50 protein-coding genes and 3 pseudogenes (2 of these 53 cut by a window edge) are annotated in these 57,671 nt (G+C 49.0%); 51 read left to right on the top strand and 2 right to left on the bottom strand.

The genetic code is table 11. The features are described 5' to 3' along the window. The 3 genes in view from dcuC to DWX59_RS07695 are tightly spaced (at most 44 nt apart) and all read left to right on the top strand, a layout consistent with a single transcriptional unit that may run on beyond the window. Positions 1–478 carry the final stretch of a C4-dicarboxylate transporter DcuC gene (gene dcuC / locus DWX59_RS07705; RefSeq protein ID WP_117557759.1) on the top strand. The gene continues 794 nt to the left of window position 1, outside the view, so 478 of the gene's 1,272 nt are visible here — the last part of the coding sequence; the start codon falls outside the window, past its left edge; the stop codon is at positions 476–478. Between the two features lie 36 nt (positions 479–514). Beyond that, complete coding sequence (locus tag DWX59_RS07700) at positions 515–1,714, top strand: MalY/PatB family protein (protein WP_166460191.1); 1,200 nt, start codon at positions 515–517, stop codon at positions 1,712–1,714. Positions 1,715–1,758: 44 nt separating this feature from the next. Next, the gene (locus DWX59_RS07695; RefSeq protein WP_117557755.1) at positions 1,759–3,024 is read left to right on the top strand and encodes a dicarboxylate/amino acid:cation symporter; all 1,266 of its coding nucleotides are present in this window, start codon (positions 1,759–1,761) and stop codon (positions 3,022–3,024) included. A gap of 114 nt (positions 3,025–3,138) precedes the next feature. Here DWX59_RS07695 and DWX59_RS07690 read toward each other — a convergent pair whose 3' ends face one another. Next, the gene (locus DWX59_RS07690; RefSeq protein ID WP_227117010.1) at positions 3,139–3,918 is read right to left on the bottom strand and encodes an IclR family transcriptional regulator; all 780 of its coding nucleotides are present in this window, start codon (positions 3,916–3,918) and stop codon (positions 3,139–3,141) included. A 228-nt stretch (positions 3,919–4,146) separates the two neighbouring features. On the opposite strand from DWX59_RS07690, the gene DWX59_RS07685 reads away from it, so the two are divergent. The 31 genes from DWX59_RS07685 to DWX59_RS07525 all read left to right on the top strand — a co-directional run bounded on the left by DWX59_RS07685 (position 4,147) and on the right by DWX59_RS07525 (position 35,039). Beyond that, complete coding sequence (locus tag DWX59_RS07685; protein ID WP_117557751.1) at positions 4,147–4,359, top strand: 4Fe-4S binding protein; 213 nt, start codon at positions 4,147–4,149, stop codon at positions 4,357–4,359. A 20-nt stretch (positions 4,360–4,379) separates the two neighbouring features. Then, complete coding sequence (gene vorB, locus DWX59_RS07680) at positions 4,380–5,465, top strand: 3-methyl-2-oxobutanoate dehydrogenase subunit VorB (protein ID WP_117557749.1); 1,086 nt, start codon at positions 4,380–4,382, stop codon at positions 5,463–5,465. 1 nt (position 5,466) lies between these two features. Continuing rightward, positions 5,467–6,225, top strand: coding sequence for a thiamine pyrophosphate-dependent enzyme (locus DWX59_RS07675; RefSeq protein WP_117557747.1), 759 nt, complete (start codon positions 5,467–5,469; stop codon positions 6,223–6,225). Continuing rightward, on the top strand, positions 6,218–6,757 hold the full coding sequence (locus tag DWX59_RS07670; RefSeq protein ID WP_117557745.1) for a 2-oxoacid:ferredoxin oxidoreductase subunit gamma family protein: 540 nt from the start codon (positions 6,218–6,220) through the stop codon (positions 6,755–6,757). The genes DWX59_RS07675 and DWX59_RS07670 overlap by 8 nt, the downstream gene beginning before the upstream one ends. 37 nt (positions 6,758–6,794) lie before the next feature. Next, entirely contained in the window at positions 6,795–8,876 is a 2,082-nt protein-coding gene (locus DWX59_RS07665; RefSeq protein WP_117557743.1) for an acetate--CoA ligase family protein, read from the top strand. A gap of 232 nt (positions 8,877–9,108) precedes the next feature. Continuing rightward, positions 9,109–9,492, top strand: a complete 384-nt coding sequence (locus DWX59_RS07660; RefSeq protein WP_235844955.1) for a RidA family protein — start codon at positions 9,109–9,111, stop codon at positions 9,490–9,492. 4 nt (positions 9,493–9,496) lie between these two features. Next, positions 9,497–10,099: a YitT family protein gene (locus DWX59_RS07655; RefSeq protein ID WP_117557741.1), complete on the top strand. Its 603-nt coding sequence runs from the start codon at positions 9,497–9,499 to the stop codon at positions 10,097–10,099. A gap of 29 nt (positions 10,100–10,128) precedes the next feature. Next, positions 10,129–11,694 carry a BCCT family transporter gene (locus DWX59_RS07650; protein WP_117557739.1) on the top strand — a complete coding sequence of 522 codons (1,566 nt, stop codon included), beginning with the start codon at positions 10,129–10,131 and terminating at the stop codon, positions 11,692–11,694. Beyond that, on the top strand, positions 11,691–12,956 hold the full coding sequence (locus DWX59_RS07645; protein ID WP_117557737.1) for an aconitase X: 1,266 nt from the start codon (positions 11,691–11,693) through the stop codon (positions 12,954–12,956). The genes DWX59_RS07650 and DWX59_RS07645 overlap by 4 nt, the downstream gene beginning before the upstream one ends. Next, positions 12,944–13,369, top strand: a complete 426-nt coding sequence (locus DWX59_RS07640; protein ID WP_117557735.1) for an aconitase X swivel domain-containing protein — start codon at positions 12,944–12,946, stop codon at positions 13,367–13,369. The genes DWX59_RS07645 and DWX59_RS07640 overlap by 13 nt, the downstream gene beginning before the upstream one ends. 41 nt (positions 13,370–13,410) lie before the next feature. Next, complete coding sequence (locus tag DWX59_RS07635; RefSeq protein ID WP_117557733.1) at positions 13,411–14,475, top strand: proline racemase family protein; 1,065 nt, start codon at positions 13,411–13,413, stop codon at positions 14,473–14,475. Between the two features lie 65 nt (positions 14,476–14,540). Further along, entirely contained in the window at positions 14,541–15,782 is a 1,242-nt protein-coding gene (locus tag DWX59_RS07630) for a metal-dependent hydrolase family protein (protein WP_117557731.1), read from the top strand. Positions 15,783–16,289: 507 nt separating this feature from the next. Then, complete coding sequence (locus DWX59_RS07615; RefSeq protein WP_235844953.1) at positions 16,290–16,640, top strand: TetR-like C-terminal domain-containing protein; 351 nt, start codon at positions 16,290–16,292, stop codon at positions 16,638–16,640. Positions 16,641–16,987: 347 nt separating this feature from the next. Beyond that, positions 16,988–18,553, top strand: a complete 1,566-nt coding sequence (locus DWX59_RS07610) for a PTS sugar transporter (protein WP_117557729.1) — start codon at positions 16,988–16,990, stop codon at positions 18,551–18,553. A gap of 11 nt (positions 18,554–18,564) precedes the next feature. Next, a complete protein-coding gene (locus tag DWX59_RS07605) occupies positions 18,565–19,404 on the top strand; it encodes a beta/alpha barrel domain-containing protein (protein WP_117557727.1) in 840 nt (279 codons plus the stop codon). Positions 19,405–19,522: 118 nt separating this feature from the next. Continuing rightward, a complete protein-coding gene (locus DWX59_RS07600; protein WP_165643039.1) occupies positions 19,523–20,047 on the top strand; it encodes a hypothetical protein in 525 nt (174 codons plus the stop codon). Between the two features lie 98 nt (positions 20,048–20,145). Beyond that, positions 20,146–20,871, top strand: coding sequence for a GntR family transcriptional regulator (locus DWX59_RS07595; protein ID WP_117557723.1), 726 nt, complete (start codon positions 20,146–20,148; stop codon positions 20,869–20,871). Positions 20,872–20,884: 13 nt separating this feature from the next. Beyond that, the gene (gene hisB, locus DWX59_RS07590; protein WP_117557721.1) at positions 20,885–21,478 is read left to right on the top strand and encodes an imidazoleglycerol-phosphate dehydratase HisB; all 594 of its coding nucleotides are present in this window, start codon (positions 20,885–20,887) and stop codon (positions 21,476–21,478) included. Positions 21,479–21,823: 345 nt separating this feature from the next. Continuing rightward, positions 21,824–22,201, top strand: a complete 378-nt coding sequence (locus DWX59_RS07585) for a Fur family transcriptional regulator (RefSeq protein ID WP_117557719.1) — start codon at positions 21,824–21,826, stop codon at positions 22,199–22,201. A gap of 108 nt (positions 22,202–22,309) precedes the next feature. After that, entirely contained in the window at positions 22,310–22,873 is a 564-nt protein-coding gene (locus tag DWX59_RS07580) for a 6-carboxytetrahydropterin synthase (protein ID WP_117557717.1), read from the top strand. Between the two features lie 294 nt (positions 22,874–23,167). Then, a complete protein-coding gene (locus tag DWX59_RS07575) occupies positions 23,168–23,398 on the top strand; it encodes a nucleoside/nucleotide kinase family protein (RefSeq protein WP_207660410.1) in 231 nt (76 codons plus the stop codon). Positions 23,399–23,815: 417 nt separating this feature from the next. Continuing rightward, a complete protein-coding gene (locus tag DWX59_RS07570) occupies positions 23,816–25,825 on the top strand; it encodes an FAD-binding protein (RefSeq protein WP_117558012.1) in 2,010 nt (669 codons plus the stop codon). A 53-nt stretch (positions 25,826–25,878) separates the two neighbouring features. Further along, positions 25,879–27,423 (top strand): acyl CoA:acetate/3-ketoacid CoA transferase, encoded by a 1,545-nt coding sequence (locus tag DWX59_RS07565; protein WP_117557715.1) that lies wholly within the window; start codon positions 25,879–25,881, stop codon positions 27,421–27,423. Positions 27,424–27,481: 58 nt separating this feature from the next. Continuing rightward, entirely contained in the window at positions 27,482–28,264 is a 783-nt protein-coding gene (locus tag DWX59_RS07560) for an enoyl-CoA hydratase/isomerase family protein (protein WP_008717321.1), read from the top strand. Between the two features lie 5 nt (positions 28,265–28,269). Further along, positions 28,270–28,650 (top strand): cupin domain-containing protein, encoded by a 381-nt coding sequence (locus tag DWX59_RS07555; RefSeq protein WP_117557713.1) that lies wholly within the window; start codon positions 28,270–28,272, stop codon positions 28,648–28,650. A 44-nt stretch (positions 28,651–28,694) separates the two neighbouring features. Further along, entirely contained in the window at positions 28,695–29,462 is a 768-nt protein-coding gene (locus tag DWX59_RS07550; RefSeq protein ID WP_117557711.1) for a 3-ketoacyl-ACP reductase, read from the top strand. 41 nt (positions 29,463–29,503) lie between these two features. Then, on the top strand, positions 29,504–30,538 hold the full coding sequence (locus DWX59_RS07545) for a TRAP transporter substrate-binding protein (protein ID WP_117557709.1): 1,035 nt from the start codon (positions 29,504–29,506) through the stop codon (positions 30,536–30,538). Beyond that, entirely contained in the window at positions 30,531–31,007 is a 477-nt protein-coding gene (locus DWX59_RS07540; protein ID WP_235844952.1) for a TRAP transporter small permease, read from the top strand. Before DWX59_RS07545 ends, DWX59_RS07540 begins: the two co-directional genes overlap by 8 nt. A gap of 13 nt (positions 31,008–31,020) precedes the next feature. Beyond that, entirely contained in the window at positions 31,021–32,325 is a 1,305-nt protein-coding gene (locus tag DWX59_RS07535) for a TRAP transporter large permease (protein WP_117557705.1), read from the top strand. A 15-nt stretch (positions 32,326–32,340) separates the two neighbouring features. After that, on the top strand, positions 32,341–33,882 hold the full coding sequence (locus DWX59_RS07530; RefSeq protein ID WP_117557703.1) for an acyl CoA:acetate/3-ketoacid CoA transferase: 1,542 nt from the start codon (positions 32,341–32,343) through the stop codon (positions 33,880–33,882). 158 nt (positions 33,883–34,040) lie between these two features. Continuing rightward, positions 34,041–35,039, top strand: coding sequence for a LacI family DNA-binding transcriptional regulator (locus tag DWX59_RS07525; protein ID WP_166460189.1), 999 nt, complete (start codon positions 34,041–34,043; stop codon positions 35,037–35,039). Between the two features lie 128 nt (positions 35,040–35,167). Here the strand turns inward: DWX59_RS07525 and DWX59_RS29880 are convergent. Continuing rightward, positions 35,168–35,245, bottom strand: a pseudogene (locus DWX59_RS29880) (MurR/RpiR family transcriptional regulator); the annotation flags it as partial. A 105-nt stretch (positions 35,246–35,350) separates the two neighbouring features. Here DWX59_RS29880 and DWX59_RS07515 point away from each other — a divergent pair. The 17 genes and pseudogenes from DWX59_RS07515 to DWX59_RS07445 form a co-directional block, all read left to right on the top strand. Further along, entirely contained in the window at positions 35,351–35,662 is a 312-nt protein-coding gene (locus tag DWX59_RS07515; protein ID WP_166460188.1) for a PTS transporter subunit EIIC, read from the top strand. 8 nt (positions 35,663–35,670) lie between these two features. Beyond that, complete coding sequence (locus tag DWX59_RS29875) at positions 35,671–35,979, top strand: PTS transporter subunit EIIC (protein WP_147325782.1); 309 nt, start codon at positions 35,671–35,673, stop codon at positions 35,977–35,979. Between the two features lie 56 nt (positions 35,980–36,035). Further along, on the top strand, positions 36,036–36,560 hold the full coding sequence (locus DWX59_RS07505; RefSeq protein WP_207660409.1) for a PTS transporter subunit EIIB: 525 nt from the start codon (positions 36,036–36,038) through the stop codon (positions 36,558–36,560). 213 nt (positions 36,561–36,773) lie between these two features. Beyond that, positions 36,774–37,702, top strand: a pseudogene (locus DWX59_RS07500) (tyrosine-type recombinase/integrase). A 296-nt stretch (positions 37,703–37,998) separates the two neighbouring features. Continuing rightward, a complete protein-coding gene (locus DWX59_RS07495; protein ID WP_117558010.1) occupies positions 37,999–38,727 on the top strand; it encodes a transglutaminase domain-containing protein in 729 nt (242 codons plus the stop codon). 18 nt (positions 38,728–38,745) lie between these two features. Further along, complete coding sequence (locus DWX59_RS07490; protein WP_117557672.1) at positions 38,746–39,612, top strand: 3D domain-containing protein; 867 nt, start codon at positions 38,746–38,748, stop codon at positions 39,610–39,612. Positions 39,613–39,673: 61 nt separating this feature from the next. Further along, positions 39,674–41,314: a PspC-like choline-binding domain-containing protein gene (locus DWX59_RS07485; RefSeq protein WP_117557670.1), complete on the top strand. Its 1,641-nt coding sequence runs from the start codon at positions 39,674–39,676 to the stop codon at positions 41,312–41,314. Between the two features lie 21 nt (positions 41,315–41,335). Then, entirely contained in the window at positions 41,336–47,557 is a 6,222-nt protein-coding gene (locus DWX59_RS07480) for an InlB B-repeat-containing protein (protein WP_117557668.1), read from the top strand. A gap of 10 nt (positions 47,558–47,567) precedes the next feature. Continuing rightward, positions 47,568–51,968: an InlB B-repeat-containing protein gene (locus tag DWX59_RS07475; protein ID WP_117557666.1), complete on the top strand. Its 4,401-nt coding sequence runs from the start codon at positions 47,568–47,570 to the stop codon at positions 51,966–51,968. A 57-nt stretch (positions 51,969–52,025) separates the two neighbouring features. Further along, positions 52,026–52,556 (top strand): hypothetical protein, encoded by a 531-nt coding sequence (locus DWX59_RS07470; protein WP_117557663.1) that lies wholly within the window; start codon positions 52,026–52,028, stop codon positions 52,554–52,556. 26 nt (positions 52,557–52,582) lie between these two features. After that, positions 52,583–54,268, top strand: a complete 1,686-nt coding sequence (locus DWX59_RS07465; RefSeq protein ID WP_235844950.1) for an O-antigen ligase family protein — start codon at positions 52,583–52,585, stop codon at positions 54,266–54,268. Then, positions 54,265–54,423: a hypothetical protein gene (locus DWX59_RS28650; RefSeq protein ID WP_166460180.1), complete on the top strand. Its 159-nt coding sequence runs from the start codon at positions 54,265–54,267 to the stop codon at positions 54,421–54,423. The genes DWX59_RS07465 and DWX59_RS28650 overlap by 4 nt, the downstream gene beginning before the upstream one ends. Before the next feature lie 156 nt (positions 54,424–54,579). Then, positions 54,580–54,753 (top strand): annotated as a pseudogene (locus DWX59_RS29005) (TetR/AcrR family transcriptional regulator); the annotation flags it as partial. A 286-nt stretch (positions 54,754–55,039) separates the two neighbouring features. Next, a complete protein-coding gene (locus DWX59_RS07455; RefSeq protein WP_235844949.1) occupies positions 55,040–55,879 on the top strand; it encodes a sensor histidine kinase in 840 nt (279 codons plus the stop codon). Between the two features lie 85 nt (positions 55,880–55,964). Then, entirely contained in the window at positions 55,965–56,834 is an 870-nt protein-coding gene (locus tag DWX59_RS07450; RefSeq protein ID WP_207660408.1) for an extracellular solute-binding protein, read from the top strand. Positions 56,835–56,856: 22 nt separating this feature from the next. Further along, positions 56,857–57,009, top strand: coding sequence for a hypothetical protein (locus DWX59_RS28645; protein ID WP_166460187.1), 153 nt, complete (start codon positions 56,857–56,859; stop codon positions 57,007–57,009). Between the two features lie 11 nt (positions 57,010–57,020). Beyond that, on the top strand, positions 57,021–57,671 hold the start of the coding sequence (locus tag DWX59_RS07445) for a glycoside hydrolase family 28 protein (RefSeq protein ID WP_117557659.1). Its footprint extends 954 nt past the window's final position; only the first 651 of its 1,605 coding nucleotides appear in the window; it begins with the start codon at positions 57,021–57,023; its stop codon lies off the right edge, out of view.

The following is a 57,671-nucleotide window of genomic DNA, read 5'->3' as shown; positions in this document are numbered from 1 at the left end:
TACACGTACAGGCCCTAAGGAAGTCATGAAGCACTTCTGGGAAGGTGCGGCCAGCGGTTTTAAAGGTGCATTTTCAGTTGTTGTATGCGCTAAAACTTTTGTAACAGGTATGACCAGCATTGGACTGATTGCTGCAATGATTACATTGTTTACAGGGGTTCCGGCACTGGCAAAGCTTACAACTACCATCGGACCTGCGCTGCTTACCATATTAACAGGCACAGGTACTGGTATGGCAGTTGCCTTTAATGAGGCGGTAACAGCAAATGCAGCTGCATTCGGAATCAATATGCTGGATATGGGAGGCATGGTAACAATTGTCACTCAGATGTCCAATCCCTTATCTCCTGTTGCCGGACAGATGATTCTTCTGGCAGGGGTATCAGGGGTCTCCATTGGGGAAATCGTAAAGAAAGAGATTCCAGGCTGGCTGATTAATCTGGTCGTACTTTATGTCATGTTTTTTGTTCTCCGTTAAATAAAACTACATTAAATGAAAGAAAGGCAAACAGTTATGAAATACAATTTCGATTCAATTATTGATAGGATTAGTGCACCTTATCAGTACAGCAGCAAGTGGAGTGATATTCAATCAAACAGGGACAGGTATAATTATGGCAATCCGCTTCCGGCAGACAGGATTCCGATGCAGACAGCGGATATGGATTTTAAGTGTCCGCCTGCGGTTGTTGACGCGCTTGTTAAGACTGCTGAGCATGGTATTTTTGGATATACAGAAATTCCTGATACATATTATGATGCGGTTATTAATTGGTTTGCAAGGAGATGTGACTGGCATTTTGGGAAGGATGACATATTCCCTTGCATGAACGGTACACACGTAGCTGTTCAGAACTGTATCAGGCATTATACTGAGCCTGGGGACGGAATCCTTCTTCTTGTACCAAGCTACGGTTACAGAAAAGATATCGAGCCCCTGGGAAGACACGAGGTAGATGTTCAGCTCATTGAAACAGAGGGCTATTATACCATTGATTATAATGCGCTCGAGGAGGCAGCTAAAGATCCAAAGAATACAATGATTATTCTGATTCAGCCCCATAATCCCACAGGAAGAATCTTTACTGCGGAAGAAATCACAAAAATCGGAGAGATTTGCCGGCTTCATAATGTCATCATCGTGTCGGATGAAGTCCATGTTGATATCATCCGTAAAGGCAACACCTGCCTGCCGGTCATGAAGGTTCTTGGAGGAAAAGGCGTCATATCGACAACCGCGATTAACAAGACCTTCAATACGGCTGGGCTTGCCATGACAAATGTTATCATCCAGGATCCGGAACTTAAAGCAAAATACACGGAGAAAAAGAATTCTACCCCATTTGGTATCTCCGCAGTCATGGCTGCATATAACGAAAGCGAGGAATGGGTTGATGAACTTAATGAGTATATTGACATGCTGATACACTATTCGGTTGAACGGCTTCACAAAGAACTTCCGCATGCAAAGGTAGCTGTTCCTGAGGGGACATACTGTATCTGGGTTGACTTCCGTCCATATAAGCTAGGCGGGGCAGAAGTGAACAGACGTATTGTAAACAAACATGTCATGTTGAAAATGGGGTCTGTATTCTCTGATAAAGACGGAGACGAGTGGGGACGGCTTTGTCTTACATCGCCAAAGCCTGTTGTTGCACAAGGGCTTGACCGTATCATTGATGCATTTAAACAGGAAGAAGAAAAATTCAAATAAGTTTTAAAACACGCATTACGCTGACTGTCGCACAAGGAGGCACTATGAGGGAGAAGATAAGCAAACTGAATGATGTGATAAAGATGTTGCTTGCTATGCTGCTGGGGGCCATGGTTGGGCTTATCATCGGGGAACCGGCGGCAAAGCTTCAGTTTATCGGTGATATCTGGCTTAATATCATGAAAATGTTTCTGGTGCCGATTGTGGTGTGTATGCTGGTAAAGGGAATCTGCACATTGGAAAATCCGGGCGCATTCCGGCGTATTGGTATACGTTTTATTGCAGTCTATGCATTTACCACGGTTTTGGCGGTATTACTGGCAATTACCATTACATCCGTTTCAGGAATCGGACACAACTTTATCTTTGAAAAACAGACTCAAGATGTGGTGCTGGCAGAAATCCCTTCTTTTGTGGAATACCTAAAAAGCCTTTTTAGCAGCAATGTTTTTAAAACCTTTTCTGAGGGAAATGTGATTCAGGTCATTGTCATATCCTGTTTTATGGGAATTGCCATATTGCAGCTTCCGGAGGGCAGGAGGGAGCCTGTCAGGGACTGGTTCTTTGCCATGACGGATATGATGATATCTTTAGTAAAGATTGCGCTGAAGCTGGCACCCATAGGAGGGTTCTCTCTTATGGCATCCGGTATGGGAAAATATGGCGTAAGCATGTTGCTGACAATTGCAAGAATCCTGATTGCTTTTTATGTTATCTGTCTCATCCACCTGATTCTTGTAGATTGTATACCGCTCCAGGTGATAACCGGTGTAAAACCGCTTGCTTTCCTGAAGAAGATGCTTCCTATCCTGGCGGTAGCCTCCAGTACATGCAGTTCCAATGCTACAATTCCTGTCTCCATGAGAACGGCCACAGAGAGTTTCGGTATTCAGGATTCCGTGGCCGGCTTAGGTGTTACCTTCGGGTCAACAATCCATAAGGATGGCACGGCCATATTGTGCGGCATAGTCATGGTATTCAGCTCCCAGGCTATGGGAATTCCTCTGACCATGGGGCGGATATTGAATCTGGTTTTTGTGACGCTTATGATAACAAGCGCGAATGGAGGGCTCCCCGGCGGAGGCATCATGAATATGATTATGGTGGCCGCGGCCGTAGGGATACCGCTAGATATTGTTATGATTGTAGGTGGGTTTTATCGGTTATTTGATATCGGAACCACTTCGGTGAACTGTTTAGGAGATATATCAGCCACGATTATCATTGACAGGCTGGAACGACGGCGGACTGACAGAAAAGAAGATTTAAGCCATGGGGGGAATGCAATATCATTGTCAACCAAGTTTTGAAAAATACGATATAGGAATGTATCGAGGCCCTGCAAATATCCAAAAAGTAAAAGACGTCCAGGAAAATGGGCGTCTTTTGCATTGAGTGGATTTTTAAGGTTTTTCAAACACACCCTACCGTACCGCATACCCTAAAAGACCGGAAAGCTTGCGGCTGGAGGAGAGCAGCATGCTGCTTACCTCCTTTTCTTCCTGGGGCGTAAGGGTGCTGCCGCTGATGCTGATGGCGCCAATCGGCCGGTTGGAGAAATCCATGACAACGGCGCCCACGCAGAATACATGGTATTCATTTTCCTCCCGGTCAAGGGCGTATCCGCGCTGCCGGGTCAACCCAATGTCCTGCAGGAACAGCTGCAGGTCTGTCAAGGTATTTTCCGTCAGGGACTGGATGTTCATCCGGTCCCATTTTTCTATGATTTCCCCATTGGAATAAGCAGATAACAGGGCTTTGCCCGCGCTGGTGCTGTAGAGCGGGGAGCGGTGGCCTACGCTGGTGTAGACTGAAAATGACATGGCCTCCTTTCCAATGCTCTGCAGGCATAAAAGCTGGTTGTTGTCTTCCACGGAAAACTGGGCAATCCGGCCGCACCGGCTGTTCAGGTCCACCAGGGTAGACTTAATCAGGGACAGTTTGTCCAGGTTCTGTACTGCGTTTAACCCTACCTCATATGTTTTTAAGGTCAGGGAAAACTCTCCGCTTTTCTCGTTCTTTGCAAGATATCCATTCTGTACAAGCGTATACACCAGACGTGAAAGGGACGCCTTATTTACTTTGATTTCCCTGTTTAATTCTGCAAGACTCATACTGTTCACACGCCCTATGGTTTCCAGGATCTGCAATGCCCTGTCAACGGCCTGTATGGTCTCTGTTTTTACGGTTTCTTCTGCCATCATGACTCCTCCTTAGCGCTGAACGGCCGCATTTTGAGACGGACGTTACACTATTATTTACTATTATAGGAGAAAGTGGTGTCTTTTGCAAGCAAAAAAAGATTAGTGAAATTTCAATAAATAATTATAAAATAACACTTGAAAAATAGTACAAATGGTGATAATATGAAATTATAAAATAAATAATGAAATAAAAATATAAAAAGTGAAACAAAATAACAGGAGGTAGAAATGGCAAAAGCAAAAGCAAGCGCAGATGTAAGTCTCTGCAAAGGATGTCGGCTCTGTGTGGGCGCCTGTCCCGTCCAGGCGATTGAACCGCTGGAGGAAATCAACAAAAAGGGATATGAGATTATCCGGATTCATGAGGATACCTGTATTGGCTGTGGACGCTGCTACACAATCTGTCCGGATTACGTATTTACCATCAGTACCGTAGAATAGCAGGGGAGGAAAGAAGAGACATGGGTGAAAAATTTAGGCTTATGAAAGGAAACGAAGCAATCGCGGAGGCCGCGCTTCGGGCAGGATGCCGTTTTTATGCAGGGTATCCGATTACACCGCAGAGTGAGATCCTGGAATACATGTCAGCCAATATGGCTGCCAGAGGAGGTGTATTCATTCAGGGAGAAAGCGAAATCGCAAGCATGAGTATGCTGTGGGGCGCGGCTGCCTGCGGGGAAAGGGTCATGACAAGTTCGTCCGGGCCAGGATACGACCTTAAGCAGGAAGGAATTTCCTATCTGGCATCCTACAACCTTCCGGCCGTCCTTGTTGATGTAATGAGATACGGTGTAGGCGACGGCGAGATTACCGAAGGACAGGATTCCTACTGGGAGGCGGTCCGGGGAGGCGGGCACGGGGATTCCAGGCAGATTGTCCTGACCCCTGCTTCGGTCCAGGAGTGCGCCAACCTTACATATCTGGCCTTTGACCTGGCGGAGAAGTACCGCACGGTTGTGATTATATTAAGCGACGGCGGAATCAGCCAGATGATTGAAAAGGTGGTGCTGCCTGAGGAAAAGGAGCACGACAAGGATGAGTTTGACTGGGCTATCAAAGGATATAAGGAAAAAGATGAACCAAAGGTAAAGGTGACCAATCTGGACCGGTCCATGAATTATGAAGCCTATGACTGCATGATGCGGGATAAGTTCAAAGAGATGCATGATAATGAGCAGCGCTGGGAGGAATTCATGGTGGATGACGCCGACCTGGTCCTGGTGGCATATGGAATCTCCTCCAGGGTATGTAAGTCAGCGGTCCGCCGCGCAAGAATGCAGGGCATGAAGCTTGGCCTGATCCGTCTGATCAGCGCATGGCCTTATCCGGAAAAGGCATTTAAAAATTTACCAGACAGCGTGAAGGGACTTGTTTCTGTGGAGATGAGCCTGTCCGCGCAGATGGGCCAGGATCTCTGTCTGGCTTCCAGATTCTCCCTGCCTGTATATGCTTACCTGACATCCAAGTATGTTCCTAAGACACAGGGAATCGTGGACTATTGCAAACGGGTACTTGAAGGAAAAGAAAAGGAACTGGAGGTTTACTAATATGGCTGTGAAGTTAACAAAACCGGAAATGATCAATCAGCAGGTAGGCTGGTGCGGCGGCTGCGGACATGGTATCATACAGAGACTGATTGCGGAATGCTGTGAGGAATTGGGAATTGTGGAGAAGACCGTTCAGGTGGTGGATATCGCCTGCGCCTACTGGTCCATCGACACCTTGAACTGCGATGGGATTGCAGGTCCCCACGGACGCTGCGCCGCTGTTGCCACAGGTATCAAAAGGGTGCGCCCGGAGGCAAATGTATATGTGCATGCCGGCGACGGATGTTCCTATGTAATCGGACTTTCGGAGACGTGCTTTGCGGCGCAGAGAAACGTGCCCATCACCATGATTGTGGTGAACAACGGGATCTTTGGCATGACCGGAGGGCAGATGTGCCTTGCTACCACCCTGGTGGGGGATAAGACAACCAGCAGCAAGAAGGGCAGGGATGACCGGGTTGCAGGTCAGCCATTTGACATGCTGAACATTATCAGCCAGTATCCCATTGAATACGCTGCCCGGGGCGCTCTCTACGATCCCCAGCACATCAATGAGACAAAGAAGATGATTAAAAAGGGATTTGAGAACCAGATGAACGATAAAGGGTTTTCCATCATTGAGGTGCTGTCGCCGTGTCCGACCAACTGGAAGATGACTCCGGTGGACTCGATGAAGAAACTGAAAGAAGAAAATGAAAAGGTATTTCCGGTAAAGGTATACGTGGACCATACAAATAACGGGGGTGTAGCAAATGGCTGATATAATGTTTGCAGGAATTGGCGGTCAGGGTGTCCTGACAGCCGGTAAGATTTTGATTCAGATTGCTGCGGAGAATGGTAAGAATGTAAGCTGGACCAGCGAGTATTCCGCAGAGATGCGCGGCGGCATCGCCCTTTGCCGCGTGGTGGTATCCGACGAGGAAATCGGCAGCCCCTACCCGGATACGCTGGACGTCCTGGTGTGCATGAACGAGGATGCCTACGATACATATATTGGCCAGGTGGCGGACGGTGCCAAGGTCATTATCAATCAGTCGCTGTTCAGCCAAAGGGAGTATCCTTCCCATGTGGAGGTGTTCGGGGTGGATGCCATGGGCATTTCCGCGGAACTTAACAATACCAGGGGCGCCAACCTGGTTATGATGGGCGCCATGATTGCGGCCACACAGATGATGGATAAACAGCAGTTCTCTGATACGCTTAAGGATTACTTTGACCACAAGGGCATACCCAGTGAGAAGAACGTGCAGTGTTTTGAAACAGGATATGAGAAAGCAGGGAGGATCTGCTGATCTGTAATGGAAATGGAACAGGAGGAAGGGGTTCGGAATGAATCTTAATAAATTATTAAAACCAAGAACCATTGCGATTGTGGGCGCAAGCGAAAAGGCCGGATTCGGCGGTGATACCACCAGAAACTATCTTAAATTCTCCAAAAACCTGGACCAGCTTTATCTTGTGAATCCGGGCAGGGATACCATATTCAACCGCCGCGCCTATCATTGCCTTTCAGAGATAGAAGGGGATGTGGACCTGGTTATTTTGTGCACCCCTCAGAAGACAATCATCCCGCTGCTTGAGGAAGCAGCGGGGAAAAACTGCGGCGGCGCGGTTGTATTTGCCAGCGGTTACGGTGAAGTGGGGCCGGAGGGCAGGGAGCGCCAGCGGGAACTGGTGGAGGCGGCCGACCGCCTTGGCATTGCCGTCATGGGGCCGAACTGCGCGGGTTTCGCCAATTTTGTGGACGGGATCTTTGCATTTGCCTTCCTGGTGGAGGAGCGCGAGCGCGGGGGCAATATCGGTATGATTTCCCAAAGCGGACAGATTGTGTTAGGCGGTCTGGACAGCCCCAACATGGGCTTCAGCCATGTGATATCCTCAGGCAATTCCTGTAATGTGAAGGTGGAGGATTATCTGGATTTCCTGGTGGACGATGAGGATACCAAGGTGGTGGCCGCATACATGGAAGGCGTCACAAAGCCTGAGAAGCTGGTTGCAGCCTTCCAGAAAGCTGCCCTGAAGAAGAAACCGGTGGTGGTCTTAAAGACAGGGCGTTCCGCCAAGTCGCAGGAGCTGGCCAAGTCACACACAGGCTCCCTGTCCGGGGCAGACAAGGTGCTGCGGGCCGTGTTTAAACGGTATGGCGTCGTGGAGGCCGGCGACCTGGAGGAACTTATGAGTCTTGCGGCGGCATTCTCATGGCTGGAAGAACTGCCAAAGGGGGAACGCTGCGTGTTCATGAACGTGTCCGGCGGCGAGGCCGGCGTCATGGCCGACCTGTCCGAGGAATACGGCATCCAGCTGGCGGAAATGCAGCAGGAGACAAAGGCGTACCTTAAGACCCTGGTTCCGGACTATGGCTCCGTGAACAACCCCTTTGATATGACGGCCGGCATCGGCTACAACACGCCTGTGATGGTGCAGGCCATGGAAGCGATTTCTAAGGACCCGGGCGTGGACGCCATCGTGGTGGCATATACAATCACCCCTGAAATCTGGGATGACACCATTACCCATATGGTTGAGGCAGTGTCCATTGCGCGCCGGGACAAGGCGCTGAAACCAGTGTTCTGGATTCCCTTCATCGAGCACACAAGGCACCAGGAAAGCGCGGACATCCTGAAGGCCGCGGGCACGCCCCTGCTTCCCACCGGACGTTATGGCTGCACCGCGCTTAAAAAGATACTGGATTTTGCCGTGCGCACATTCGAACCCATGGAACCCGCGGTTCCGGAGAAAAAGCATGGAAGTTCCCACAGCTTAAGCGAGTTTGAGAGCCTGAACTATCTCAGTGACCACGGCGTTCCGATTCCTCCTCAGGCTATTGCGGCAACAGCGGATGCCGCTGCAGAGGAAGCAGGAAAACTGGGATATCCCGTGTCTGTTAAAATACATTCCAGGGATATCCAGCATAAATCGGACGTGGGCGGGGTGAAGCTGAATATCAGGGACGAGGCAGAACTGCGCGCTGCATTTGCCGCGGTCATGGACAACTGCGCGAAAAATGCCCCGGACGCAAAGCTGGAAGGCGTCCTTATTAAGCCCATGCTTAAATACGGCACGGAAATGATCATCGGCGTGAACAATGACAGGGATTTTGGGCCTATGATCATGGTAGGGATGGGCGGCGTGTTTGTGGAACTGTTTAAAGATGTGGCTCTGGCTCCGGCGCCCCTTACCGGAAAACAGGCAATGGATATGATAGAAAGCCTTGCATCCTATCCATTGCTGGGCGGCTACCGGGGAGGCGCGGTCTGCGACAAAGAGGCCCTTGCGGATTTACTTGTGAAAATCAGTGAGATGGCGGCAGAAGGCAAGGATAAGGTAAAGGAACTGGACATCAACCCTGTATTCATCACAGAAGACGGGGCAGCCATCGCCGATGCATTATTAGTATTGTATGATGACTGAGGGTAAGGGGGAAGGGCAGGGATGAACCTGCCTTCCCCGCCAATTTATGCCCCCCTGGATATTGTCACCAAAAACCGTATATCCATTTGGTAATAATGACGAACACATAAAAAGTTTGAAACTAATTATTGACAAATTGCACACATGGTCGTATTATATGATATATAATAACAAAAAGTGAAACAATAAAATAAAATATGAAACAAATAAAAAGAATGAGAGGTAAAAGTCTATGAAGATGAAACTGGAAGAACTAGTGAGTCCGGAAGCATCACCGGCATTGGGGCCGTATTGCCATGGACGCAAGTATGGGGACATGATCATCACATCCGGACAGATTCCGCTTACAAAGGATGGCGAATATGTATTTGAAATCAAACAAGCCACTACCCTGGTCCTGAATAATCTTTTAAGCATTGTGGAAGCAGGAGGCGGATGCAGGGAGAGCATTGCCAGGGTGGATGTCTATATTAAGGATTTAAAGGATTTCGGCGTGATTAATGAGGCATACAAAGAGTTTTTCGGCGAACATAAACCCACCCGCGTCTGCGTGCAGGTAGCCGCGCTTCCGGGGGATGTGCCGCTTGAGGCATCCATGATTGCCTTTGCAGGATAAGGCGATGAACGGGTTGTGGAAAGAAGCAGCAATACTCAGCATAGGCTGTATCCTATATACATTGTCTGCAATTTTAATCAATCCGGTGAATATTGTTCCAGGGAGCGTCCTTGGCGTTTCGGTGGTTGCACATAATCTTCTGGGAGTACCCATCGGCGTGGTCAACCTGATATGCAATGCGCCAATCATGATTTTATGCACCATGTGTTTTGGGAAAAAGATACTGATGTATACGATTTTCATTATCGTCTGTACTTCCATATTAATTGATTGGTGGCTGCCGTTCTTTCCGGCCATTCTTTCGCAGCATGGACTGCTGTTGTCTGTTCTTGGCGGTGTCCTGATGGGAATTGGGGCCGGCCTTCTGATGCGGGCAGGCGGGACCATGGGCGGGACGACCGCCATTGGAAGAATCCTTCAGAAGAAGCATCCTGCAATGAATATGGGAAACGCATTATTTATCATGGATACCACGGTTATCCTTGCAGGTTCCATTCTGCTTAAGAGTTTTACCGGGTTACTGTACTCTGTTGTTTATACTTTGGTCTGTTCAAAAGCAATTGATATGATATATTCTTATAAAGGGGTAGAGCGAGTTAAAAGATAGGTTTTAAATCAGGAGGGGGTAATTAAAAAATGGAGAATAAAACTACGGATAATCTGAAAATCAATAAATGGGCGTTTTGGCCAGCAATTGTCATCCTTGTTGCGTTTATCCTTGCAGGTATTATATGGACGGAACAGGTTGGGGCTTTGATGACAAAGCTTCTGTATGGGATGGCGGATTACTTTGGGGCTTACATAAATCTTATTTCTCTTACATTCATTATTCTTGCAGTCGTGTTCCTAATCGGACGGTACGGCGATGTGGTTATCGGCGGTAAAGATGCAAAACCGGAATACAGCATGGCATCCTGGTGCGCCATGTCCATCTGTTCCGGTATCGGCACGGGCCTTCTGTTCTGGGCCATGGGCGAACCGATTTTCCACTTTATGGCGACTCCCGTGGCAATGGGTGACCCGGGTACACGCAGGGCCGGAATCTTCGCCGTGGCCCAGGCCATGTGGGATTGGAGTTTTGTCCAGTATTGTATGTATGCCATCTGCGGGGCTGCATTTGCAATCATCTGCTACAACAGGAAAAAGAGTTTATCTTTTAATTCCATTGTGGAGTGTGCTACCGGTAAAAAAATCAAATGGCTGAATACACTGGTGGCCGCAATCGTCATCTTCTGTCTTATGGGAGCCACATCCAACTCCATGGGCGTGGGGCTGATGCAGATTGGCGCCGGACTGGAGGCTGCGTTTGGTATACCTCAGTCAGCGGTAACATGGCTGTTTGCAGCAATATTTGTCACAGCGATTTTTGTCCTTTCCTGTGTTTCCGGTATTGGAAAAGGGCTTAAGCTGGTATCCTCCGCCTGCATGTATTTCTTCTTTTTCCTGCTGGCATATGTCTTCGTATTTGGAAATACCGAGTTCATCACAAAGATTTCTTCAGAAGCCATCGGTTTCATTGTGGATAACTGGGGAACACAGACTACCATGGCCAATGCGATGGCTTCCCATGATAAATGGTTTGCGGACTGGATTGTCCAGTATTGGGCTTCCTTCATCGTATACGCGCCTGTTATCGGTATGTTTCTTGCCCGTATGGGAAAAGGCCGCACGGTCCGGACCTTCATGCTGGTTCAGATTCTTGTCCCGTCCATATTCTGTATTATCTGGATTGGCGTGTTTGGCGGTCAGACCATTTACCTGCAGACCTCCGGAACACTGGATGTATGGGAAGCTGTAAGCAGCGCCGGCATGCAGGCAACGGTATTCCAGATTATCGGGACACTGCCTTTCAGCAAGATTATCACGGTCCTGTTCCTGTGCACCGTAACCTTAAGCTTCTGTACCCTGGCAGACCCCATGGCATCCGTGGCAGCCACACTGTCCGTAAATGGTCTTTCCGCTGAAGATGAGGCGCCAAAGAAGCAGAAAATACTGGTTGGATGCATACTGGGAGGCACTGCATACACACTGGTTGCCACCGGAGGCATTAACTCGGTGAAGGGGATGTTCACCCTGGTAGGGCTGCTGCAGAGCATTGTAATGATCCTATGTGCGATTGTACTGTTTAAATATGCAAAGAAATGTTTCTATTTACCAAACTCCGGCTATATTGAAACTCCGGAAGAAGAGGAGAAGGAATGAGACTGACTGATTATGAAAAAGCAATGCTTGACGGGGAACATGGGGAAATGCGCCAGCAGGCCATGCAGGCCCTGTGTGACCTGGCAAGGTTTTACGATGTAGAGGAATTTGTAGAGGTTGTGGGATGTCATGATGACAGTACGGTTTATGCCGGCGAAGCGCAGGTGGCGTTTGCGGAACATCTGGCTGACAACGGAGCGAAATTCGCTGTTCCCACCACTACCAATGCAACCGCATGTGATATCAATCTCTGGGACCGGCAGAAGCATGATGTGGAAACCATGGCAGCTACCCGCCGCATAGAAGCGGCCCACGTGAAGATGGGAGCCATCCCCACATGGTCCTGCGCCCCTTATCATATCGGTGTGGCTCCATCCTTTGGACAGCAGTTTGCCAGTGCGGAATCCAATGTAATCTGCTATTACAATTCAATCATCGGAGCCCGCACCAACCGTTACGCGGGTCCGCTGGAACTGCTCTGCGGCATTGCCGGACGCGTTCCTTACTTCGGCCTGCATGTACCGGAGAACCGGTATGCGGAGGGGCTTGTGAAGCTGGGGGATGATATCAGACCGGAGTATTTTGAGGAGGAAGATATTTTCAACCTGGTTTCTTATGCCTACGGATCCATTGTGGCAGACCGTATCTGGGCATTGGAGGGGATGCCGGCAAAGGGAATCACCAATGAGATTTTAAAGCAGTTCAGCGCTACCGCTGCTTCCTCCGGCGGGATTGCATTGTTCCACATGATAGGGGTCACGCCGGAGGCCCAGACTAAGGAACAGGCATTTAACGGCAGGAAACCAAAAGAAGTGGTGGAAATCCATCTGTCGGACCTGGCCGATGCGGAGAGGCAGATTACCAATCCGGATGTGACGGACCTGGATGCCGTTGTACTGGGATGTCCCCACTGCTCTTACAATGAGTGCGCCAGGATTGAGGAACTGCTCCATGGCAGAAGGGTTCATGACAATGTGAACTTCTGGCTGATTACCCCCAGAAGCGTGAATGACCGTTTAAAGGACAGCGGCCTGTATGAGCGGCTGACCCGCCTTGGGGTGGAGATATACTGCGATGGCTGTATCCTGGAGTACAGGAATAAGAATCTGGGAACCAGGACCATGATGTCGAATTCAGGTAAATTTGATACATACTGTTTCTCTATGCGCGGACTGCAGCCGGTATTCGGAAGTATGAGGGAGTGCATTGAATCCGCGGTTGCGGGCAAGGTGGTAAAGGAGGAGAAGCCATGGAGAAAATAACTGTAAAATGTAAGACAGCAGTCTATGGTAATGTCAGGGCTGAACTGCTCTGGGCTAACGAGCCCATGAGTTTTTGGGGGACTGTGGACCCGCAGACCGGCGTAATCCGAGATAACCGCCACGCTCTGTACCAGAAGAACATGTCCGGCAAGGTGCTGGCATTTACCACACCAAAGGGTAGTAGCGGCACAGGGCTGATTATCCTGGAGCAGGTGCGTACAGGCTGTGCGCCTGCCGCCATCATCAATCTGCGCAGTGACCCGGTTGTGCTTACCGGACCGATTATCGCCAAACGTTTCTATAACGTGGACATACCCGTGGTAAATATAAGCGAAGAGGACTATGCAAAGCTGGAAGGCGCCAGAGAGGTGGAATTCTTTGCCGACAGGGATGAAATCGATATATACTATTAAATGATAAAGAAGCACATAATCAAGTAGAAGGAGGAAGGGAAATGAGTTTTAAAAGAGTAATCAATGTTGTGGAGACTCATGATGGGGAGCCCATGCGCGTCGTGACAGGCGGAGTGGGGCATATACCGGGCAACAGTGTTTATGAGATGGAGGAATATTTAAGACTATACAATGACGGACTGCGTAAGTTCCTGCTGCGCGAGCCCCGGGGGTACCCCCCAATGTGCTGTAATATCATTGTCCCGCCAAAACACCCGGATGCTGCTGCAGGCTTCATCATCATGGAGCAGACGGAATACCCCATGATGTCAGGGGGCAATGTCATCTCCGTTGCCACGGTCCTTCTGGAGACGGGAATGATTGAGATGAAAGAACCGTATACGGAGTTCCAGCTGGAAGCACCGGCCGGACTGATTGGAATCAAGGCAAAATGTGAGAACGGAAAAGTCACAGAGGTTACATTTAAAAATGTTCCCGCCTTTGCAGTATATACAGACACCGAAATCACAGTTCCCCACATTGGACATGGTGTTGAGAAGGTTAAAGTGGATGTTGCGTGGGGCGGTATGTTCTATGCCATGGCAGATGTACGCCAGTTCCCGTGGATTGAGCTGACACCGGAGATGGGACGTGAAATCACGCGTGTTTCCTCACTGATATTAAAGGCTGCCCAGGACCAGCTTCCGGTAGAACATCCTAATTATCCAGGCGTGGGTATCACCATATCCCAGTTATTTGGTCCTACAGATGATCCAAGGGCTGATATCAGGAATGCGGTGACGGTTGCCAGCGGAGCAGTTGATTTTGATAATCCGTCCACATGGATTGGTGCCTTGGACCGCTGTCCTTGTGGAACTGGTACATGTGCAAGGATGGCAGCCATGTACGCAAAAGGCGAATTAAAGTTGAATGAGACATTCCGCCATCAGGGATTACTGGGTGTTGTTTATAAGGGCGAGCTGGTAGAGGAGACTGAGATTGGCGGGCATAAGGCAGTCATACCGACGATTGCCGGTGAATCCTGGATTTATGGATATGGAAACCTTGTACTGGATCCAACTGACCCATTTACAGAAGGCTTTACAATCGGTGATATCTGGGCATGATGATTCCGCCCATGGTATAAATGGGCAGATTGATTAAAAAAAGGTTCGATTTAAGGAGGAAGATTATGGGTAGACATGCGTTCCGGGGCGGACTGCTGATTGACGGAACAGGAGCTGCAGCCATCAGTGATTGCCTTGTCCTTGTGGATGATGACAAGATTACGTATGCCGGCAGCGGTAGGGAGATTCCGGACGGATATGAAATACATGATATTGCCGGAAAGACCATCATGCCGGGACTGATTGACGCACATCTCCATTTTTCGGGAAATTTGACGGATAATGATACAGACTGGCCTACGGAAGACAATCTTCAGAAAGCGGTGGTCGCTGTGCAGCAGGCCCATGAGTGTCTGGAAGCAGGGCTTACCACAGTTGGGGAAGTCTCACTGTTCGGCATACACATCCGCAATATGATTGAAGCAAAGGTGATGAAAGGACCACGTGTGGTGGCAACTGGAAGAGGATTCTGCGCTACCTGTTCACACGGCGACTCACATAAGGTTTCCATTGAACGGAACCTGGAAGGCCATCCATGGGGTGAGTGCGTGGACAGTCCGTGGGATTTGAGAAAAGCCGTCCGGCGCAGGCTCCGTGAAAATCCCGATGCCATTAAAATCTGGGCAACAGGCGGCGGTATCTGGAGATGGGAGACTGCCATGGACCAGCACTATACCATGGAAGAGGTACAGGCGGTTGTGGATGAGTGTAAAATGAGGCATATTCCTGTCTGGTCACACTGTTTTGGCAGTGCATATAATTCCGTGAAGGCTGGCGTGGATTTGATTATCCACGGCCAGTCCCTGGATGAAGAGACACTTGACCTGATGGCTGAAAAGGGAATTGCACTCTGCCCTACCATTAATTTCATGCCTGCCTGGCTGACGACATTTCCTCCGAAATATGATCCGAAGCTTCATGACCAGTATCCGGGTGAGACCGTTGCTGAGAAGGATTTGAACCGTATTTATGCAAATCTTAAGAAGGCAAAGGACAAAGGAATCCTATTGACCATTGGTTCAGATTCATTCAATTCACAGATGACACCTTATGGGGAAACGGCAGTAGGAGAACTCCACGCTTTCGTGGAATGCGCCGGCATCAGTGAGATGGATACCATTGTGGCCGCCACATTAAATGGCGCCAAAGTACTTCGTGTAGATGATGTGACTGGTTCCATTGAAGTGGGAAAGAGCGCCGATCTGCTGATTATCAATGGAAATCCGCTGAGAAACATAAGGGAACTTACAGTTGATCATATGGACGTAATCATGAAAGAGGGGGACTTTATAAAGAAACGGCTGTAAAAGGTTGGAAGTACCAGGCCGATATACTTTTAATAACGGGAAACCGCTTGGCTTTTTGTATGAAGTCGGGCGGTTTTTTTACGACTGGCATGGATTACGTTTGCAATCCTTCTGGTGGGTGCCATTGTCCTTCATCCGTCGGGAACAAAGAGTACGGCGCCTGCCCAGCTAGGCGGGCTGCTTGTTCCTTTTTGGGGCAAGGCGGCGCCGGTTGTTATGGGGATTGCATTACTTGCAGCCGGTTTTTCATCCTTATTAGGCAATACACAGCGCGGCATAGGGCTGCTGTTCTGTTTATATCTGACATTCAATTCATACCGGACATTCAATCCGGCTCCTGCTAAAACTGCCGGACAGAAGCCGGCTCCTTTTGTGCGGTCCGGTGATAGGTCACGCCGGAATAGCCAAGAACCAATGTCATTACGACTTTATCCCCGCGTTTTAACCCAAGCATCCTGCGCAAGGACCGGGAATGATTGGTTGCCATGGGGAAAATTCACCAGTTTCATGAGCGGAAGAATCCGCCGGAAGAACCGTACCGCTGTTTGTTCGAATGGTTTGATATCATCCTTCAGCACGAAGGCAGTGCTGTATAAGTTCCGGTTTTATCAGGAAAATGCCGGGATTGTCTTGGCGTTCCATCATGCAAAGGCAGCAACCACGCTGCTGGATGTGATTACTGACTGTGAAATCGAAGCCCACGGCGATATGTCTGCCAGCTCCATATTAAAATATGAGCTGTACTATTATCCCGGGGCATTTTATAACATAATGCTTTGCTGGCTGGAAAACGGCATGAAAGAAGAGCCGGAGGCAATGGCAGATGAGTTCCTGAGGATTTTGAATCATGAATGTTAGGGCGGGGGTTAGACACACCTGGGTATTATCCCCTGGTTCAGGCAGTGGACCAGGGGATTTTTGGGTTGATTGAAACAATAATATCCATGTAGAATATACGTATATTTGCGGGGCGTGCAATCAGGAAATCATTGACAAACCATAGAAAGATACATTTATATACATACATTTGTCTCCATAAGTATGCGTACAAATGATAAAAAATGCACGAAAAAACCGATATATATTGTGCAAATTATACAATATAAGACAATGAAAACTATAAACAAAGTCGATTTACAATGTACGTACAATATGATATCCTATATACATAGTTAACTATGAACAAAAACGAATGGAGGAGTAAGATGAAACGGCTTGCAATTATCGGAAGCAGCGGCGGGAATTTGTACAATCAAGGTGGTAATGATCCAAAGAAGATGATGGAAGAAATCTTTGTACAAGCCGGATCCGCGGGGATTGAAGTTGCTTATATACAGTTCATTGGGACGAACACGACCATGGATAACATCTCAATGGATGCAAAGGCCAGATTGTGGACACTGGATGGGGAAAATTCAGTCAAATGCAGTGAAGAGATGACACTTCAAGAGATTAACGGCTTATCAAGGAAAAATGATGAAGAGCTGGCCAGGCTCATACGTGAGGATAAAATTGATGGCATCATGCTGATGAGCTGCGATCCCAAAGGAGCAAATAAAGAGGCTTTGAAGGCAGCCGCAGAAAAAAAGATACCGCTGGCAGGCACTGGAGGAACTTCCATGGCCAATACCCAGTCAATGGGATGCAGGGTAATCGCTGCTTCCGGTACAACAGGTACGACGAACCGCACCAGGGCAATTTCGGCAGTCTCAGCTTTTTCAAAAGAGTGGAAGTTGAAGTACAGCCCAATCATCGGCTCCTCCGGCAGTTCAAAGGTCCAGGAAGGCAGCGTGTGGAAGCGGATTAATTTCCGTGGAATCATGATGGCCTCCATGCCGGGATTCATTGCAATGGCACTATGCCTTGCTTTAAGCAAGATACCGGGGCTGGCTGGCCTGGAAGATATATTTAATACATTGGTGGGCTTTTTACCCATCGTCCTTGCTGCCATTGCTGCAAAGCAGATTTCGGGACTGGATGAGGTTGGTATAGTAGCCGGTATTGTGGGTGGCGCATTGTCGGTAGACGGCGGGATCATAGGCGGCTTGGTCGTGGGTATCATTGCCGGTATTCTGGCCTACTATATCATTACGCTGTGCTTCAAATATAAAGTCCCGGGAACCACGGCCAATATTGCAGCAGGCGGATTTGCCGGATTGATATCTGGCCTTGCTGGCATGTACCTGGTAGCGCCGGCAGCTGGCTGGGTGGGCAATATGATAAAAATGGCAATTGACTGGGCCCTGAACTACAATGCAATCCTTGCAGGCGGTATCGCTGGTTTTGCAATCTGGTTTGCAATCATCGGCGGCGTCTATCATGCGGCTATCCTGCCCATTATCCTGCTGGAGATGGAGGCCACGGGATACAGCTTTCTCGGATGTATTGACCTGTGCGGACTAATCATGGTCTGCGCCGGCATCCAGCTGGCGAATATTGTACGGCCGCGCAAAGAGAGCGACCGGATTGCCTGCATCCCTAACCTTATCATTAACCTGGCATTCGGGACGTTTGCCGAAGCTGCTTATCCCTTTATGTTTTCCAGCAAGAAGGTCTTTGCTTCTACCATAGCGGCCTCCACCCTGGCCGGATTATTGATCGGTTTCCTGGATGTGAAATGTACGGCATATGTTCCGTGTTTCCTTGCCCCGTTCATGTCCAACGACAAGGTGATACAGGCAATCATCTGCATGGTATTTGCAGCAGCGGCAGCGTTTGTATTTACTGCAATCTGCAATACGGTTGACAAAAATAAAGCAATAGAAGAATAGGAGAGTACAAGATGTTTCAAAATGATATGGACAGAAAAATGCAGTTCAGCATGGATAAGGTAAAGAGGGCGTTGGAAAAAGGGAATGGACATACAATCCTCAGTACAGGAATCACAGGTGATGATGCCAGGATGGCAAAGGCCGTGGTTGATGCAGGCGTGAGTATGCTGGAACCGAACCATCCGGCATTGGCCCTTGCCAGAGGATATAAAGGCGTTACTTCCATGCATGAAGCAGAGAAAATCCGCCATGAGATAACTGTTTCACAGATGGCAGAGGTTACCCGCGGTGTCAGGAGCGTGGTTGGAAACGATGTATATATTACGGTGGGTATACCGGGCGGCTTCACGGAAATCCTGCCAACGCCCCTGACGGATGAGGACTTCCTCATGATGTCCAGAAGCGGGGCCGACGGACTGCATACACATAAATCCAGCCTTCATGATTTGGAACAGCTGGTTCAGACAGCCCACAGATATGGACTCTGCGTGGATGCATACATCGGGCTTCCCACGGATTTACATACATTTGGTATTTCGGCAGAACAGCCGGAGGAAGTGGCAAAGGTCGCAAAACAGATGGAGGGCATTGGAACCGACATGATTGGCCTGATGACAGGGATGAGCTATGAAGGGGTGGAGGCAGGGAAAATCCATCCATTCCTTAAGGAAAGACTGTGTGCCATGGTGGAGGCTGTTCATGTACCCACGCTGGCAGAAGGCGGCATTAATCTGGATAACTTTAAAGCATTCAAGGATACGGGCGTAAATATCCTGGTAATCGGGACCTCCATTGACAAGATGGCAGGGAAAGCGGTGGCAGGTGCCGTACAGGAGTTTTTGAACCTTTAATATAAGAGTTGCTTACCGATATGCTAATGGAAGGCGTATTTCCATTAGCATATCTGCATATACGGATTTACTTTTAAAATGAATCCGGCGGGCATGTGCATTGTAAGGAGAGATGGGAATGAAGACGATAACAGTTAAAAGTGATGGCAACGGGATGGTTATGGAATGGAACCTGGAGGGGAGCGGCAGATGTGAGGCGGGGATTAATAATCCCTTTCTTGAAATGTGCCTGAAATCTTTTGCAGAAGCATCCTCCATTGATTTGAAGCTCATATGCAGCAAGGATATTGGCGGGGAGGAACTGATGGGAGCCATGGGGGATTTATTTGCTGAAGCTGTCTGTAAGCAGTGTATGGAACTGGAAGAGTATGGCGGGACAGGAAGCGGGATTGCAGATGATGCCTTTTTCCCCACCAGCTGTAAGCTCATGCTTCCGGGCAGGACGGACTGGGTCTTTGAAATGGTTGCCCACAGCATAAAAGAAGACAGCCGTTCCATCACGAAATTCTTTGGGAATCTGTCCGGCAGGGCATCGCTATGCCTGAAGTTCGATACCTATGATTTTAGTGACAGGTATTGTGAAAGGGTGTTTTATTCCTTTGGACGGGCGCTTAAAATGGCATATTCCCCTGCAAGGGCTTGAAACATGCAGGAGAAGCAGTATTGCGGGGATAAGATTGGATTGCAGTAAAAATCCTTTTTTGTTATGATATATCTAACAATACGTTAGAGGTGACAGGGATGGATGACAGTTCAACAAAATTCCGTTATTTATCGGTTTATCAGGATATAAAAGATAAGATAGAAAAGGGGGTATTCCTGCAGGGAGAGAAATTAAAGACAGAGAAGGAGTACCAGCAGGAGTATGGGGTGAGCCGGGATACCATACGTAAGGCGTTCGGCAAGCTGGAAAATGAAGACTATATAGTCAAAAAGACAGCGGTAGGGACATTTGTCAAATATAAGAAATCCAATTATGTACTTTCAAGCCTGGAAAGCTTTTCCGAACAGATGAGGAAAAGAGGGATAGAGCCTTCTTCCGAATTTGTTTCCATTGAACTGAATACAATCTCAAATAAGCATATCATCAATGAGCTGGAAATCGGTAAAGAGGAAAAGTGTTATAAAATAACCAGGATAAGAAAGGGCGACGGGGAACCCATGGCATATGAAATTGCTTATGTGCCCCAGAAATTATGTCCTGATATGCAGAAATATCTGGACGACCGCAGTTCATTATATGAAATATATGAAACGGTTTACCATTATAAATTGGGTAATGGGAAGATAAGGCTGGAGGCAGACCTTCCGTCTTCCGTGATACAGGAAAGTTTAAGGCTGAATCACGATTCACCGGTCCTGAAAATGGAATGCACCACACGGCTGGAGGACGAAACACCCTTATATTTTGTGGAGTGCTATTATATTGGAGAAAAATATTTCTTTTCGGCTATATTACCAAGATAGGAGAGAGGATAAAATGGAACCTAGGATTGCAACAATTAACAGGATTACAAGGGAAACAGATATCACCCTGACATTAAACCTTGATGGGAGCGGCAAATGTGATCTTCAGACAGGTATAGCCTTTTTTGACCATATGCTCAATGGGTTTGCACGTCATGGATTATTTGACCTGGACCTTGTCTGCAAAGGCGATCTGGAAGTTGATTCCCATCATACGGTGGAGGACTGCGGGATTGTATTGGGAGAAGCAATAAAAAGGGCAATCGGGGAAAAAAAGGCAATTAAACGATACGGAAGCGCAATCCTTCCCATGGATGAGGCATTGGTACTCTGTGCCATTGATCTGTCCGGCAGGCCATACTTTTCATATGATGCAAAATTCACGGTCCCCCGGATAGGCGGAATGGATTCAGAGATGATTCATGACTTCTTTTATGCCGTGTCATATTCTGCATTTATGAACCTTCATATCAAGCAGTTGGATGGGGTGAATAATCATCATATTGCAGAGAGCAGCTTTAAGGCGTTTGGTAAAGCCCTTGATATGGCGACCATGCATGAGGAACGGCTGAACGGGTCCGTTTGGTCAACCAAGGGCGTATTATAGGGGACTTGATATGTAAGGGTTTGATAGCTAAGGGCTCCATAAAAACGCAGACATTGTTCCAAATAAAAGAAGGGTGCACGGATGAGCTGGTTGGTTAAACACTGATAAGAGGTTCGTTGGCCCATTTTGCTGTATGATCCGGATATGTTATTTATAAGAAAGGATACGCCGCCAGGAGAGCGCTCTGCCTGACGGCGTATTCTTTCTTTATATATTATCTTTATATGGTCTTTTTACTTCCGCAATAAATGATTTTTCTGTTTCCTGCAGCAGTCTGCTATTGACATATGGTTCTTATTGGTATATAATCCTAATTAAGAATAATTACTATTAAGGAAACGAACCATGATTAACAGAAACACAATTCAATGTTCAATGGTATTAGAAGCGGTAAACAAGCTGAAGTGTCACGCGACCGCGGTTGAGGTATACGATGAGGTTGTCAGGGTATGTCCTCATATCAGCAGGGCCACCGTATACCGGAACCTAAACCGCCTTTCCCAGATTGGGAAGATACGGAAGATAGAGATACCGGGAGCAGCAGACCGTTTCGACCACCGTTGTCAGGAGCATTACCATATTTTATGTGAAACATGTGGACGGGTTTTTGATGTGGACATGGATGTCTTCGAGGATTTATACCAAAAAATCAGGGATACCCATGGGTTTGAATTTACAGGCTGCGATATTATGTTCAGGGGAATCTGCCCGGAATGTAAATAATGATCCATAAGTTATAAAGCCTGCTTCCCCCTCCACCTACAATTGCTGCGAATGCAGGCCGGGACGAGAAGCCTGTAAATTATAAATCGCATGAAAAGGAGACAAAATATGAGAAGTATTACAACACTTGATCTTCAGTATGCACACAGATTTTTTGGGTTTAAAGGGGAAGCGCAGTATCTGCACGGCCACACGGGAATCCTGACCATTGAAGTGGAAGATTCCATTGAACCCGGTGTTAACATGGTTTTCCCATGTAACGAAATCCAGAAAACCGCCTGGGAGGTCCTGAAGAATTTTGACCACGCACTGATTTTAAGGGAGGACGATCCGCTGCTTCCGGCCATCCTCAAGGTCTATGAAGAGCAGGGAATCCGGGACGGCGCCCTAACCAACAAGATGAAAGGCCCGGCGTTCAAGACAGAGCTTGCCACCGCCTATCCTGAGTGCCGCCTGGTGGTGACAAAAGAAACCATGACAGTGGAAGGTATGATAAAAATCGTATACGACCTGCTGAAGGATAAGCTGAATATTGCAAAAATCACCTTTAGCAGCGGCGTCAACGCCGCAACCCAGGAATACCAGCCTTCCAGGACCATTGACCGCTGTCCGTTATGCGGTATTGCATTAAACGAAAACGGTGTCTGCCCTAAGTGCGGATACAAGAAGTAAGGGGATGCCGCCCATCGTACATGACATGATTTTCAAATGAACCTTTTTATGAATCAATCTAAGGGCAGCTGCACTGTATGGTGCGGCTGCCTTGTTCCATATCTGAATCCTTATATCTGAATATTCTTATATCTGGATTTTTATTCCTGTTGTGGACGCGGTACTTTTATTATAGTAAACTGAACTTATTGGCGGATTTGGATTGGATAATGCGCCACCGGTATCCGATGCACTGCCTATGGGAATATCATATTTTGCTGGGTAATGCATGAGCAGGATATAATAGATTATATCTTGTCACGATTGGATACCTCCCAATGCAAGGTCCATGCGGTATCACTTATATGCACCGGGGAAGCCTTACAAAAGCGGCTGCAGAGGGATGTGGATATGGGAATCCGTAAAGCGGATGTGGTTTTGAGGAGTCTGGAGAGGGTGCGTCTGTATGAAGCATTGGACACGGTCAGGATTGATGTATCTGATATTCCGCCGGAACAGGCAGCGGAGCTGATTCTGAAGCTGTAGGCCGGGGCAAGGAGATGTATGACGGCAGGGAACGTTGCCCTCGTATAGGACAATGTAATATAAAAGTCTTATACGAGGGTGTTTTTATGCCCGGAAAAGTATCGCGGGCCTTACCGAGACGTGCTGGTTTGTATGGAAGGCATCTCGTAAAAAGGGCTGTATGGCACAGACGGCAAGTTAACTGCGGCTTCGTGAGAAAGGCAAGACAACGATTTCATAAACATATTGCATAGAAAAAGGATAAAATCCTATGAAATACAATATAAAAAATGTAAGTTTTATATAAAAATATGGAAACAAATAGAAAGATATTGACGTAACTACATAAAAGTGATATTCTGGACACATAAAGACAACGATTGCACAAACGATTTCATGTGAGAGGAGAATGAGTGGATGAGACAGGACATTATCTGTATAGACGGAAATAATTACCCGCTTTACAGAATTCAGACCATCGTAATAGGCAGCGGGGCGGCTGGATTAAATGCGGCGGTATCACTTTACAAAGAGGGGCAGCAGGACATTGCAATCGTAACTGAGGGGAAAATGATGGGAACATCCCGGAATACCGGTTCGGATAAGCAGACCTATTATAAGATGACCACCTGTTCAGGAGAGGCTGATAGCGTGCGGCAGATGGCACAGACACTATTTGGCGGGGAGGCCATGGATGGGGATCTGGCATTGGTGGAAGCCGCTTTATCCGTAAGGGGATTCTTCCATCTGGTAGATATAGGGGTGCCATTTCCCCATAATGGGGCGGGAGAGTACATAGGATATAAAACAGACCACGATCCATTCAGGAGGGGGACATCAGCGGGACCTCTGACATCAAGATTCATGACTGAGGCGCTGTGGCATGAAGCGGAGAGGTACTCCATCCCTGTATATGACGGATACCAGGTGATTGAAATCCTGACAGAGAAGATAGGGAATGAGAAACGGGTAAGGGGTGCTCTTGCCGTAAATGTCAGGGCGATGGGATTGGAGGAGATGTACGCCGTCTTTTCCGCGGAGAACATTGTTTATGCCACGGGCGGGGAAGCAGGGATGTATGAAACATCCGTATACCCGGTCAGCCAGACTGGCGGACTGGGAACCGCGCTGAGAGCAGGGGCAAAAGGGAAAAACCTGACGGAATCACAATTCGGCCTTGCATCTACCAAGTTCAGATGGAACCTGTCCGGGACATACCAGCAGGTCATCCCAAGGTATGTTTCTACGGAGCAGGATGGAAGCGGGGAACGGGAGTTTCTGGACGGGTACTTTGACTGCCCGGAGCATATGTTGTACGCCATCTTCCTGAAAGGGTACCAGTGGCCTTTTGATCCGAGAAAAACCAGGGACCATGGTTCCTCCCTCATTGATATCCTGGTTTATCAGGAGATGACATTAAAGGGGAGACGGGTGTTTCTGGATTATCGAAGGAATCCGTCCTGCAGCGAGAAGGATGGACGGTTTCAGACTGCGCTTCTGCATCCGGAGGCATATGGGTATCTGGAAAGCTCCGGGGGTCTGCAGGATACGCCAATTAAACGGCTGGAGCATATGAACCCTGCGGCAATCGAACTGTACCGAAGCCACGGAATCAATCTTCATGAGGAAAAACTGGAGATTGCAGTGTGCGCGCAGCACAATAACGGAGGTCTGTCCGGCAATTGGTGGTGGGAGAGTAACCTGAAACATTTCTTTCCGGTGGGGGAAGTCAATGGAAGCCATGGCGTGTACCGGCCAGGCGGAAGCGCCCTCAATTCCGGCCAGGTGGGCAGTATGAGGGCGGCTGCGTATATTGCACACTGTTATCAGGAAAAGCCTTTGTCTGGTGAGGAAATAAGGGAATTATGCGGCGGGCAGATCCTGGCTGCAATTAAGTTTGGGGCCAGGGCGTTGGCAAAACAGGATGCGGTATTGGATCTTAGGGAGGAACGCAAGGCGCTGGGCATGAGGATGTCCCGATATGGGGCGCATATCAGGTCTTACGATGGAATACGGACAGCGCTGATGGAAAACAGAATCCAGAGACAGAGGATTGAAACCTCCGGTATCAATAGTCCCGGTGATTTAAAGCATTACTACAGGCTGAGGGATCTGCTTGTGAGCCAGAAGGCATATCTGGAAGCCATGGAGGATTACATCGCCCACGGAGGTAAGAGCAGGGGGTCCTATCTGATTTACGATGAGCATGGGGATAAACCTTCGGAGAAGCTGCCGGAATGCTTCCGTTCCCTTTTGGAACAGCATGGGATGTCTGAACTGATACAGGAGCTGGAGTATTACCAGGACACAAGCAGGATAAGCTGGAGGGATGTGCGGCCCATTCCGGAAGATGACTGCTGGTTTGAGGCAGTATGGAAACGGTACAGGGAAGGAGAATATTTTAAAGGTAATAAGGCTGAGGCTGGCTATCTGCAGAAGCAGCCATAAGGGGATTTGGTGTCACTGCGATGACAACGATTTCATAAAAGGAGGAAGAGAAGATGAGCAAATTCATGTCGGCCAAAGAGGCGGTAAAACTAATTAAAGACGGTGATAGCATAGCCGTATCAGGCAACGGGGGAGGAATCATGGAACCGGATGCGTTGTTTGAGGCATTGGAGGACCGCTTTTTAGATGAAGGCAGTCCCGGGAACCTTACCCTTACCCATTCTGCGGGAATTGGTGATAAGGACAGAGGCGGTATCAGCCGCTTTGCCCATGAAGGGATGGTTAAGCGGGTAGTGGGGGGACATTGGGGATGGTCGCCGAAAATGCAGCAAATGGCCAATGATAATAAGATTGAGGCATATAACCTGCCCCAGGGAATCATAGCCCTTCAGTACCGTGAGATTGCAGCAAAACGTGTGGGGGTGGTCACACAGACCGGTCTTAAGACATTTGTGGATCCGCGTGTATCGGGAGGAAAACTGAATGATGTCACAAAGGAGGATTTGGTAGAGCTGGTTTCCATGGATGGGCAGGAATGGCTGCGCTATAAAACCTACCCGGTGACGGTTGCACTGATCCGCGGAAGTATCGGTGATGAGGAAGGAAATATATCACTGGCTTATGAACCGGCTTATCTGGAGGCGCTGGCCATTGCCCAGGCCGTACATAACTGCGGAGGCATTGTAATCTGCCAGGTGAAGTATGCAGCTAAGGCAGGTTCCCTGGACCCCAAAAATGTCCGGATTCCCGGAATCCTTGTGGATGCGGTGGTGGTCCATCCGGGACAGATGCAGACAATAGAGGGAGAATATGATCCTGCGCTGACTGGTGATGTGAGGATGCTGGTAGAAAGCATGGTCCCCATGCCCTTAGACCAGCGTAAGGTGGTGGCCAGAAGGGCTGCCATGGAACTCAGCAAGGGCAGCGTGATTAACCTTGGATTCGGTATGCCGGACGGTGTCGCAAGGGTTGCGGCAGAAGAAGGGATTGAAGGGTATGTGAAGATGACGATTGAGCAGGGAATCATCGGCGGCGTGCCTGCAGGCGGGGCGATATTCGGCGTGGCTTATAACTCTGAGTCAATGATTGACGGTCCTTCCCAGTTCGACTTTTACAGCGGAGGCGGGCTTGATATGACCTGTCTTGGACTGGCCCAGGCTGACAGCCATGGAAATGTGAATGTGAGCAGGTTTGGCCCCACCATTGCAGGCTGCGGGGGCTTCATAGACATATCCCAGACAGCCAAAAAATGTGTATTTTGCGGAACGTTTACGGCAGGCGGTCTGAAAACGGAAATAAAGGATGGGAAGCTTGAGATCCTTCAGGAAGGAAAACATAAAAAATTCCTGAAGGATGTGGAACACATTACATTCAGCGGGGATTACGCAAGGGAAACCGGACAGAGCGTACTTTATGTAACGGAGCGGGCTGTTTTTGAGATGACGGAAGAAGGTCTTGTGCTAAAAGAAATCGCTCCGGGAATGAATCTGGAAAAGGATATACTGGGGCAGATGGATTTTGTGCCCCTGATGCCCCGGGAACCGCAGCTGATGGATAAACGGATTTTCATGACAGACCCCATGGGACTGGACAGATGATTAATAAGACGAAAAAAGCAATGCAGCCAATTACATTATAAACAGGAGGTTAAGTACTATGATGGAAGGAATCAGTTTGGAAAAAAAGGAAGGATATGCAATATTGTCCGTGGACATACCACAGACCAGGAATGCCCTCAGTGTTCCAATTGTGGAGTATATGGATACCCTGGTAGATTCGGTAATCGCGGATAAGGACATTCATTGCCTGGTTATTACGGGTGGCGGCGAGAAATCCTTTGTGGCGGGAGCCGACATTGCAAAGCTGGTGAAAATGTCCCCGGAAGAATCCAGATATTCCATTGAGGTTGGGCATAAGCTGTTTTCCAAGATTGAAACCATGGATATTCCGGTTGTGGCCGCAATCAACGGATATTGCCTGGGAGGCGGCCTGGAAATCGCCATGTGCTGTGATATCCGGATCTGTTCCGCTAATGCCAGGTTCGGCCTGCCTGAAATCAATATCGGTATGATTCCGGGCTGGGGAGGAACCCTGCGCCTGCCGAGACTGATTGGGGAAAGCAGGGCTAAGAATATGCTGCTGCGCGGCAAGATGATTACTTCCCAGGAAGCGCTTGATTATGGCCTGGTGGCGGAGGTTTATGAAAATGTGGCGGTCATGAGGGAAAAAGCAGGGGAGCTGGCTGTCGAGCTGGCGTCGAAAGCGCCCATTACCATGAAAATCGATAAACGCCTGGTATACGATGCAGCAAACAGGCAGCCCACGGATATTGCCCAGAGGGATGCGCTGGCCCTTGGATTTGTATATACCACGCACGATGCAATTGAAGGGCTGACAGCATTCCTTGAAAAACGTCCGCCAAAATATGAAGGGAGATAAAAGTTATGAAAAAGGTAAATGTGTTTACGGAGATTGAAGGAACTGAGTTTCCGGCAGGAAGAAGGACAAGGGTAGTTATTGGAGAAAACGGAGCAATCAACGGGGATTATTTTTGCCAGGGATATGTGGTAATTTATCCGGGCGGCGCTATCCCGCTTCACGATCATGTGACGGTAGAAACTTACACCATATTAAAAGGACAAGGCGAAATGACTGTTGATGGCGAGACGGAAGCGGTGCAGGAAGGAGATGCCATTTATATTGAAAGCGGTAAATCCCACGGACTGGTAAATACCGGGACGGAGGACATGCATATGATGTTTGTCTACGCGCCTAAGATGATTGCAGAACATTGGGCCCAGGAGACTGCCGGTGAATTGAAATGAGGCGTAATGGTGGAACAAGAAGAAAATAAAAGGAGGCAGGTACAATGAAGAAGACAGCAATTGTAACTGGAGGAAGCAGAGGGATAGGATACGGCATTGTCCGTCAGCTGGGACTGGACGGCTATCGTATAGCCATCCTGGATGTGAATAATCCCCAGGACTATAAGGATAGCCTGGAAGAACTGAATCGGCTTGGAATCGACTTCCTATATGTCCAGGGAAGCACCACGTCACAGGAAGACAGGGAGGTGTTTCTGCAAAAAACGGTAGAAAAATACGGTGATATCGATGTTCTGGTGAATAATGCAGGTGTTGCGCCAAAAGTGCGCCAGGATCTGCTGGAAATGACGGAAGAAAGCTTTGACTATGTGGTGGGCACCAATACGAAAGGGACCATGTTCATGACCCAGCTGGTGGCAAAACAGATGCTGAAGCAGGAGGTGAAGGGGAGACGCCGCGGCGTGATCGTGAATATCAGTTCCAGTTCCGTGACCGTGTCCTCCACGAACAGGGGGGAATACTGCGTATCAAAGGCAGGCGTGGCCATGCTGACCACCCTGTACGCCGACCGCCTGGCAGCTGACGGCATACAGGTATATGAAATCCGTCCGGGCGTGATTGAGACGGATATGACAAAAGTGGTCCATAAGAAGTATAGCGGCCTCATTGAGCAGGGGGTGTTCCCTATCGCAAGATGGGGAACGCCGCAGGATATCGCAGATGCGGTCAGCGCATTCTGCAGTGAAAAGTTCATTTACAGCACAGGCAACTATATTGATATTGACGGCGGATTCCATATTAAGAAACTCTGATTCACTTATCTGGATCAAATCAGTATAAAGGAGAGGGATATATGAGAGTAGTAAAAACAGCGGCGATATGGATACTGGGCATGGCAATGGTGGCAAGCCTTGCCGGATGCAAAGCCATAGGAAATGGAAAACGCATTATCAGGGTATCCAACGGACAGCCCATGACGCATCCTGACAACATCGGCTTACTGGCTTTTAAGGAATATATAGAGAAAAACCTGGGAGATAAATACGAGGTGCAGATTTTTCCCAATGAGCTTCTTGGCTCTTCCCAGAAGGCCATTGAGCTGGTGCAGACGGGAGCCATTGATTATGTAGTGAGCAGCACAAGTAACCTGGAGACATTTGATAATATCTATCAGATATTCAGTCTTCCTTATCTGTTCCGCGGCATGGAAGGATTTGACGCTGTGATGAAGGATGACGGTTTTATGAACAGTATCTACGGATCCACGGATGAGTCCGGGTTCCGTGCGGTGGCATGGTATGCCGCGGGCGTCAGGAATATTTATACCACAAAACCGGTTTATACTCCGGATGACTTAAAGGGTATGAAAATCAGGGTTCAGGCCAGCCCTACAAATGTCAGGATGATGGATTTAATGGGGGCGGCAGCCGTGCCAATGAGTTATGGGGAGGTTTATACTGCCATACAGCAGGGAGTGATTGACGGCGCGGAAAACAGTGAGATGGCGCTTACCACCATGAAGCACGGGGAAGTTGCAAAATATTATACATATAACCAGCATCAGATCGTGCCTGACCTGCTGGTGGCAAACTTAAAGTTCCTGGAGGGATTACCACCCGAAGAAAGGAAAATCTTTGATGAAGCGGCCAGGATCAGTACAGAGGTAGAGGTTCAGGCGTGGGATGAACAGATTGAGGATGTAAAAAAACAGGCGGAAGAAATGGGAGTTGTGTTCATTGAGACTGATATGGAACCATTCAGGCAGAAAGTACTGCCTTTGCATGAGGAAGTGTTAAAAGATAATCCCAGGCTGGTACCCATTTATGATTCAATCCAGTCCATCCAGAATGCAGCTTTGGATGGGGAAGAAAGGAGCCGGAATGAATAAGTTGAAAAAAACCATGGACCAGATACTGAGCGCAGTGTGTGCCATCATGTTCAGCTTTATGACCGTGATTGCAGTGTACCAGGTGGTGACACGCTATGTGTTTAACAATCCAAGTTCATTTTCAGAAGAACTTTTAACCTACAGTTTTGCATGGATGTCCATGTTCGCCGCCACCCTGGTATTTGGGGAGCGGGACCATATGCGCCTGGCATATTTTGCAGATAAGCTCACGGAGAAAAAAGGGATTGTACTTGCTGTGGCAACGGAGTGCGTGATACTCATATTTACTATATTGGTGTTGATATATGGAGGTATATCCATAACCAGGCTTACCATGACCCAGGTAACGGCATCCCTAGGCATTCCTATGGGATATGTGTACAGCATCATGCCTGTCAGCGGGGTACTGACAGCTATCTACAGTATCATCAACATATCAAACCTGTGCAGGCAGCTTAAGGCACAGTAGAAAGGGAATTCATATGAGTATAGCATTATTTTCAGGCCTGATCATAGCCATTGTCTTAATTGTCATGCTGCTTGCAGGCGTCCCCATTGCGGTTTCCCTGGGTATTTCGTCCATTCTGGCGATTCTCCCCACACTGAATTTTGGAGCCACTGTGCTGACAGCCACCCAGCGTATCTTTTCTGGTATATCCATTTTTACATTGTTGGCCATTCCGTTTTTCATTTTAGCCGGAAATATCATGAATAAAGGCGGTATCGCAATCCGGCTGATTAACTTCGCAAAGGTCCTTACAGGACGTGTCCCAGGTTCCCTGGCCCATACCAATGCAGTGGCTAATATGTTGTTCGGAGCCATTTCAGGCTCCGGTGTGGCGGCGGCATCTGCCATGGGATCGATAATCGGCCCGGTGGAAAAGGAAGAGGGCTATGATGATAACTTTGCCGCGGCTGTCAATGTGGCCACGGCGCCCACGGGCCTTCTTATTCCGCCCAGCAACGTGCTGATTACATATTCCCTTGTGAGCGGCGGGACATCAGTGGCCGCATTGTTCATGGGAGGTTATATCCCCGGCATCCTGTGGGGAGCTGCATGCATGGCAGTCGCATTTTTTTACGCCAAAAAGCATGGCTACAAAAGCTCTGTCAGGCTGACCTTTAAGGAAGCGATGATTGTTGTATGGCAGGCTGTGCCAAGCCTGTTCCTGATCATCATTGTAATCGGAGGCATTATCGCAGGTGTGTTTACTGCAACGGAAGGTTCCGCCATTGCAGTGGCGTATAGCCTCATCCTTTCCCTTTTCATTTACAGGACAATTGATCTGAAGGAACTGGTCCATATCCTCATAGACAGCGCTAAGATGACAGGTATCATCATTTTCCTGGTGGGGGCGTCCAATATCATGGCCTGGGTCATGACATTCACGGGAATCCCCGAGGCCATCTCCTCGGCATTGCTGGGAATCAGCAAAAGTCCGGTTGTTATTTTACTGATTATCAATATTTTCCTGCTGTTTGTGGGAACGTTCATGGACATCACGCCGGCAGTTTTAATCTTTACCCCTATTTTCCTGCCAATCTGCCAATCCTTTGGAATGAGCGCACTGCAGTTCGGTATTATGATTACCTATAATCTGTGCATCGGAACCATAACCCCGCCTGTCGGCAATATCCTGTTTGTTGGTGTTAAGGTGGCAAAGGTTAAACTGGAAGGTGTTATAAAACCTCTCCTGTCTTACTATGCAGTTATTTTTGCGGTGCTTATGCTGGTAACCTTTATTCCGGCAGTGAGCACGTGGCTTCCCGGTCTGGCCGGATATTAATGGAAGGGGAGAGCCATGGATAAACGGATGAGCGCATCACAGGCAGCAGCCCTTATAAAAGACAATGCATGTGTCTGGCTGGCTGCGGGAGGTGGAGGAATCAATGAACCGTCATATTTTCTGAAAGCGCTGGAATCGCGTTTTTTGGATACGGGACATCCATATGGCATGACCTTGTGCCACAGTGCGGGAGTTGGCGATAAACAGGGCGGCGGTGTGGACCGCTTTGCGCATGAGGGGATGGTAAGGAAAGTAATAGGAAGCCATTGGACCTGGTCCGTGAACATGCAGGAGCTGGCAAGAAGGGAAGTAATCGAGGCGTATGTGCTTCCACAGGGGACAATGACTCAATTGACAAGGGAGATAGCAGGCGGGCGTCCCGGCGTGATTACAAAAACCGGACTTGGAACCTTTGTGGACCCCAGGGTCGAGGGCGGATCCATGAACGGATGTTCCCATGAACAGTTAGCGGATCTGGTGGATATCAAGGGGGAGGAGTATCTTTTATATCCTTCTTTTCCCATTGACGTGACGATTATCAGAGGCACTACGGCAGATGAAGAAGGAAACCTGACCTTTGAACAGGAAGGAATCCTGCCGGAAAGTCTTTCCGCTGCCCAGGCGGCTAAGAATTCAGGCGGTATCGTCATTGCACAGGTTAAGCGCATAGTAAGGAAGGGTACTTTGAACCCTCTCTTAATACGGGTTCCCGGTTTCCTCATCGATGCCATCGTGCAGGACCCTGGCCAGCGCCAGTCCCTTCTGACCGGATATGATCCGGCATTATCGGGAGAGTGCAGGATTCCTCTTGAGGATAAGCTAAAGCCCATGCCCTTAGATGAACGCAAGGTCATTGCCCGCCGGGCCGCCTTGGAAATCAGGGAAAATGCTGTCGTGAACCTGGGCTTTGGCATGCCGGCGGGAGTTGCTTCCATCATCAGGGAAGAAGGGGCTGATGGCCTCATGAAGCTTTCCGTAGAACAGGGAATCACAGGAGGGATTCCGGCTTCCGGCAGCAATTTCGGCCTGGTCTATAATCCTGAGGTAATCCTTGAGGAACCGGCACAGTTTGACTGGTACGATGGAGGCGGACTGGATATTGCTGTTTTATCATTTGCTGAATTTGACCAGGAGGGTAATGTAAACGTCAGCCGCTTCGGTGAACGTGTAAACGGGGTGGGAGGGTTCATCAATATATCCCAGTCCGCAAAGCAGGTCATATTCGTAGGGACCCTGACAGCCGGCGGGCTGGAATGTGATATCGCGGACGGCCGGATACAGATTAAAAAAGAGGGGCGGATAAAAAAGGCTGTGGTTAAGGCTGCACAGATAAGTTTCAGTGCTGAATATGCGCTGCAAAGAGGGCAGGATGTAATGTATGTAACAGAACGCGCCGTATTCCAGCTTACGGGCAATGGGGTCGTATTGAAGGAAATTGCCCCTGGTATGGATTTGGAGCACGATATTCTGCGGAACATGGAATTCAGTCCCATCATTCCGGATGGTATATGCCATATGCCGGAAAGGATATTCAGCCAGAAAAAATTAAGATTATAAGATGCATACATCGCCGGAAACAATCGTGTTAACCGGCGGTGTATTTCTGTTTAGGGCGTGTATTGTTCCTTAAAAGTGAATTTTGCAGCATGTGAGCTTGATTTAGGGAAGGGTTTTGGTATATAGTAATGTATAACCGGAATATGAGGGGGAAGATCATGAGCACAATCAAAGAGGTTGCAAAGTTAGCCGGAGTGTCACCGAGCACGGTGTCCAGAACCCTGTCCAACAGGATATTCGTAGAGGAAGAAACACGCCAAAAGGTATTAAAAGCAGTAGAGGAATTAAATTACAGACCCAGCATCATGGCAAAAGCGCTCCGGGAAGGCAGGACGTATACCATTGCATTGCTGGTTCCTGATATTAACAGTCTGTATTATCCCATGATTATGAAAAGCGTTGAAAAGTACGCCACGCAGAATGGGTATTCAATCATTCTTTGTAATAATAATGAGAGTATTGAATGTGAAAAACGGAATCTGGAAATGCTGGGGAGCCGGGGAATCGATGGGATCCTATGCATGAGCGTTGAGGATGACATCCGTCATCTGCTGTGTTTCCAAAAGGAAAAAAAGGTGCCTATCGTGCTTATAAACAGGGATTTTACAGAGGATATCAGCTGTATCTCCGTAGACAATGAATACGGTGGATACCTCATGGTTAAATATCTTTTGGATATGGGGCACAGAAAGATTGCGGGAATGTTTGGGGATTTCAGCAGGCAAAGATTCAGGGAGCGGTATAATGGGTGTAAAAGAGCCATGGAGGAATATGGGGTAGAAAACTATAAAAAATATTTTATCTATGATGTCAATACCATAGAGGAGGCTTACAGGTGCGCGCAGGAAGTGATGTTAAGGGAGGACAGGCCTACTGCTTTTTTTGCAAGTTTGGATATATTGGCCATTGGTATCTATAGCGGGATAAGTGAGAATGGATTTACTATACCGGGAGATGTTTCCGTGGCAGGGTTTGATAATATATTCATGACGGAGTATATGATTCCCCCGCTGACTACTTATAATGCCCCAATTGACCGCCTGGCGGAAGAGAGTGTGCGGTGTTTGATACACCAGATAGAAGATGGGGCGGCCGCCAGCCGCATTCTCATGAAGGGGGAACTGATAGAAAGGAAGTCGGTCTGTGCTGTCAGATAAAAAGATGGAATGCTGGTTTGTAAAAACACGCATTCCATCTTTTTTCTCCCTGTGGTTTCTTTGTTCTCCAGCCAAAAACGCACATATTCCCGATAGAGTGTGGGTGCTGTATTATCTGAATCCTGTCCTTTTAGCAGGAACTTAAACTCGCTATATCCTGAAAAACCCATTTTTTTCATGGTGCGGACAATGGAAGCAGTGGAAATGGTTGATAAGGGCTTCTAAGTTCAAAGAGGTTCCTATGATGCATTTACAGCATCAGAAGTAATCCGGAGTGCGGCTGATGAATAAAAATGGAGAGGCAGGATGTCATGAAAGGGGAAAGAAATAAAAGTGTCATGAAATCGTTTCAGAAAATAGCAAAAGCGTTTTTAATTCCAGCGTCATTGATTGCAGCGGCTTCTTTGGTCATGGGGTTATCATCATTTTTTACAAATGAATTAATTATTGAACAGATTCCGGTATTTGGAAATTTTTGGATAAAATATATTGCGGGACTGGTCAATAAATCTGGCAGCATTGTCATGTCCAATCTTCCGGTCATCTATGCAGTTACGCTGGCTTCCGCTCTTTGCGACGGGGACAGGGAGTATGAACTACCGTATTCGGGATTGAAACTGTAAATGTGGGAATGTTTGGCGGTATGCTGGTGGGAATTGTAGTGGCGGTTCTTCATTCCAGGTTAAGACATGTAAAATTCCCAACGGTATTATCATTTTTCCAGGGATCCAGGTTTATCCCGTTTGCCAGTACGCTGGTGTTTGTAGCGGTCGGTCAGGTATTCCCGTTTGTGTGGGTATGGTTTTCGAAAGGAATCAATGCGCTGGCCGGAGGAATCAGTAATTTAGGGATGTTTGGTCCTTTTGTTTATGGGACAGTGGAGAAGCTGTTGATTCCCATGAATTCTTATTTATATTTGCAGCATTTCCACTCTATGTGATTTATTCACTTTTAAACGGTCTCAGTTATATGCTTTTATATGCGTTTGGGGGTGAAGTGGGAGGCATTACATCCAGTGTCATTGGTTTTATCCTCTATGGTCCCATGCGCCCGGGGTCCCAATGGTGGTGGATTCTGATTGTAGGAGCCATAGAAGGCCTTATCTGTTATTTCCTGTTCAAATGGTGGATTATTAAGTTTAATATAAAAACACCGGGACGGGGAGAAGATAATGAAGAAGCCCTGGCCTTTGCAGCAGAAGTAGGGGATGTCAGGCTTGATGCACCTGAGAAATCGCTGCAATCGAAAGCATTGGCAATTATAGAGGGGCTGGGTGGAAAGGAGAATGTCATGGATTTGGATTCCTGTATGTCCAGACTGCGGGTAGAACTGCTGGATGGCGCCAAAGCCAATGATGCGTTATTGAAATCCACAGAATGTTCCGCTATTGTGCGGCCAGGCAAAAATACCATACAGATAATATATGGGTTGAAGGTGGGCGAGATACGTAAGGCTGTGGAACGGGAGTTAAAAGAAGAAAACAGAGTGGCCTGGAAGTACATAAGTAAAATTTATGTATAATTCATGTAAAATGTAAGAAAATATTAGTATGCAAAGAAATAAAAAACGTATATAGTTATTCATTAGACTATATGTCATAGCTTCAAAAAACGCTATGATATGATTTAAATGTCTAATAATAAACAGAACAATCCAACATCCTCAAGGGGATATTGGATGTTTTTTTGCCGTCTGAGCAGACTAAACCCAAGTACACATTTACAGGAGGCTGGAATGAAAAGAAAAAATGAAAGAATCATGACTTACCAGAAGATAGAGGAGTATGGACAATGGCTGGAAAGTTGTGAAAGGAGCAGGGAGACAGTAAAGAAATACAGACATTATTTAAAGCAGTTTAAAGCGTTCATAGGAGATGGGCCGGTTACCAAGGAGGCGGTACTGTTATGGAAAGCAGACCTGCGGGAACGTTTGACCCCGGTCACCATCAACTGCGTCATAGCCGCACTTAACGGATTTTTCAAATATTGTGGATGGGATGGCTGTGAAAGTAAGTTTTTAAAAATCAGCAAAAGTTCCTTTTATCCTGAGCAGAAGGAACTGACAAAGAACGAATATGAGCGTCTGGTAAAAACGGCTTTTGCCAATGGTAACGAACGGCTGGCCCTTGTGCTGGAAACCATCTGCGTAACCGGGATACGCGTATCTGAACTGTCGTTCATCACAGTGGCAGCCATCCATAAGGGACAGGCGGAGATTGAGTGTAAGGGCAGGATAAGGACCGTGCTGTTAACCAGACAGCTTTGTACAATTCTGCAGTCTTATGCATCAAAAAAGAATATAAGCACAGGAATGATATTTGTCACAAAAAGCGGAAAGGCATTGGACCGGAGTAATATATGGAGGGAAATGAAAGCCCTGGGAATAGAGGCCGGAGTCAGGAATGAAAAGATATTTCCCCACAACCTAAGGCACCTTTTTGCAAGGACATATTATGAAATAGAAAAAAACCTGTCAAAATTAGCGGATATCCTGGGACACAGGGATATTAATACGACCAGGATTTATACAAAGGAAAGTGGGAGCCAGCACAGATTGCAGCTTGAAAAAATGAAGCTGCTATTGCAGGATACAACGGAATATTTCTTTTGTTGTACTTTAGGATACTCCTGAAAGATTTAGAAAAAGTATACTACATTTATTGACAAAATTCTACATATTTTTAAAAATAATTCGATAAAAAAGGGTATAACAATCAAGCTTGGTCACAAATTAAACCAACTTGGATATTTTTGCATATTATTTATTATTTGCCTTTTTCTTAAACTTCAGAATCAATTCTCTTAAATTTTTCCATAGTCAGTAATTCCTCCGTTTTATCAGCCCCCTCCCTGTTTTTCAATTACAACAAAAGAAATATTCAGTTGTAAATACAGGATGGGAGGGATAGAAAATTAAGAAGTTCAGTTCCATCTGCCTTTTTTTTGCTTTTTTGTTTATCATGAACATTCATTTTGAGGAACATTCATTCGCAATGCAGCAGCCGGAATCATCTGCTGGCCAGGCAGTCTCCGGCCGGTCAGCCAGTCAGATGACCAGCCGGAATACGGGATTTGAAAACCTTGGGGAAGCTGTGATGGATGCACTTAAAGAAGGGGGGAAGATTGGCGGTTTTATAAAAACCGGTATTGTTTTTGATTCTGAGGAGGAGGCATTTTCCTTTGGCAGATATTATTACCGGTACCTATATCTGGGAAAAGAAGAAGTGACGCTGTATTCATTTGATGAAAATGGGAAGTATGCCATCTATGTTTCATGTGGGAACCCGGAAAAGGCAGTATCAGAACACAGACAGGTACAGGACAGGCTCTCCGGTGTGGTTAAGGCCTGCAGGACATTGGGGGACAGGGAAAAAGCTGAATATTTTTATAATTGGGTCTACGATAATGTCTCCTATGACCAGACACTGGAAAACAGGACCATCTATGATGCGGTCATGAACGGCAGCGCTGTGTGTTGGGGATATGTATCCGCCTATCTGATGCTGTGCAGGAACGCGGGCCTGATATGTGAACCTGTATATGCCGGAAACCATGCATGGAACAGGACCTGGATTGACGGAGAGTGGAGATACTGCGATATTACCTGGGATAAAAGTTTAGGAGGCAGCACATGGAAGTTTTTAACGCAGAAAGATATGGATTCGGATTCCATGCATAATAATTTGTGATGCTCAGGGGGCGTGGGGATGACAGATAACATTCATGAATACAGGGTGACGGAATTCAGGAAATCCTGTCAAAGGCATAATATGATGAGGAAATATCTCAGGCCATTCCTCCTGGGCTGCGGTCCCGCTGTCCTGGCGGCCGGATTTACATTGGCCCAGCTCTATACGGTAGGTGCAGGACAGGCCTGGACGAATCCGGGGGGAGCGGGAACCATTAACAATCCGTATCCGGTGGAGGCGATGGATTTAAACCCGCCTCAGGCACCGTCCCGGGCAGTGGTCCAGGCCGTATCCCAACCGGAGTTTACGTATCTGGGGGAGCTTGAGGTGACTGCCTATAGTTCGGATGGGAAGGATTTGACGTATTCCGGTGCGGTTCCTGTTAACGGGCGTACGGCGGCTGGCGTACTGTCTGTTTTCAAAATAGGGGATACGGTCCTGATTGATGGAAATTCCTATGTGATTGAGGATAAGGTGGAGGAGGGGGCCAGGGAGAAGCTGCGGATTTATTTTGCCAGTTATGAGGAAGCAAAGCAGTTCGGGCGGAAAACCTGTCCTGTATACAGACATTCCGATGGGCCTTCAGAAGGAATGGATTATCTGGGGGAGTTCCAGGTCACGGGCTATTGCAGCTGTTCACTGTGCTGCGGGGAAAAGAAGGAAATTCTTACCAAGACGGAAACCGTACCCAAGGCAGCCCATACCGTTGCCGCGGACCCGTCCGTGATTTTGCTTGGCACCCGGATTGTAATTGATGGCGTGGTTTACACGGTGGAGGATACCGGGAAGGCGGTAAAGGGAAACCAGCTGGACATCTATTTTGATACCCACGAAGAGGCGGTCCTTTACGGCAGGAAAAATAAATACGTGTATTTAGAGGAGTAAAACTATCCCTGATAAAGGGTTCAATATAAATATTTAAAATAAAGATTGGAAGGATAGCAGGATGAAGAAAAGGAGAATCATGCTTATTGCCGGCGCCCTGGCCGTTACGGCTTTTGCAATGACTAAATTGCAGACAGTGACCGCCTATGCGGTCGAGGGATGGATGAGCCAAGGTGAGGAGTGGAGATATTTAGATGAGAATGATGAGCCGCTGCAAAATACATGGAAGCAGTCCAGGGATTCCTGGTTCTATCTGGGCGGCCAGGGAATCATGATGAGGGATTGTTTCATTGAACAGGGAAACAGCCTGTATTATGTGTTTGAGGATGGGGCGCGGGCTGAAAACACATGGGTCCTGGCGGATGAGGCGGATGAGGATGGACATGAGGCCGGGTGGTATTATTTTGGCGCCAACGGTAAGGCGTACCGCGGCACCGCATCTTCTTTTAAAAGGACCGTGGATGGCAGGAGTTACATATTTGATGAAAGCGGCCGCATGCTGACCGGATGGTTTGACGAGGATGGGAATCAGCTGGACGAGGATGACAATCCACTGGAGGAAGGCGTGTACTATGCGGATGCGGACGGCGCCTTAAAGACTGAGAGCTGGCTGGATTATTCGCAGCTGGAGATAAGGGGACTTGAGGACCTGTCCAGTGACATCAGCGGCAGGGATTATGACGAATATGACCAGGTGTGGCTGTATTTTAACAACCGCTCCAAGAAGGTGAAAAGCAATGGCGGCCGTCTGGTGCAAAAGAATATTGACGGCAGCACATACGGCTTTGACGAGTATGGAATCATGCTTCCCTGGTGGACCAAGGTGGCGAGCGTCAGCAATGCGGATAAGAGCAACCCCACCAGCGATGTGCCGGCTAAGTTCTTTGCGGGATATGACGGCGGAAGCCTTTTGAGAAACTCCTGGTTCTGGATGTATCCGTCGGACAATCTGATACAGGATGACTCTGATGACGGGGAGTACAGCTGGTGGCGCACGGACCAGAATGGAAAGATATATCAGAATAAGATAAAGAAAGTAAATGACCGTTATTATGCGTTTGACGGGCTTGGCAGGATGCAGACAGGGTTTGTTCTCTTTGACACCCGCAGTACATTTGTGGCCCAGTATGACATGGACGCATGGTCATCGGAGGATTTCATAGAGGGGAATATATATGGTATTGAGAAGGCGGACCTTTATTTCTTTTCCCCGGACGAGCTGAATGACGGCTCCATGCAGACCGGAAATGAGCTGAAGGTCGAGCTGGAGGACGGGGTGTACACCTTTGGGTTTAAAAGCGATGGTGTTGCCTACGGAAACCGCAACCGCCTCAAGAGGGTAAAGGATTCCTACTATATAAACGGACTTAGGCTGGAAGCAGATGAGGAATATGGTTACGGCGTGGTCAGGGAGAATGAAAATTCTTACAGGGTGGTCAATACCAATGGAAAGATCATCACTGGAAATAAAAAGGTTGTTAGGGATAAAGACGGGGGATGGCTTATAATCATAAACAGCCGGTTTGCGGCCAGGGTAGATGACGAGTTTAAGCCAAGATGGCATAAGGGGGAAGAAGGAACCGGATTCTATCATTATGATTCTGATAATAAGGAAGATAAATATGCGGGCGGTCTGATTGCAGGGAGTAATATGGAACCACTGCTTGACGGATTGCCGGGGGAAGAACGGCTGAATTTTTAATGTGAGGAGACAATGTGAGTAATGAATAAAGAATTATATCAGATATGGAAACGTTTTGTTTCCTTGATTTTAACAATCTGCCTGATTGTGGGACTTGGGTCGTCACATCTGGCAATGGTTGCATATGCCTCCACGGAGCTTCCCAATGAGAATCTGGGAAATGGAGCCAGCGAGGGAACGGCTTATGCATGGATTGGACCAAGAGGCGGAACCGGGGAAAATCCCTCCGGTAACTCATACCGTTTCGACCTGTGCGGTCTGCAGGCAGGACAGACAGGGTATAGCACAAGCGGTATTAAGACTTCTTATAGCTGGCAGGGGTACGCCACCTATATCCAGGTAGATAACGGAACAAAATATAAGGCCAATGGAAATGCCAATGGCTCGGTGGAAGATTTGACCAATATGGGAATTGAATTAAAGATTGCCCTTTCGTCAAGCCCGGACAATAAATATGTGTTTGTAGATTATTATGTCTACGACAAGACTGGTCAGGGCGGAACCACGGGCAGGTCCGTAAAACTGGGAACAGGCACGGACGTCATGATTGGCGGCAGCAGGGAAGATGATTATGCTACGGTTTATAAAAATAACCGGGGTTTCCATATGGTGAATCAGTATGTGAAAACCACCTTTGACTGTATCACTAATGACAGCAGTCTTGGTGTTACACCCCCAACTACAAGGTGGATTGGACACTATAGCAGCTGGGGAGGCAATGTATTTAATGAAGGCGGCGGGGATTCCCTGAGCGGGACTGACTCCGGTATGGCCTATTCCTGGCATTTCCAGCTTCATCCATATGAGATGGTACATAAACGGGTTGCATTTGCAATCAGGGACACGTCTTACTACGTATCAGAATCCGGGGTGGATTCAACTGCTGCCGACGGCACCTACAGCAGTCCCTTTAAAACAATCGAATATGCCATGGGGCAGATAGGGAATAAGAAAGGATACATCTATATCATGGATTATCCGGATATTACGGCCCCCATTACGGTCTCCGGTTCCAGTAAGGATATCACCATAGCCAGTACGGATTATGACAGGAACGGCAACCCTACCAACGAGGATGCGGATTATATCAAGACATTGAGACGCGCCGGTTCCTATACCGGGCCGATTTTTGACGTGACAGGGGCAACCCTGAAACTGACGGACCTTGTTTTGGACGGCAACGGCAATGTAAGCAGCAATCCACTTGTATCAGCAGGTTCTGGCCGGATAGAGATAAACAGCGGGGCGGAACTTAGGAACTGTCATGGGGACAGCGCAAGCCAGGGCAGCGCCCTCAATGTAACGGGAAGCGCGGCCCTCTCCATGAACTACGGCAAGGTATCCGGAAACCTGTCAGAAGGAAAGGGCGCTGTTTACTTTAACAGCACGGGAAGGTTTGATGTGCTCAATGATGTTATGATAGAGGACAACACAACCTCCTCAGGCGCCAAGGCCAATATATATCTGGAAACAGGACGGACCATTACAGTGACAGGCGACCTGAACGCTTCAAGGATTGGGGTCACCACGGCCCGGCAGCCGGCTGCCTCTCCGGGAGGAATCTCCACGGAAACCGGACAGGAGATAAAAATAGCGGTGCCCTTGTCAGGGAGCGGCGTGGATACGGCTCCAAGCCCCTTTGCGGATAATTTTTTCGCAGACCAGGCAAAAGCTGACGGCACCGGTGTGTATGTGTCAGTGGGAACAAGGAACCTGCCTGGTGCAGGAACGGGAAATGATAAAAATGCAGTAATCAAACGGAACGGGCTTCAAATCAGCTTTGTTGTGAAAGATGCACAGACAGGCGGTTCCATTCCCGGCGTTACCCCGATTCCCCCGGTTTCCAAGGGCTCGGGAGAACCGGTGGATATTGCGCCTGGGCCGGCAATCACGGGATACGAGCTGTCCAACGTGGTCATTGAACAGGGGACACCGCCGTCCCTGACGGCAGACCTGACGCCGGGGTCGGCAGACTTTGGCAGGATTACGGGAACCATGCCCAACCAGGATGTGGCAGTGAATTATGAATACCAAAAGGTGGGGTCACAAATCATATTCAACAGCAACGGAGGGACACCGGAACCAGAGACCTTGGTCGGTACTGCCGGGAATCCGGTCAATTCACTGCTTCCGACAACTACACGGTATGGTTACATATTTAAAGGCTGGAGTTCGGTAAATGACTGGGACAATCCCCAGTTTATCGACAGGCTGCCGGCTGTTTACCCGGAGACGCCTGTAACCTACTATGCAATATTTGAGGCGGACCCCAGTGTTAAGTTTAATTATACGGTAGAGCATTCCAATGTCTCAGGGGACATCATGTTTGATACAAATACCCTGGACAGCGCCTATAGCGTGGAAGCGCCGATTCTGGAGGAGAAAAAAACGGTCAGGGGATATGACTGGAGCAGGGATGATTCCAGCACAACCCCGTCGGAATATAACTTCAGCGGTACATCAGTGCCCATAGGCCAGTTTGACGGTGCAGGCACGTTTAACGGAAAGATGCCGGGGCAGGATGCAACCATACGCTACAGCTACAAAGTGAGATATGATGACCCCAATGCCAGGTCCCTGTTCGAGGTCCTGCATGAAACCAATAACGGGACCACGGTATCTGCTGCCCAGCCAGGTCTGTACTATCCGGAAAATGAAATCACTGCCCAGCCCGCACAGGTTTACGGCTATCAGTGCATCGGTTACCGGTTCGACCTGGGAGATGAGGCAGGCGAACTGGCGGACGGCCTGGTAAACGGCGTGCGAGGGGATTTTGATGAAAGCTTAATGTTCAGCGGCATCATGCCCAACCAGCCGGTGCGCCTTGTCTACCTGTATGAATCATCCATCCAGGGATATGGGATAGCTGTCAAATATGAAGACAACGGGACCGCGGACAGCCGCTTAAAGGACATCATACCTCCTGAGAATTCAGGACCTTATGCAGCGGACAGCGATGTGCAAGGCGTATACCGGGAGCAGTATGGATACAGCCTGGAATCACACACGGTCAGGCCGGCGGATTCACAGATACAGTTTGGCGGCAATGACTGGTCCGGAATCATGCCCAATGATGAAGTCACAATTACGTATAAACATGACAGGATCCCGGCGCTGTGGGGAGATATCACATATAAGCCCGGCGCAAACGGAACCCTGCAGGGAGGAAGCAGCATATCCCAGGATGTGCAGGCATTGTCAGGCGGAAGATTTAAGGCCAGCGTACTGTTGGACGACGGTTCGTCTGCGGGGCAGGAGCAGTCCTATACCTTGGCTGCCATAAAGGAACGGCGGCTTATGCCGGAAACCCGGCCGGTGAACAATTATTACCGCTTCGGAGGCTGGTTTATTGACACGGATGGAAACGGGATCCTGGACAACGGGGAAACAATCCTGCCCCAGGATTACCGGTTCGCGGCTTCGGCAACCATAACCGCCTATTTTGAAGAGAATCCGGATGCCTGGATCAATATCAGTTTTGCAGCAGGCAGCCATGGTTCCATTGATGCAGGGCAGCCCCTGACCCTGCGCACCACCTTTGATAAGAAATGGGGGGACATTACGGCAAGCCTTCCTTCCTATACACCGGAGGTAAACTATCTGGTGGATGACTGGTATGTACAGGGCGAACCGGTGGACGGTGATATGGACCTGGTAAACGGCCAGACCTATACTATCCAGTTCTATCCGGACCCGGCCATCTTCGGCACGGAGGTGACGGACCCGGAACCGGCAGCAGGACTTAACAGCCAGGGCAAGGGACGCATCACGGTATTCGGCACCACACAGGGGTATAAATATATCCTTACGGACCTTGATGGTAAGGTGCTGGCAGTCAACAAGGGCAACATACTTACAAGCCGCACCGTATTTGACAACCTGTATCCCGGCATGCGTTATCTGGTATACGAGGCAACCGGACAGACAACGGTACAGACCGGAAACATGATTGGGGATGTGGAAGGTACGCTCAGCAACGGTGTGGAGGTATTGACACCGGTGGTGGATACCAACTATAAGATCCTATATGACGAAGAAGACGAGGGTAAGACGAGGCTGATTATCCGGCCGGCGGACCCGGCATCGGATTATGCGGTACTGGACAGCAGCGGCCATGTGGTAACCACGCCCCAGACCGGCGCAGGCGGATGGCAGGGGGTGTCAGGCAACCCGGGAAGCGTAAGCTTTGGCGGTCTTGACTATAACAAGGAGTATACGGTGGTGGCCCGTCCAAAAGGCCTAAGCGCAGTCACTGCGGAAAGCTGCCTGGAAGATGGCAGCGTCATCACTACGGATCCGGGCGGCGACCTGGAACTTCCGGCCTACATCATCGAAACACTGAACGGCGAGGTGGTAAGCGTGGGGGATGAAGCCGTAGGGGAAGAACGTTATGAAGAGGCCCACAAAGGCGATTTAGTGAAAATCAAGGCGGAAGCAGTTAACGATGAAAACCGTCCCTTCTCCCACTGGAAGTTCATCATCGGCTCGGTTGAAGGTATGGAAAACAGGATTAATTCCAGGGAAGCCAGCTTCACCATGCCGGATACGAACCTGGTCCTGACAGCAGTATATGAACGGGCGGCAACCCCAAGCAACGCCACTGTGGTGGACGAGGTACGGGGAGGCAGCCGTGAGGAACTGGCCCTGGATCCGGGAGAGATACCGATTCTGGAGGATGAGCTTACCACGGACGCGGACCGGGAGCTGCTGGACGTAAACCATGCGGACGTGACCTATAAGGTGGTATATAGAAAGAACAGCGTACGCGCATCGGAATCCAATGCCATCAAGATGGGAGGCAGCTACGATACGGACCATGAAGCATCCTACAAGGCGGCCTGGGGTCTGGACGTTTCCATCGAAAGATATGTGAACGGCAGGAAGGTTAACCGTGCAAGCGCATCGGAGGCATCCTTCAATACGTATGTGCAGTTAGGCAGGCAGGATGTGGATATGATGGACTACCAGCTGTATGAAATCAGCGGGGACCCGGATACGGAAATGGTGGTAAGCCTGGTGCCTATGGATTATGAACCGGAAGAAACGGGCGGCCTGTTCACCTTCACTGCCACGGAAGGACGGCGGTACATAATGGTGTATAACCGCGCGTACCGGGTGTATTTCCTCAATAACACGGCCCCGGATATCTACCGCTACTGGTTCAAGGTGCGCAGGGAGGAGTCCCCGGCAGATTCCTATTATGAGTCAGAGTATGGGGGACTGGAAGCGCAGCTTGACTATTTCATCAGCCCGGCAGGGGCGGAGTACAGCTATCTGGGCTGGAGTTACCGCCAGGACCGTTACAGGGAGTTTGAACCGGACCGCAAGATAACCCGCAAGACCTATGTATACGCATATTATGATAACAATGAGAAAGAATTAGACGATGTCCGCAGGGAGCTGGAGGAGGCTATCCGGGAGTCCATCGGCATAAGCGATGACCATTTCCTGAAGCAGGGCGAGAGCAAGAAGCTGAAGGAGTACATTGAGGCGGCGCTGGAAGTCCTGGACCGTGAAGAACCCAAGGCAACCATCGGCCAGCTGGAGGAAGCCCTGCGCGAGCTGAAGGATAGGACGGCTCCGTACAAGGAACTGCTGGATGGACGGTATGACCACTACGACGACCTTCAGGAAAGCGGGAACAAAGGCGGCAGCAAAGGTGGAGGCGGCGGCGGAGGCGGAAGTAAGAGGGCGCCATTTGCTGGAACCGCGCCATTGAACTATCAGATAGGTACCAACGGCAACTGGGTGGAGAGCACCGGGCCGTCCGGTGAGAGACAGTTGAGTTTCGTGCTCAACGGAGGAACACGCCTGAGCGGCATGTGGGCCAAGCTTTATTATCCTGAAGGAGCCGGACAGGAAGACAGCGGCTGGTATTATTTTGACGACAAGGGTATCATGCAGACTGGCTGGATCCGTGATATGGCAGGAAACTGGTATTACTGCAACACGGAGACTGAATTACCTTACGGGAAAATGATGACAGGCTGGAGACTGGATACAGGAGACGGCAACTGGTATTACCTGGATCCGGCCAGTGGCGTGATGGCCCAGGGCTGGAGGAAGATAGACGGGAAATGGTACTACTTTTCCCCTGTAGGGGCGGGCGTATATGCCTATGACCCCGTCAGACAGCGGTGGACCTATGGAGGCGGCGCAGGACGTCCCTTAGGCGCCATGTATAAGAATGAAATAACACCGGACGGATACCGGACAGACGCCGACGGTGTATGGATTCAGTAGGAGGAACCGGATGAGAAAGAGATATAATATAAAATCAAAGCTGGCAGGGATGCTGGCGGCAGTCATGGTATTTTCCATGGCTGTCCCGGGACACCCGGCGTATGCGGTTGATTTTGGGGATTTGGTTAAGATTAAGTTCAATCCTCAGAATGGGCCGGGAGTACAGCTTTCCAGCTATAGCGGTGTGGCATCCGGCGGGGCCATGGAGGGCAATCTGTTTGTGGCAAGCGGGCAGGCAGGCAGTCCCCTGACCAGTTCCGCCAACTTTGCAGGTTTGCCCACGGATGACTTTGGGTCCGGGGCAAGGCCAAAGGTACCGGATTTTAGCGGTATTACATGGGACGGCTATACATTTGACGGCTGGTATGGAACCAGCGGCAACCGGGTGGAGACACTCCCGTATGCCTTCCCGTATGATTCCGTGACAACCTACAACGCGGTGTGGAAAAGTAATGAGACAACTCCCTATACATTCAGGGTAGAACATTACAGGGACTTTAACACGGCAAGGGATGAGGCGGATGGAAGCAGCGGATGGCCGGCTGATTATGAGGATCCTGATTTAAGGAAATTCTTCGAATCATCCTGGGAAAGTACACAGATGGCCAACAATCCTATTTCCGCAACCTACAGAAGGGATATACCGGGATACCGGTTTAAGTCCGTGCTCTTAAAGAACAATAAAGTCCGCAAATACGGCGAGGCAAGCGGACAGGGCACCATGGAAGAGGGCGGGGCCAGCATCAACACATCCACCAATGCGGTAAGGGGCAGCATGCCCAATGACAGCCTGACAGCGGCTTATCGTTATGAACCTGACCCGGCGAAAAAATTCCAAATCACGGTGCGGTACGTGGATATGGAAGGCAATCAGATTAAAGCACCGGAGAGCAGGACCCTTCCGGTGGAATCCGGCTATGTCATTGAACCGGCAGTCATTAATTCCTATCTGCTTGAATCAGCGGAACTGACTGACGGAGGAATCACGGACCTGGACGGTATGGGCGTCATCTCTGCAGAGGATGCAGGGGTCAGTCTTAATACATCTGACTATTACTTTACAGGAAAGATGCCAAACCAGGCCATAACATTTACCTATCAATATGGACTGGACCCCAGCTTTGAAACCATACTCCGGGTAAAGCGCATGGATAACCACGGCAATATCCTGCGGGAAGAGGAGACGCGGGCCGTGAATCCCGGTGTGCCGGTGGAAGTTGACGTGGATGAAATGCCAGGCTATGTTTATCCTCCTAATATAGTATGGGAGGACAGCCTGTCAGAGGTATCCCTGAACCAGGAGACTAAGAAACTGAACCTGACCCCGAATCTTCAGGGTGGTACCGTAACCATCACCTACACCGAAGACCTGACGGATGAGAACTATTGGGCAAAAGTAGAATTCTACAATGGCCAGAACGGATTCTTTAACGGGAGTACGGCCCCTAAGTTTGTCAAAAAGTCCGGGGACAATACCCTGGCCCAGGTAACGGAAGGGCTTATACCCACGCCTTCATCCCATTACAGTTTTGACGGCTGGTATAAGGCCACATCCAACGGAAGCAATAAAACAGGACCAAAACTGGCAGATGACACGGTAATCAATACCTCCATCAAATTATTTGCGAATTTTGAGGAGACAGAAGGCGAATGGTTTGACCTGAAGTTTGTATCCGGGCCTCACGGCGCCATAGAAGGAAATAAGACAAGCCATGTGGAGATAGGCACATCCTGGTCGTCCCTGATACTTCCCAGCACCCATCCCGATAATTTCTACATGTTTGACGGCTGGTTTGACGAAAACGGGAACAGGATGCAGGGCCCGCAGACTATCAATGCGGACCAGACCTATACGGCAAGGTTCATCCCCATCGGGCTCAGCGATGACAACATACTGACAATGCCGGATGCCCAGGGCACCATAGGCAGCGATGGAAGCGGGAAGGTGGGCGTATCGGGCGCCAACCAAAACCGCAGGTACGCATTGACTGATATGGATTATAAGGTGGTTGGGACCAAACTGGGAAGCCAGTTAAAGAATGCCGGTTTTACCGGGTTAAACCCATGTACAAGCTACTATGTCTATGAGATGATCCAGGGCGCCAACCCGGATGTGGGGGTAATCCTTCCGGAGAACCTGGACCCGGGTACCTTCAGCCCGCCTTCGCGAGTGACGGTACCGGCCCTTGGCAGCAACTACGATGTACAGGACGATGGGACCGGTATGAAACAGGTGGTGGTTGAGCCTGCAGATCCGGGAACCCTGTATGCAATCCTTAATATTGAAGGGGATGTAATGGATGTCCCCGGTGCAGATGAGGACGGATGGGTCATGTCTTCCGGCGCCACGCCGCGTGCCGTTCTTGGCGGGCTGGAGTCAAACCAGTTATACGTGGTGGTTGCAAAGCAGCCGGGAGAGGACACAGGGGCTGCCGATAAGATACTTTTAGGCACCCAGGTAGCGGTCATAGGAAATTCACAGGAACAGCAGGATTATACCATAGCCCTTACAAATGGCGGATTCATCACTAAAATCGTGCGGGGCGGCGTGACCGTTGACTTTGACGACGATAAGACAGCAGTGGTAAAGGCCGGGGATCTGATTTCCCTGGATGCGGAAACCACCAACAGCCAGGGACAGGCATTCCGGCAGTGGAGCGCGCTGATCGGCAGGCTGACACTGGCCGATAAGACCAGGAGGAACCCCACCATCACCATGCCGGAGGGAAACCTGGTGCTTCAGGCAAATTATTATGCCGCAGTGTCGGCAGCGACACCCGGTAATGCTTCCATTGACTATACGCCTAAGACAGGGGCGGTGGCCCTTGACCTGTCAGATGACAGGATGGCGGACCTGATTGACGGACTTACGGATAACAGCAGCGACCAGGACGCCATGACAGCGGGGGTTGACGTGCTCTACACAGTCAAGTTCACCCAGCGGGCGCCCAAGGCATCAGAGTCCGAGGCTGCAAAAGCCGAAGTTGGCAATGATGCGGTAAAGGTACCGTGGACCTTATCGTCCGTACTGACAAGACAGGTGGGAGGCAGCAACAAGGATATCCCGCCCGGTGTGGACAAGGAGCCGGATATCAGGATATACGCTGTCCTTGACCGCAGCATGCGAGGCTATACGGATTACCAGCTGTGGAACGTGGAGGACCTGGACGGGGAATATACATGTACGCAGGTGCCCATGGAGCCGGATCCGGATGACGCGGATTCCGGGTTCACAGGAGTTGTGTCCTTTGATGCAAATGTGGAAGGCACCTATGTACTTACATACCTGAAGGCCCATGAAGTGAGGATCATCGATGATAAGCGTTCCGTGGAACATATAATCAAGGTCAGGTCCGGCACGGCCCTGGAGGATGCCCAGGGATTCATGGACCTGGATATATTCGATGCCTATACGGATCCCATTACCGGGGTTGTATGGGAATATAATGGGCTGGGAAGGACAGCCTCCTCGAACAACGGGTATGACACGGGCGAACCTGTCACAAAGAATCTGACCCTGCATGTGCTCTACCAGATGGAAGATGATACCCAGTGGCAGGAGGCAAGGCAGAAGCTTTTGACCCAGATTTCCATAGCCCAGGCATTAAAGGACAATCCATCGGTAAGCGAAGAGGATAAGGAAGAGTTAAGCGATGCAATTGATATTGCACTGGAAGTTGCCAACAGGATTTACCGTCCGACCGTGGACGAGCTTCTGGACACCTATGATACCTTAAAAGCCCTTGTGGATTCCATCACTTCCGGCGGCAATGATCCTAATGACCCCAATCCGCCGGACAACCCCGATGACCCGGACCATCCGGATAACCCGGACAATCCCAACCGGCCGGGAGGCAACGGCGGAGGCGGCGGAGGCGGCTCACGCGGCGGCTCCGGCGGGGGCAGAAGCCTTGGGCCGGGAACAACCTTTAATGATTACAGGACCTATGCCGTCGGCACGGAAGGACGGTGGGAAAGCATTGGCACGGATGGAAGACAATGGTCCTTTATCCTGAGGAGCGGAAGAACCATCAAAGACCAATGGATCAACATAAAGTACGAGGATGCCCGGCAGACCTGCACCTATCATTTTAATGCGGCCGGTATCATGGATTACGGCTGGTACATGGACGCAGGCGGACACTGGTACTATCTTAATGATAATCTGGGAGCTGACTTTGGACGTTTAGTCATGGGCTGGTACTATGATGCAAAGGACATGAAGTGGTACTATCTGAACCAGTTTACCGGAGGCATGGCAACCGGATGGCAGAAGCTTGGGGAGTACTGGTATTTCTTCAGCACCGGAGGCCAGGACGGAAGGCCGATGGGAACATTATATGTAAATGAAATGACCCCGGATGGATATCCGGTGGATGAAAATGGCAGATGGATGAGGGAAACACCGTAAAACAGGCGATTGAAGTTCCAAACAGATGTCTGCGGTTGTGCTGCAAAGGAGTAGACCATGCTGAGTGAAGAAAAGAGCCGTCAGATTGAAATGGCAGGTACGGACAGGGCATGCATGATGCTTGTGTGTATCAATGGAAATGAAAATAATGTGCCATACGGTATCATTGTGAATTATCATCTGCCCCGTCCTGTAAGCTTTAAAGGAATCCATGGGCTGATACTGGCCCTTGATGAGGTATGCGAAATGGTAGGCGTCCCCATGGCAACCACAGAACCACGTTTCCTGCAAAAGGAAAGGGCGCAGCAGTATCGGGCGCTTAGGGGGAAAACGAAAAATAAGTCCGATAAAGTCCTGGTCAAAGAGGATGTGGCAGGGAAGATGTTCCCCTATGTGACAGCTGCGAAGGCAGTCATCCTGGTCCATGTGCTGTATAGACAGAATTCTTCCATGCAGGGGAGGATCCAGTGCAGTTACACAGGAACGCATTATATCGCATTCCGCAGCGCGCTGGAACTGATGCGTATGCTGGATGAAGCCAATACCTATATGTGCAGGAACCGGAAGAATAAGGATTTAAAGATGTAAAAACAGATGGAGTATCGGAGGCAGCCATGGTATCAGCCATGGCTGCTTCTGGGATTTCCTTAAAGGGAGTAATCATGGATAATAGTAAGAGGACAGGCATTTTAAATATCGTAAGATTCCATTCAGCATGGAAAAATACGAATTGTGCACTGGCAGGTGTTTTCGCAGTCATCATAATTGGGGTGTTCCCCCTTGTGTTCAGGGATTATTACTTTGATATACTGAATTTTAAGACATATTTTTATTATAGGGTTGTAATTATCTTTGCAGCCGTATTCCTGATGGCAAATGGAATCTTTCTGAGCCTGTCAATCTATCTTGGCTGTGTGAGGAATCCGGACAGGAACCGGCTGTTTAACGCCGTTGACTGGTCCATGCTGGATTTCATACTGATAGCAGGGGTATCCACCCTGAAGTCCGTGTCTCCGGTTGCGGCCCTGTTGGGAAGCAATGGGAGGTTTTCCGGCCTTCTGCTGTGGATTACCTATGCGTTCATGTATTTTGCCGTAAGTAAGAACCTGCGGTTAAGACAATGGTATCTGGATCTGTTCCTGGGGGCCGGCATGGCGGCCTGCATCATAGGGATTCTTCAGTATTTTGATATGGATCCCATTGGGTTTAAGAAGCTGATGGATCCGGAACAATACTATATGTTCACATCCACCATTGGGAATATTAACACATATACATCCTATGCAGCCCTGTTGGCCGGGACATCCGCCCTGCTATTCTTTACGGAGGAGGCCGGGATAAGGAAAACATGGTATCTCCTTTGCATGTCAGTCTCGTTCTTTGCACTGATTACCGGAATGAGCGATAATGCCTACCTTGCAATACTGGCCCTGGTTGGGCTTTTACCACTGTACGCGTTCAAGAACCTGAGGGGGGCCAGGACTTATATTTTCATACTTGCAGTGCTGGGGTCGGAATTCTGGATTCTTCCCAGGATGACAAAGCCGTCTTCAGGCGCTGCAGGCCATATGGGAGGATTGTACCGGGTCATATCCGGCTCCCATTACCTGATTGTCCTGGTGGCGGCCCTTTGGGCCATGTACTTCATACTGTGCCGGATGATACAGAGGCTGCCGGATACACACCCCCTTATGCAGGATGGGAACAGGGGGCGGTGGGTCTGGCTGGCGTTCCTGTCCATGGTGGTCATCCTGGCCTGCTTTGCCCTTTATGATGTGAATGTCCGTGGAAATGCAGGAAACTACGGCGGATTGGCGCAGTACCTGGCAATCAATGACGACTGGGGGACGCACCGCTGGTACATATGGAGGATTGGAATGGAGAGCTATGGAGGCTTTCCCTTTACACAGAAACTGTTTGGGGCCGGACCCGATACATATGGTGCGGTTGTCATGGAGAAGTATTATGATGAGATGGTGATGCGCTATGGGGAATTTTTCGACAGCGCCCATAATGAATACCTTCAATATCTGATAACGGTGGGGCTGGCCGGACTTGCGGCCTATCTGGCGTTGCTGGTTACATCCATCCGGAAAATGATCCGTTCGGCAGGGAAACGGCCCTACGTGATGGCAATTGCCTTTGCCGTAATCTGTTATGCCGCCCAGGCAGCGGTCAATATCAGCGTCCCCATCGTGACGCCTGTCATGCTGATGCTGCTGGCCATGGGGGTATCCGGGGAGGATGGGACCGATAAAGGCATCCCAGACTTGATACATAAGCAGGATGGAAAGGAATGAAGAAGATGATAGCAGTTATCCTGATACTTTTAGCCGTATGCATCATAGGAATTGTCGTCTATTGCTGTGCTGCAGGAACAACGCCATACGGACGTCAGGCGGACGATGATGCCCAGATGGAATACCTTCACAGATACACGGAGTCCAGGGAATGATGGGAGCAGTATTACCGGATTTCCTGGATCTTATCAATGTTCCTGATACAGAATAAAAGGAATAGAAGGATATAGAAGAAATAAGGCAGGGAAGGATACTTGAAAAATCAGTTTGCCGGTCATCCGTGTGATGGCCGGCAATTTTTTTCATGTAACATACCATTAAAATGTTTTGGTAATTTAAAAGAAACACTCATTGAACAGGGACTTGAGTTAATCCATGAGGAGGGGATTGAAAAGTTTTCTTTACGAAAGGCGGCGAAGAAAGTCGGTGTATCGGCGGCTGTCTGTTATAATCACTTTGGGAATATTGATGAGCTGCTCATTGAAGCTGATGGGAATACCGTGTCCATCCGCACAAAGGACAATAGTCCCATGTCCCAAATTAATACCGGCATTGTGAAATACCATTTTGAGATTGGCGCCGGAACTGAAAAGCAATGGATATGGGCATGAACGGGTGAGGCTGCTTTGTGGAATATAGGAAGAAATGTGACTTCCCTCATCAATCAGAGGGAACTGGTAAAACTGAGGGAGACACGGACCTTCATGCTCCTAAAGTAATGAAGTGATGTATGTCCTTCCCATGGGACTGCCGCATATTTTTCAAAGCGTTGTGCATCTGGCCTACCGGCTGGTAAAACCGCTGGAACGGCTGACGGAAAGTATGGCAATTGTGGAGACAGGTGATTTCCTGGGGGCCAGGGAATTCCTGGGGACAGGTTACGGCAATGACGAAATCGGACTTCTGACCCAGGAGTTCCAGATGACCCTGGATAAGATTGACAACCTTATCCATGAAAATTATGAGAAACAGATCCTCTTAAAAGATACGGAATACCGGATGCTGCAGGCGCAGATCAATCCCCATTTCCTCTATAATACCCTTAACAGCATTAACTGGATGATCCGTGCCAAGAAGAATGGGGCGGCGGCCAGGATGACCGTGGCGCTGGGGACGATCCTCAGGGCGGCATTGAACCGGGAGCAGTATTTTACCATGGAAGAAGAGCTTCATATGCTGGAGCAGTATATTACAATCCAGGAATACCGCTATCAGAAACGTGCGGTTTTTTCCATCGATGCAAAGGTGGGCGGGCAATATCTGATCCCGCATATGACATTGCAGCCGCTGGTGGAAAATGCCATATACCATGGCGTGGAGAAGATGCTGACTCCATGTACGATTACGGTGACGGTGCGGGAGGAGGACCTTATCCGCATTACTGTCACGGATGATGGTCCGGGAATGACGCCTGAGGAGCTACTGGCCGTGCGCAAATTCACAGCCAGGCCCAAAGGCCATGGCATAGGCCTTAAGAATATTGCAGAGCGGCTGAAGATGGCCTTTTACCAGGAAGCAGGTTTCTGGATAGACAGTACCCCGGACCAGGGGACCACGGTAATCATCACCATTCCGAAAAGGGAGGCGCAGGAAGACGCATGTATAAAGTAATCTTAGTGGATGACGAGGACATTGAGAGGGAGGGGATGGCTGCAATCATGAGAACCTGCTGAATTCCGGTAAAATCAACGATAAGATGGTTGGATTGGTCCTGGCAAGTTCCTACCAGTCCTTTGGATTCAATCCGGACGTGCTGGCAGAGGCAGGACTTAAAGTGCCGGACAGCAGCTGGACCTGGGGAGACATGATTTCCATGGCGGAGACTGTAAAAGAAAAAACAGGAAAGTACGGCATGGCCAATGGACCGGTAGATGATACCAATATCTTTAACTACTGGGTAAGACAGCATGGGGAGGACCTGTTCTCCGATGATAAGAAAGCCATTGGCTATTCCGATGATGCGGTCTGCGCTGACTTCATCCAGATGTGGGCAGACCTGATGGCAAAGGGCGCTGTGCCTAATCCCGACGAATATGCGGCTATCCAGGCCCTTGGACAGGAGGCGGGCCCGGTTGTGACCGGAGACGGCGCGTCCCTGATTGAGTGGAATAACTATGCGTCCAAGGTAAGCGGCGTAAACGATAAGATCCAGATGATTACCCCTCCCATGCTGGAAGCCATGCTGCTGAATAAGGACCACAAGTGCCTTGGCCTTTACCGGACGCTCTACTACGTCCCGTCCATTATTGGCGGAAGTATTGCTGTATCGGTTGTGTGGAAACAGATTTTCGGAAATAAAGGCGTGGTCATGACCTTGTTATCCGTATTTGGCATCCATCAGGCCACCTCCTTTCTGGGCAATCCCAAGACAGCGCTCAGCATTATCATCCTGATGGGCGTCTGGCAGTTTGGTTCATCTATGTTGTATCTGGACCCGAACTCATATAACAACTACGGAGGCCTGTTCGCTATGTCGGTAATCTCGCTGCTTCCGGTAATCCTGTTCTTTATCATTTTCCAGCGGTATCTGGTGGATGGGATTGCAATGGACGGAATCAAGGGATAGTATACAGGAGAGGAGAAAAAAGATGGACCTGTTCAGGGGAAGTATTGTCGTGGACGCTAAGTCCTTTCTGGGTGTCCTGAATATGGGATTGAACCGGATTATAAGACTTAAGGTCTATGCAGAAGATTATGGAGATATGTATCAGGATATCAAGCAGTTCATTGTATCGCAATAAGCGGGGAAACCATGGATAAAATGAAAGGCCGGACAGCGGATGTGTGGACTGAGATACAGACGGTCGTCGTGGGGAATAGGGTGACCGTATTCTGGGGTAAACCGGAAGAATGGATACCGGGCTGCCGTTTCCAGGTCTATGTAGACGGTGTATTACAGCAGACCGTGGTAAAAACCCATGCAGGCTTTACTGTGCCGGAGACACAGCGGCAGTGCCATGTAAAGGTAAAGATGGTTGGGATGGAAGCGGTGGACCCGGCAGGAGTAAACCCGGCGGAAGCAGACCCGGCAGTTCTATGGGAACTGCCGGGGAAAGACATACAACTTGAAGCGGGAAGACGGCGCGTGGATATTACCAAAGAGCCATACCTGGCCAAGGGAGATGGGAAGACCCTGAATACCAGGGCAATCCAAAAAGCAATCGATGAATGCGGCCCGAAGGACATGGTCTATATACCCCCAGGTGTATTCATGACCGGAGCGCTCCGGCTTCATAGCAACATGATGCTATACATAGAAAAGGATGCCACGCTACAGGGAACAGACATTCCAAAGGACTATCTTCCCAGAATCAGGAGCCGGTTTGAGGGTACGGAGATGGAGTGCTACAGCAGTCTTCTGAACCTGGGGGAACTTGACCGGGATGGCGGTTATAATTGCCGT

The organism is Enterocloster aldenensis (assembly GCF_003434055.1).
Classification (GTDB): Bacteria; Bacillota; Clostridia; order Lachnospirales; family Lachnospiraceae; genus Enterocloster; species Enterocloster aldenensis.
This window is presented reverse-complemented; position numbering and strand designations above follow the sequence as displayed.

Excerpts from the sequence above, each read along its gene's own strand:
- DWX59_RS07660 (WP_235844955.1), top strand. The coding sequence starts at position 9,109 with ATGAAGATGAAACTGGAAGAACTAGTGAGTCCGGAAGCATCACCGGCA.
- DWX59_RS07495 (WP_117558010.1), top strand. The coding sequence starts at position 37,999 with ATGAACATTCATTTTGAGGAACATTCATTCGCAATGCAGCAGCCGGAA.
- DWX59_RS07635 (WP_117557733.1), top strand. The coding sequence starts at position 13,411 with ATGAGTTTTAAAAGAGTAATCAATGTTGTGGAGACTCATGATGGGGAG.
- DWX59_RS07695 (WP_117557755.1), top strand. The coding sequence starts at position 1,759 with ATGAGGGAGAAGATAAGCAAACTGAATGATGTGATAAAGATGTTGCTT.
- DWX59_RS07475 (WP_117557666.1), top strand. The coding sequence starts at position 47,568 with ATGAGAAAGAGATATAATATAAAATCAAAGCTGGCAGGGATGCTGGCG.
- DWX59_RS07470 (WP_117557663.1), top strand. The coding sequence starts at position 52,026 with ATGCTGAGTGAAGAAAAGAGCCGTCAGATTGAAATGGCAGGTACGGAC.
- DWX59_RS07540 (WP_235844952.1), top strand. The coding sequence starts at position 30,531 with ATGAATAAGTTGAAAAAAACCATGGACCAGATACTGAGCGCAGTGTGT.
- DWX59_RS07670 (WP_117557745.1), top strand. The coding sequence starts at position 6,218 with ATGGCTGATATAATGTTTGCAGGAATTGGCGGTCAGGGTGTCCTGACA.
- DWX59_RS07450 (WP_207660408.1), top strand. The coding sequence starts at position 55,965 with ATGGTTGGATTGGTCCTGGCAAGTTCCTACCAGTCCTTTGGATTCAAT.
- DWX59_RS07615 (WP_235844953.1), top strand. The coding sequence starts at position 16,290 with ATGAGCGGAAGAATCCGCCGGAAGAACCGTACCGCTGTTTGTTCGAAT.
- DWX59_RS07595 (WP_117557723.1), top strand. The coding sequence starts at position 20,146 with ATGGATGACAGTTCAACAAAATTCCGTTATTTATCGGTTTATCAGGAT.
- DWX59_RS07545 (WP_117557709.1), top strand. The coding sequence starts at position 29,504 with ATGAGAGTAGTAAAAACAGCGGCGATATGGATACTGGGCATGGCAATG.
- DWX59_RS07610 (WP_117557729.1), top strand. The coding sequence starts at position 16,988 with ATGAAACGGCTTGCAATTATCGGAAGCAGCGGCGGGAATTTGTACAAT.
- DWX59_RS07585 (WP_117557719.1), top strand. The coding sequence starts at position 21,824 with ATGATTAACAGAAACACAATTCAATGTTCAATGGTATTAGAAGCGGTA.
- DWX59_RS07465 (WP_235844950.1), top strand. The coding sequence starts at position 52,583 with ATGGTATCAGCCATGGCTGCTTCTGGGATTTCCTTAAAGGGAGTAATC.
- DWX59_RS07600 (WP_165643039.1), top strand. The coding sequence starts at position 19,523 with ATGAAGACGATAACAGTTAAAAGTGATGGCAACGGGATGGTTATGGAA.
- DWX59_RS07675 (WP_117557747.1), top strand. The coding sequence starts at position 5,467 with ATGGCTGTGAAGTTAACAAAACCGGAAATGATCAATCAGCAGGTAGGC.
- DWX59_RS07655 (WP_117557741.1), top strand. The coding sequence starts at position 9,497 with ATGAACGGGTTGTGGAAAGAAGCAGCAATACTCAGCATAGGCTGTATC.
- DWX59_RS07640 (WP_117557735.1), top strand. The coding sequence starts at position 12,944 with ATGGAGAAAATAACTGTAAAATGTAAGACAGCAGTCTATGGTAATGTC.
- DWX59_RS07605 (WP_117557727.1), top strand. The coding sequence starts at position 18,565 with ATGTTTCAAAATGATATGGACAGAAAAATGCAGTTCAGCATGGATAAG.
- DWX59_RS07560 (WP_008717321.1), top strand. The coding sequence starts at position 27,482 with ATGATGGAAGGAATCAGTTTGGAAAAAAAGGAAGGATATGCAATATTG.
- DWX59_RS07490 (WP_117557672.1), top strand. The coding sequence starts at position 38,746 with ATGACAGATAACATTCATGAATACAGGGTGACGGAATTCAGGAAATCC.
- DWX59_RS07645 (WP_117557737.1), top strand. The coding sequence starts at position 11,691 with ATGAGACTGACTGATTATGAAAAAGCAATGCTTGACGGGGAACATGGG.
- DWX59_RS07535 (WP_117557705.1), top strand. The coding sequence starts at position 31,021 with ATGAGTATAGCATTATTTTCAGGCCTGATCATAGCCATTGTCTTAATT.
- DWX59_RS07685 (WP_117557751.1), top strand. The coding sequence starts at position 4,147 with ATGGCAAAAGCAAAAGCAAGCGCAGATGTAAGTCTCTGCAAAGGATGT.
- DWX59_RS07550 (WP_117557711.1), top strand. The coding sequence starts at position 28,695 with ATGAAGAAGACAGCAATTGTAACTGGAGGAAGCAGAGGGATAGGATAC.
- DWX59_RS07690 (WP_227117010.1), bottom strand. The coding sequence starts at position 3,918 with ATGATGGCAGAAGAAACCGTAAAAACAGAGACCATACAGGCCGTTGAC.
- DWX59_RS07580 (WP_117557717.1), top strand. The coding sequence starts at position 22,310 with ATGAGAAGTATTACAACACTTGATCTTCAGTATGCACACAGATTTTTT.
- DWX59_RS07530 (WP_117557703.1), top strand. The coding sequence starts at position 32,341 with ATGGATAAACGGATGAGCGCATCACAGGCAGCAGCCCTTATAAAAGAC.
- DWX59_RS07555 (WP_117557713.1), top strand. The coding sequence starts at position 28,270 with ATGAAAAAGGTAAATGTGTTTACGGAGATTGAAGGAACTGAGTTTCCG.
- DWX59_RS07665 (WP_117557743.1), top strand. The coding sequence starts at position 6,795 with ATGAATCTTAATAAATTATTAAAACCAAGAACCATTGCGATTGTGGGC.
- DWX59_RS07525 (WP_166460189.1), top strand. The coding sequence starts at position 34,041 with ATGAGCACAATCAAAGAGGTTGCAAAGTTAGCCGGAGTGTCACCGAGC.
- DWX59_RS29875 (WP_147325782.1), top strand. The coding sequence starts at position 35,671 with ATGTTTGGCGGTATGCTGGTGGGAATTGTAGTGGCGGTTCTTCATTCC.
- DWX59_RS07700 (WP_166460191.1), top strand. The coding sequence starts at position 515 with ATGAAATACAATTTCGATTCAATTATTGATAGGATTAGTGCACCTTAT.
- DWX59_RS07650 (WP_117557739.1), top strand. The coding sequence starts at position 10,129 with ATGGAGAATAAAACTACGGATAATCTGAAAATCAATAAATGGGCGTTT.
- DWX59_RS07485 (WP_117557670.1), top strand. The coding sequence starts at position 39,674 with ATGAAGAAAAGGAGAATCATGCTTATTGCCGGCGCCCTGGCCGTTACG.
- DWX59_RS07630 (WP_117557731.1), top strand. The coding sequence starts at position 14,541 with ATGGGTAGACATGCGTTCCGGGGCGGACTGCTGATTGACGGAACAGGA.
- hisB (WP_117557721.1), top strand. The coding sequence starts at position 20,885 with ATGGAACCTAGGATTGCAACAATTAACAGGATTACAAGGGAAACAGAT.
- DWX59_RS28650 (WP_166460180.1), top strand. The coding sequence starts at position 54,265 with ATGAAGAAGATGATAGCAGTTATCCTGATACTTTTAGCCGTATGCATC.
- DWX59_RS28645 (WP_166460187.1), top strand. The coding sequence starts at position 56,857 with ATGGACCTGTTCAGGGGAAGTATTGTCGTGGACGCTAAGTCCTTTCTG.
- DWX59_RS07480 (WP_117557668.1), top strand. The coding sequence starts at position 41,336 with ATGAATAAAGAATTATATCAGATATGGAAACGTTTTGTTTCCTTGATT.
- DWX59_RS07515 (WP_166460188.1), top strand. The coding sequence starts at position 35,351 with ATGAAAGGGGAAAGAAATAAAAGTGTCATGAAATCGTTTCAGAAAATA.
- vorB (WP_117557749.1), top strand. The coding sequence starts at position 4,380 with ATGGGTGAAAAATTTAGGCTTATGAAAGGAAACGAAGCAATCGCGGAG.
- DWX59_RS07565 (WP_117557715.1), top strand. The coding sequence starts at position 25,879 with ATGAGCAAATTCATGTCGGCCAAAGAGGCGGTAAAACTAATTAAAGAC.